The 57,671-nt window shown below is 75.5% G+C and carries 50 protein-coding genes (2 of these 50 only partly in view); 26 read left to right on the top strand and 24 right to left on the bottom strand.

What is annotated here, in order from left to right; genetic code table 11:
• Both K353_RS04880 and K353_RS04875 read right to left on the bottom strand, forming a co-directional pair.
• A protein-coding gene (locus K353_RS04880; RefSeq protein WP_111552316.1) for a HAMP domain-containing protein crosses the window boundary here: on the bottom strand, window positions 1–2,250 show its 5' portion. The gene continues 2,031 nt to the left of window position 1, outside the view; the window shows 2,250 of its 4,281 coding nt (coding positions 1–2,250); it begins with the start codon at window positions 2,248–2,250; the stop codon falls past the left edge of the window.
• A 219-nt stretch (window positions 2,251–2,469) separates the two neighbouring features.
• Complete coding sequence (locus K353_RS04875; protein ID WP_111552315.1) at window positions 2,470–6,627, bottom strand: SpoIIE family protein phosphatase; 4,158 nt, start codon at window positions 6,625–6,627, stop codon at window positions 2,470–2,472.
• A 200-nt stretch (window positions 6,628–6,827) separates the two neighbouring features.
• On the opposite strand from K353_RS04875, the gene K353_RS04870 reads away from it, so the two are divergent.
• The 3 genes from K353_RS04870 (at window position 6,828) to K353_RS04860 (ending at window position 8,058) form a co-directional block, all read left to right on the top strand.
• Window positions 6,828–7,208 (top strand): STAS domain-containing protein, encoded by a 381-nt coding sequence (locus K353_RS04870; RefSeq protein ID WP_158585338.1) that lies wholly within the window; start codon window positions 6,828–6,830, stop codon window positions 7,206–7,208.
• 128 nt (window positions 7,209–7,336) lie between these two features.
• Complete coding sequence (locus tag K353_RS04865) at window positions 7,337–7,765, top strand: ATP-binding protein (protein ID WP_111552313.1); 429 nt, start codon at window positions 7,337–7,339, stop codon at window positions 7,763–7,765.
• Window positions 7,766–7,815: 50 nt separating this feature from the next.
• Window positions 7,816–8,058: a hypothetical protein gene (locus K353_RS04860; protein ID WP_111552312.1), complete on the top strand. Its 243-nt coding sequence runs from the start codon at window positions 7,816–7,818 to the stop codon at window positions 8,056–8,058.
• Window positions 8,059–8,260: 202 nt separating this feature from the next.
• Here K353_RS04860 and K353_RS04855 read toward each other — a convergent pair whose 3' ends face one another.
• The 5 genes from K353_RS04855 to K353_RS04835 form a co-directional block, all read right to left on the bottom strand.
• The gene (locus K353_RS04855; protein ID WP_111552311.1) at window positions 8,261–10,204 is read right to left on the bottom strand and encodes a YhgE/Pip family protein; all 1,944 of its coding nucleotides are present in this window, start codon (window positions 10,202–10,204) and stop codon (window positions 8,261–8,263) included.
• Window positions 10,201–10,857, bottom strand: coding sequence for an ATP-binding cassette domain-containing protein (locus K353_RS04850; protein ID WP_233533378.1), 657 nt, complete (start codon window positions 10,855–10,857; stop codon window positions 10,201–10,203). Before K353_RS04850 ends, K353_RS04855 begins: the two co-directional genes overlap by 4 nt.
• A gap of 212 nt (window positions 10,858–11,069) precedes the next feature.
• The gene (locus K353_RS04845) at window positions 11,070–11,432 is read right to left on the bottom strand and encodes a hypothetical protein (RefSeq protein WP_199527988.1); all 363 of its coding nucleotides are present in this window, start codon (window positions 11,430–11,432) and stop codon (window positions 11,070–11,072) included.
• A 188-nt stretch (window positions 11,433–11,620) separates the two neighbouring features.
• Complete coding sequence (locus K353_RS04840; RefSeq protein WP_233533377.1) at window positions 11,621–12,880, bottom strand: FAD-dependent oxidoreductase; 1,260 nt, start codon at window positions 12,878–12,880, stop codon at window positions 11,621–11,623.
• A 125-nt stretch (window positions 12,881–13,005) separates the two neighbouring features.
• Window positions 13,006–13,230, bottom strand: a complete 225-nt coding sequence (locus tag K353_RS04835) for a DUF6458 family protein (protein ID WP_111552308.1) — start codon at window positions 13,228–13,230, stop codon at window positions 13,006–13,008.
• A 265-nt stretch (window positions 13,231–13,495) separates the two neighbouring features.
• Here K353_RS04835 and K353_RS04830 point away from each other — a divergent pair, with 265 nt between their 5' ends.
• The gene (locus K353_RS04830; protein ID WP_199527987.1) at window positions 13,496–14,284 is read left to right on the top strand and encodes a PP2C family serine/threonine-protein phosphatase; all 789 of its coding nucleotides are present in this window, start codon (window positions 13,496–13,498) and stop codon (window positions 14,282–14,284) included.
• A gap of 30 nt (window positions 14,285–14,314) precedes the next feature.
• Here K353_RS04830 and K353_RS04825 read toward each other — a convergent pair whose 3' ends face one another.
• Complete coding sequence (locus K353_RS04825) at window positions 14,315–17,230, bottom strand: ABC transporter substrate-binding protein (RefSeq protein WP_146616395.1); 2,916 nt, start codon at window positions 17,228–17,230, stop codon at window positions 14,315–14,317.
• Window positions 17,231–17,716: 486 nt separating this feature from the next.
• On the opposite strand from K353_RS04825, the gene K353_RS04820 reads away from it, so the two are divergent.
• The 3 genes from K353_RS04820 (at window position 17,717) to K353_RS04810 (ending at window position 21,116) form a co-directional block, all read left to right on the top strand.
• Window positions 17,717–18,733 carry an ROK family protein gene (locus K353_RS04820; RefSeq protein WP_111552306.1) on the top strand — a complete coding sequence of 339 codons (1,017 nt, stop codon included), beginning with the start codon at window positions 17,717–17,719 and terminating at the stop codon, window positions 18,731–18,733.
• Window positions 18,734–18,928: 195 nt separating this feature from the next.
• Window positions 18,929–20,548 carry an NAD(P)/FAD-dependent oxidoreductase gene (locus K353_RS04815; protein ID WP_111552305.1) on the top strand — a complete coding sequence of 540 codons (1,620 nt, stop codon included), beginning with the start codon at window positions 18,929–18,931 and terminating at the stop codon, window positions 20,546–20,548.
• A gap of 73 nt (window positions 20,549–20,621) precedes the next feature.
• Complete coding sequence (locus K353_RS04810; RefSeq protein ID WP_111552304.1) at window positions 20,622–21,116, top strand: SRPBCC family protein; 495 nt, start codon at window positions 20,622–20,624, stop codon at window positions 21,114–21,116.
• Between the two features lie 64 nt (window positions 21,117–21,180).
• Here the strand turns inward: K353_RS04810 and K353_RS04805 are convergent, their stop codons facing one another.
• Window positions 21,181–22,170 (bottom strand): hypothetical protein, encoded by a 990-nt coding sequence (locus K353_RS04805; protein WP_111552303.1) that lies wholly within the window; start codon window positions 22,168–22,170, stop codon window positions 21,181–21,183.
• 227 nt (window positions 22,171–22,397) lie between these two features.
• Between K353_RS04805 and K353_RS04800 the strand changes: the two genes are divergently transcribed.
• The 3 genes from K353_RS04800 (at window position 22,398) to K353_RS04790 (ending at window position 24,961) form a co-directional block, all read left to right on the top strand.
• A complete protein-coding gene (locus tag K353_RS04800; RefSeq protein WP_111552302.1) occupies window positions 22,398–22,982 on the top strand; it encodes a hemerythrin domain-containing protein in 585 nt (194 codons plus the stop codon).
• 290 nt (window positions 22,983–23,272) lie between these two features.
• Window positions 23,273–24,418 (top strand): glutamate--cysteine ligase, encoded by a 1,146-nt coding sequence (locus K353_RS04795; RefSeq protein ID WP_111552301.1) that lies wholly within the window; start codon window positions 23,273–23,275, stop codon window positions 24,416–24,418.
• 42 nt (window positions 24,419–24,460) lie between these two features.
• A complete protein-coding gene (locus tag K353_RS04790) occupies window positions 24,461–24,961 on the top strand; it encodes a TspO/MBR family protein (RefSeq protein ID WP_111552300.1) in 501 nt (166 codons plus the stop codon).
• A gap of 97 nt (window positions 24,962–25,058) precedes the next feature.
• On the opposite strand, the gene K353_RS04785 is transcribed toward K353_RS04790, so the two are convergent.
• The gene (locus K353_RS04785; RefSeq protein ID WP_111552299.1) at window positions 25,059–25,373 is read right to left on the bottom strand and encodes a PfkB family carbohydrate kinase; all 315 of its coding nucleotides are present in this window, start codon (window positions 25,371–25,373) and stop codon (window positions 25,059–25,061) included.
• Window positions 25,374–25,595: 222 nt separating this feature from the next.
• Here K353_RS04785 and K353_RS04780 point away from each other — a divergent pair, with 222 nt between their 5' ends.
• Window positions 25,596–25,781 (top strand): hypothetical protein, encoded by a 186-nt coding sequence (locus K353_RS04780; RefSeq protein ID WP_146616394.1) that lies wholly within the window; start codon window positions 25,596–25,598, stop codon window positions 25,779–25,781.
• A gap of 52 nt (window positions 25,782–25,833) precedes the next feature.
• Window positions 25,834–26,244, top strand: a complete 411-nt coding sequence (locus K353_RS04775) for an SRPBCC family protein (RefSeq protein WP_111552297.1) — start codon at window positions 25,834–25,836, stop codon at window positions 26,242–26,244.
• Window positions 26,245–26,295: 51 nt separating this feature from the next.
• On the opposite strand, the gene K353_RS04770 is transcribed toward K353_RS04775, so the two are convergent.
• Window positions 26,296–27,189, bottom strand: coding sequence for an NADP-dependent oxidoreductase (locus tag K353_RS04770; protein WP_111552296.1), 894 nt, complete (start codon window positions 27,187–27,189; stop codon window positions 26,296–26,298).
• A gap of 70 nt (window positions 27,190–27,259) precedes the next feature.
• Here K353_RS04770 and K353_RS04765 point away from each other — a divergent pair, with 70 nt between their 5' ends.
• From K353_RS04765 to K353_RS04755, 3 genes are all read left to right on the top strand, one after another.
• Window positions 27,260–27,877 carry a TetR/AcrR family transcriptional regulator gene (locus K353_RS04765; RefSeq protein ID WP_111552295.1) on the top strand — a complete coding sequence of 206 codons (618 nt, stop codon included), beginning with the start codon at window positions 27,260–27,262 and terminating at the stop codon, window positions 27,875–27,877.
• Between the two features lie 88 nt (window positions 27,878–27,965).
• Window positions 27,966–29,621, top strand: coding sequence for a molybdopterin-dependent oxidoreductase (locus tag K353_RS04760; RefSeq protein ID WP_111552294.1), 1,656 nt, complete (start codon window positions 27,966–27,968; stop codon window positions 29,619–29,621).
• A gap of 89 nt (window positions 29,622–29,710) precedes the next feature.
• Window positions 29,711–30,361, top strand: coding sequence for a fasciclin domain-containing protein (locus K353_RS04755; RefSeq protein ID WP_111552293.1), 651 nt, complete (start codon window positions 29,711–29,713; stop codon window positions 30,359–30,361).
• A 100-nt stretch (window positions 30,362–30,461) separates the two neighbouring features.
• Here the strand turns inward: K353_RS04755 and K353_RS04750 are convergent, their stop codons facing one another.
• Complete coding sequence (locus K353_RS04750) at window positions 30,462–31,070, bottom strand: TetR/AcrR family transcriptional regulator (RefSeq protein ID WP_111552292.1); 609 nt, start codon at window positions 31,068–31,070, stop codon at window positions 30,462–30,464.
• Between the two features lie 188 nt (window positions 31,071–31,258).
• On the opposite strand from K353_RS04750, the gene K353_RS04745 reads away from it, so the two are divergent.
• A complete protein-coding gene (locus K353_RS04745; RefSeq protein ID WP_111552291.1) occupies window positions 31,259–32,047 on the top strand; it encodes a phosphatase PAP2 family protein in 789 nt (262 codons plus the stop codon).
• Window positions 32,048–32,074: 27 nt separating this feature from the next.
• Here the strand turns inward: K353_RS04745 and K353_RS04740 are convergent, their stop codons facing one another.
• Both K353_RS04740 and K353_RS04735 read right to left on the bottom strand, forming a co-directional pair.
• Complete coding sequence (locus K353_RS04740) at window positions 32,075–33,400, bottom strand: MFS transporter (RefSeq protein WP_111552290.1); 1,326 nt, start codon at window positions 33,398–33,400, stop codon at window positions 32,075–32,077.
• Entirely contained in the window at window positions 33,397–33,987 is a 591-nt protein-coding gene (locus K353_RS04735; RefSeq protein WP_233533376.1) for a transcriptional regulator, read from the bottom strand. The genes K353_RS04740 and K353_RS04735 overlap by 4 nt, the downstream gene beginning before the upstream one ends.
• A 336-nt stretch (window positions 33,988–34,323) precedes the next feature.
• Here K353_RS04735 and K353_RS04730 point away from each other — a divergent pair, with 336 nt between their 5' ends.
• Window positions 34,324–35,124: an SDR family NAD(P)-dependent oxidoreductase gene (locus tag K353_RS04730; RefSeq protein WP_111552289.1), complete on the top strand. Its 801-nt coding sequence runs from the start codon at window positions 34,324–34,326 to the stop codon at window positions 35,122–35,124.
• 87 nt (window positions 35,125–35,211) lie between these two features.
• Here the strand turns inward: K353_RS04730 and K353_RS04725 are convergent, their stop codons facing one another.
• The gene (locus K353_RS04725; RefSeq protein WP_111552497.1) at window positions 35,212–36,393 is read right to left on the bottom strand and encodes an acyl-CoA dehydrogenase family protein; all 1,182 of its coding nucleotides are present in this window, start codon (window positions 36,391–36,393) and stop codon (window positions 35,212–35,214) included.
• A 243-nt stretch (window positions 36,394–36,636) separates the two neighbouring features.
• On the opposite strand from K353_RS04725, the gene K353_RS04720 reads away from it, so the two are divergent.
• A complete protein-coding gene (locus tag K353_RS04720) occupies window positions 36,637–37,338 on the top strand; it encodes a DUF899 domain-containing protein (RefSeq protein WP_111552288.1) in 702 nt (233 codons plus the stop codon).
• Window positions 37,339–37,530: 192 nt separating this feature from the next.
• On the opposite strand, the gene K353_RS04715 is transcribed toward K353_RS04720, so the two are convergent.
• Window positions 37,531–38,412 carry an alpha/beta fold hydrolase gene (locus K353_RS04715; RefSeq protein ID WP_111552287.1) on the bottom strand — a complete coding sequence of 294 codons (882 nt, stop codon included), beginning with the start codon at window positions 38,410–38,412 and terminating at the stop codon, window positions 37,531–37,533.
• Window positions 38,413–38,692: 280 nt separating this feature from the next.
• Entirely contained in the window at window positions 38,693–40,108 is a 1,416-nt protein-coding gene (locus K353_RS04710; RefSeq protein ID WP_111552286.1) for an MFS transporter, read from the bottom strand.
• Between the two features lie 103 nt (window positions 40,109–40,211).
• Between K353_RS04710 and K353_RS04705 the strand changes: the two genes are divergently transcribed.
• On the top strand, window positions 40,212–41,111 hold the full coding sequence (locus K353_RS04705; protein ID WP_233533375.1) for a helix-turn-helix transcriptional regulator: 900 nt from the start codon (window positions 40,212–40,214) through the stop codon (window positions 41,109–41,111).
• A gap of 33 nt (window positions 41,112–41,144) precedes the next feature.
• Here the strand turns inward: K353_RS04705 and K353_RS04700 are convergent, their stop codons facing one another.
• Window positions 41,145–41,738 carry a TetR/AcrR family transcriptional regulator gene (locus K353_RS04700; protein ID WP_111552284.1) on the bottom strand — a complete coding sequence of 198 codons (594 nt, stop codon included), beginning with the start codon at window positions 41,736–41,738 and terminating at the stop codon, window positions 41,145–41,147.
• A gap of 144 nt (window positions 41,739–41,882) precedes the next feature.
• Between K353_RS04700 and K353_RS04695 the strand changes: the two genes are divergently transcribed.
• Entirely contained in the window at window positions 41,883–42,593 is a 711-nt protein-coding gene (locus K353_RS04695) for a peroxiredoxin-like family protein (RefSeq protein ID WP_111552283.1), read from the top strand.
• Between the two features lie 320 nt (window positions 42,594–42,913).
• On the opposite strand, the gene K353_RS04690 is transcribed toward K353_RS04695, so the two are convergent.
• Window positions 42,914–43,594 (bottom strand): helix-turn-helix transcriptional regulator, encoded by a 681-nt coding sequence (locus tag K353_RS04690; protein WP_199527986.1) that lies wholly within the window; start codon window positions 43,592–43,594, stop codon window positions 42,914–42,916.
• Between the two features lie 557 nt (window positions 43,595–44,151).
• On the opposite strand from K353_RS04690, the gene K353_RS04685 reads away from it, so the two are divergent.
• The 4 genes from K353_RS04685 to K353_RS04670 all read left to right on the top strand — a co-directional run bounded on the left by K353_RS04685 (window position 44,152) and on the right by K353_RS04670 (window position 48,357).
• A complete protein-coding gene (locus tag K353_RS04685; protein ID WP_233533374.1) occupies window positions 44,152–44,949 on the top strand; it encodes a TIGR03084 family metal-binding protein in 798 nt (265 codons plus the stop codon).
• Between the two features lie 168 nt (window positions 44,950–45,117).
• Complete coding sequence (locus K353_RS04680; RefSeq protein WP_111552281.1) at window positions 45,118–46,413, top strand: AarF/ABC1/UbiB kinase family protein; 1,296 nt, start codon at window positions 45,118–45,120, stop codon at window positions 46,411–46,413.
• Window positions 46,410–47,501 (top strand): NAD-dependent epimerase/dehydratase family protein, encoded by a 1,092-nt coding sequence (locus K353_RS04675; RefSeq protein WP_233533373.1) that lies wholly within the window; start codon window positions 46,410–46,412, stop codon window positions 47,499–47,501. The genes K353_RS04680 and K353_RS04675 overlap by 4 nt, the downstream gene beginning before the upstream one ends.
• Before the next feature lie 94 nt (window positions 47,502–47,595).
• A complete protein-coding gene (locus K353_RS04670; RefSeq protein ID WP_158585337.1) occupies window positions 47,596–48,357 on the top strand; it encodes a maleylpyruvate isomerase family mycothiol-dependent enzyme in 762 nt (253 codons plus the stop codon).
• A gap of 186 nt (window positions 48,358–48,543) precedes the next feature.
• Here K353_RS04670 and K353_RS04665 read toward each other — a convergent pair whose 3' ends face one another.
• The 5 genes from K353_RS04665 to K353_RS04645 form a co-directional block, all read right to left on the bottom strand.
• Window positions 48,544–49,326, bottom strand: a complete 783-nt coding sequence (locus K353_RS04665; protein WP_111552279.1) for a helix-turn-helix transcriptional regulator — start codon at window positions 49,324–49,326, stop codon at window positions 48,544–48,546.
• 341 nt (window positions 49,327–49,667) lie between these two features.
• Window positions 49,668–50,795 carry a carboxymuconolactone decarboxylase gene (locus tag K353_RS04660; protein ID WP_199527985.1) on the bottom strand — a complete coding sequence of 376 codons (1,128 nt, stop codon included), beginning with the start codon at window positions 50,793–50,795 and terminating at the stop codon, window positions 49,668–49,670.
• Window positions 50,796–51,087: 292 nt separating this feature from the next.
• Window positions 51,088–51,966 carry an SDR family NAD(P)-dependent oxidoreductase gene (locus tag K353_RS04655; protein ID WP_199527984.1) on the bottom strand — a complete coding sequence of 293 codons (879 nt, stop codon included), beginning with the start codon at window positions 51,964–51,966 and terminating at the stop codon, window positions 51,088–51,090.
• Window positions 51,963–52,598, bottom strand: a complete 636-nt coding sequence (locus K353_RS04650) for a carboxymuconolactone decarboxylase family protein (RefSeq protein ID WP_111552278.1) — start codon at window positions 52,596–52,598, stop codon at window positions 51,963–51,965. Before K353_RS04650 ends, K353_RS04655 begins: the two co-directional genes overlap by 4 nt.
• Before the next feature lie 222 nt (window positions 52,599–52,820).
• Window positions 52,821–54,368: a GMC family oxidoreductase gene (locus K353_RS04645; protein ID WP_111552277.1), complete on the bottom strand. Its 1,548-nt coding sequence runs from the start codon at window positions 54,366–54,368 to the stop codon at window positions 52,821–52,823.
• 330 nt (window positions 54,369–54,698) lie between these two features.
• Between K353_RS04645 and K353_RS04640 the strand changes: the two genes are divergently transcribed.
• Both K353_RS04640 and K353_RS04635 read left to right on the top strand, forming a co-directional pair.
• Window positions 54,699–56,750 (top strand): ASPIC/UnbV domain-containing protein, encoded by a 2,052-nt coding sequence (locus K353_RS04640; RefSeq protein WP_233533372.1) that lies wholly within the window; start codon window positions 54,699–54,701, stop codon window positions 56,748–56,750.
• Window positions 56,747–57,671: the 5' portion of an enediyne biosynthesis protein gene (locus K353_RS04635; protein ID WP_111552275.1), read on the top strand. It continues 98 nt past the right edge of the window; 925 of the gene's 1,023 nt are visible here — the first part of the coding sequence; its start codon is at window positions 56,747–56,749; its stop codon lies beyond the right edge, outside the window. The genes K353_RS04640 and K353_RS04635 overlap by 4 nt, the downstream gene beginning before the upstream one ends.

Genomic DNA, 57,671 nt, shown 5'->3' with positions numbered 1-57,671 from the left:
CTCCTCGACCACGATCGGGACGACCAGCAGCGACAGCTCCTCGGTCCGGCCCAGGCCGGAGGAGGCCGCCAGGTAGCCGGAGGGGAGCGTCTCGACGGCGATGGTGCGCCGGCTGCGGGCGGCCTGGCCGACGAACGACTCGCCGAGCCGGAAGCTGGTCGGCCGCTCGCCGTCCGGGTAGGCGTACGAGCCGAACAGCCGCAGCACCGTGCCCCGGTCGCCCTCCTCGGCCAGGTAGAACGCGCCGACCTGGGCGCCCACCAGCGGGGTGAGCTCGTCCATCACCGCCTCGGCGACCACCGCGAGGTCCCGCTGGCCCTGGAGCAGGCCGGAGAAGCGGGCCAGGTTGGTCTTGAGCCAGTCCTGCTCCTCGTTGGCGCGGGTGGTCTCGCGCAGCGAGCCGACCATCGCGTTGACGTTGTCCTTGAGGTCGGCGACCTCGCCGGAGGCGTCCACGGTGACCGAGCGGGTCAGGTCGCCCGCCGCGACGGCGCTGGTCACCTCGGCGATCGCGCGGACCTGCCGGGTGAGGTTCCCGGCCAGCTCGTTGACGTTCTCGGTGAGCCGCTTCCAGGTGCCGGAGACGCCCTCCACCTCGGCCTGGCCGCCCAGGCGGCCCTCGCTGCCGACCTCGCGGGCCACGCGGGTGACCTCGGCGGCGAACGAGCCGAGCTGGTCGACCATGGTGTTGATGGTGGTCTTGAGCTCCAGGATCTCGCCGCGCGCGTCGACGTCGATCTTCCGGGTCAGGTCGCCGTTGGCGACCGCGGTGGTGACCTGCGCGATGTTGCGGACCTGCGAGGTCAGGTTGTGCGCCATGAAGTTGACGTTGTCGGTGAGGTCCTTCCAGGTGCCCGCGACGTTCGGCACCCGGGCCTGGCCGCCGAGGATGCCCTCGGTGCCGACCTCGCGGGCCACGCGGGTGACCTCGTCGGCGAACGCCGAGAGGGTGTCCACCATGGTGTTGATCACCCCGGCCAGCGCGGCGACCTCGCCCTCCGCCTCGACGGTGATCTTCTGGCTCAGGTCGCCGCGGGCCACCGCGGTGGCGACCTGCGCGATCGAACGGACCTGGCCGGTCAGGTTGGACGCCATCACGTTGACGTTGTCGGTCAGGTCCTTCCAGGTGCCGGAGACGCCCCGGACGGTGGCCTGGCCGCCCAGGTTGCCGGCCGTGCCGACCTCGCGGGCGACGCGGGTGACCTCGTCGGCGAACGCGGAGAGCTGGTCGACCATCGTGTTGATGGTCTCCTTCAGCTCCAGGATCTCGCCCCGGGCGTCCACCCGGATCTTCTGCGTCAGGTCGCCCTTGGCGACGGCCGTGGTGACCTGGGCGATCGCGCGGACCTGGGCGGTCAGGTTGTCGGCCATCACGTTGACCGACTCGGTCAGGTCGCGCCAGGTGCCGGACACGTCGCGGACGTCGGCCTGGCCGCCGAGCCGGCCCTCGGTGCCGACCTCACGGGCGACGCGGGTGACCTCCCCGGCGAACGAACTGAGCTGGTCCACCATCGTGTTGATGGTGTCCTTCAGCTCCAGGATCTCGCCGCGCGCGGTCACGGTGATCTTCTGCGACAGGTCGCCCTCGGCCACCGCGGTCGCCACCTGGGCGATCGCGCGGACCTGGCCGGTCAGGTTGCCCGCCATCGAGTTGACGCTGTCGGTCAGGTCGCGCCACGTCCCGGAGACGCCCTTCACGTCGGCCTGGCCGCCGAGGATGCCCTCGGTGCCGACCTCGCGGGCGACGCGGGTGACCTCCCCGGCGAACGAACTGAGCTGGTCCACCATCGTGTTGATGGTGGTCTTGAGCTCCAGGATCTCGCCGCGCGCGGCGACGTCGATCTTCCGGGTCAGGTCGCCGTTGGCGACCGCGGTAGTGACCTGCGCGATGTTGCGGACCTGAGTGGTGAGGTTGCCCGCCATCGCGTTGACCGAGTCGGTCAGGTCCTCCCAGGTGCCGGACACCCCGGGCACCACGGCCTGGCCGCCCAACTGCCCCTCGGTGCCGACCTCGCGGGCCACCCGGGTCACCTCGGAGGTGAACCTGGACAGCTGGTCCACCATGCCGTTGAACACGGTGGCGATCTCGCCCAGCAGCCCGTCCGAGTCACCGGCCAGCTTGGTGCTGAAGTCACCGTCGCGCACCGCGGTCAGACCCGCCAGCAGCAGCCGCAGTTCGGCCTCGCCGATCTGGGATCGGACGGCCGCCGCGTCCGGTTGCGGGTTCCGCGACGTCGTCGAGCCAGCCATCGAAAGCTCCGCCTCCTGCCACGCCCCGCCGTCCGGCCGGGCAACCGATCAAGCGCACGGGCCACCGGGCACGGCCGAACGGCCTTGATCCCGGACCCCCGGCGAGGCTACCCCAGTGGCCGGAACGCCGGAAAACCCCCAGGTGGGAGACCTGGCAGGGCCCCGACAGGACGCCCGGCGGGGCCCTGGGCGGGCCCTGAGCGGGCCCCGGCCGCCGTCTCAGCCCGCCGACAGGGCGGCCTGGACCACCAGCGCCTCGGGGCCCCCGGCGCGGGCGACCGTCACCCGCAGCCGGTCGGCGGTGGCCCGGGCGGTCAGCCGCACGGTGCCGTCGGGGGAGCGCGGGCCGTCGCCGTCGAGGCCGTCGAGGCCGTCCGGAGCGTCGGGTCCGTGCCGACCCCCGGCGCCGTCCGGGCCGTCCGCGCCGTCCGCGAAGGACTCGGCGAGGGCCGCCGCCCCGGCGGCCGACACCTCCCGGGCCGCCCCGGCCGGGACGCCGCACTCCGCCAGCCAGGCGCGCAGGGCGGCGCGGGCGGCCGGCAGCTCCTGCGGCCGGGCCGGGAAGGACAGGGTCAGGACGGCGGGCTGCCGGTACAGCAGCACGGCGACGTCGTCCTCGAAGCCCTCGGCGGGGCGCAGCAGGTCCGTCACGTGCTCGGGCAGGTCGGCGGTGGGCAGGGCCGCGCCCGTGACGACCGCCCGGCCGGCCTGCGCGATGCCCTCCGCCAGGCCGTCGCGCCGCCGCTCCACCAGCCCGTCCGTGTACAGCAGCAGCGTGGAGCGGCCGGGCAGCACCGTGGTGGCCTCGGGCCGGGGCAGGCCGGGGCGGACGGCCAGCGGCAGGGCCCGGCCGCCCTCCAGCAGGGCCGTGGAGCCGTCGGCCCGGGCCAGCACGGCGGGCGGGTGCCCGGCGCTGGAGTGGCGCAGCTCGCCCGTGGCCGGGTCGAGGACGCCGCAGAACACGGTGGTGCAGACCGCGCCGGGGATGGCGGCGGCGAACGCGTCCAGCGCGGCGAGCGTCCGGGCCGGGCTGTGGTCCTGGAGCAGCAGCGCCCGGCAGGCGCTGCGCAGCTGCCCCATCACGCTGGCCGCGGCCAGGCCGCGCCCGACGCAGTCGCCGACGATGATGCCGATCCGGCCGTCGGGCAGCGGCACGGTGTCGTACCAGTCGCCGCCGACCTCCAGCGGCGGGGTGGCCGGCTCGTAGCGGGCGGCGAAGCCCGGCGGCAGCCGGTCCGGGCCCAGGATGGCCCGCTGCAGGGCGATGGCCGTCTCGCGCTGCTGGTCGATCCGCTGGGCCCGGGCCAGCCCCTGGGCCAGCCGGCCGCCCAGCAGGACGAGCAGCAGCTCGTCCTCCCGGGTGAAGGGGCGGCGTTCGCCCAGCTCGACCACCAGGACCAGCGGCCCGCCCGGCCGCTCCAGCCGGATGCCGGTCCCGGCGGGCCCCTGCACCGGGGTGAGGGCGGGCGCGGCGGCCAGCGCGGTCAGCGCCGCCCGGTGCTCCTCCGGCAGATCCGGCCAGTCCGGGCAGGGCCCGGCGGCGGTGAGCCGGGGCGCGGCCCCGGCGCGGTCGAAGTGGACCGCCACCACCCGGCGGGCGCGCCACAGTCCGCGCATCTCCGCCAGGGCGCAGGCGAGCGACTCCTCGGCGCCGGTGGCCCGGCTCAGGCAGTCGGCGAGCAGGGCCAGGGCGCTCTCGCGCTGGATGGCGTAGTACTCGGCGGTGACGTCCCGGAAGGTGCCGACGGTGACGGTGCGGCCGGTCGCCGGGTCCGGGACGCGGCTGAAGGTGGAGTGCGTCCAGATCCGGTGGCCGTCCCGGTGGGTGACGGGGGCGGTGGAGCTGCCGCGGCCGTCGGCGGTCGCCCGGGCCAGGGCGTCGGCGGCCTGCCGGTGGGCGTCCGGATCGGTGGCGGGGTCCGCCCACCACGGGTGCGGCGCCGGGTAGGGCAGCCCCTCGGGGCCGTAGCCGAGGATGTCGGTGAACGCCTGGTTGACCTGGAGGACGGCGCCGTCCTCGTCGCAGACGAAGAACGCGTCCTGGAGCGAGTCGACCAGGGCGTCCTGCCAGCGGGTGTGCTGGTCGCGCAGCCGCGCCAGCCGCAGCGCGGCGCGCACCCGGGCCAGCAGGTCGGTCGCGGCGAAGGGCTTGACCAGGTAGTCGTCGGCCCCCGACTCGAAGCCGTCGATGGCGTCCTCCCGCCCGGCCCGGGCCGACAGCAGCAGCACCGGCAGGGCGGCGGTGCGCCGGTCGGCGCGCAGCGCCGCGACCAGCCGCAGGCCGTCCGTGCCGGGCATCATCACGTCGCTGATCACCAGCTCGGGGGCGGCGGTGCGGACGGCGGCCAGCGCCCGGTCGCCGTCGGCGACCGCGGTGACCCGGTGGCCCGCGCCGCGCAGGATGCGGCTGAGGTAGTCGCGCATGTCGGCGTTGTCGTCGACGACCAGGACGTGCGCGGGCGCACCGGCGTCCGTCCCCGCGCCGTCCTGCGTCGGGCCGTCCTGCGTCAGGCCGTCCTGCGTCGGGCCGTCCGGCGCCGGAGGCCCGTCGGTGGGCGCCCCGGTGTCCGGCTGCGGCCCGGCGGGCCCGGGGGAGGGGCGGTGCTCCCAGCGCAGGGCCTCCTGGACGAACGCCTCGGCGCCCGGGCGGGCGGTGCCGTCCGGGTCGTCCGGGCCGTCCTGGGCGGCCGGGGCACCGGAGTCCGCCAGCGGCAGGCTGACGGTGAAGGAGGTGCCGCGGTCCGGCACGGAGTCGACGGTGATCGTCCCGCCGTGCAGCTCGACCAGCTCCTTGACCAGGGCCAGGCCGATGCCGCTGCCCTCGTGCGAGCGGGCCCGGCTGTTCTCGACCCGGTGGAAGCGGTCGAACAGGCGCGGCAGTTCCGCGGCCGGGACGCCCACCCCGGTGTCCTCGACGGTGACCAGGGCCCGTCCGTCCCGCTCGCGCACCCGGACCCGGACCGTTCCCTCGAAAGTGAACTTCAGGGCGTTGCTCAGCAGGTTGAAGACGACCTTCTCCCACAGCTCCGGGTCCACCGGCACCGGAGCGCTCAGCGGCGCGCAGTCGACCTCCAGGACCAGCCCGGCGCGCTGCGCGGCCGAGCGGAACACGGCGGCCAGCTCGGCGGTGACCCGGGCCAGGTCGACCGGCTCCGGGCGGGCCCGCATCCGGCCCGCCTCGATCCGGGAGAAGTCCAGCAGCGTGTTGACCAGGCGGCTCAGCCGCAGCGTGTTGCGGTGGACCGTCTCCAGGTCCTCCTGGACGTCCGGGTCGGCGTCCGCGAGGCGCTGCCGCAGGCCCTCGACCGGCCCGGAGATCAGCGTCAGCGGGGTGCGGAACTCGTGGCTGATGTTGGAGAAGAACGCGGTCTTCGCCCGGTCCAGCTCGGCCAGCTGCTCCGCGCGCCGCTGCTGCGCCTCGTGGTTGCGGGCGCTGGTGATCCCGACCGCCAGCCGGCCCGCGACCAGGTCGACGAAGTCCAGGTAGGCGTCGTCCGCCGGGCGGTACCGGTTGAGGCCGACGACCAGGAAACCGCTCGGCTCGCCGCCCGGGCCGCTCAACGGCACCAGCCGGGCCTCCCGGGGCGGCTCCTCCCACGCCCCGCGCGGCAGCTCGGCGAACGGCCCGCCGGTCAGCGGGACCGACACCGCCCCGCCCCGGCGGACCGCCGCGGCCGGCCACGGGCCCGGCTCCCCGGGCCCGGTCCGGGCCGGCGCGGCCGGGTGGCCCGCGGGCACGCCGGAGGAGGCGGCCAGCTCGGCGCCGCCCCGGTCGTCGAACAGGTAGGTCAGGGTGAAGGGCAGGTCGTACGGGTTGCGGGCGAGCTGCTCGGCGCTGAACGCCAGGAACTCGCCCTCGGTGCGCACCGCCCCCGGGTCGGAGCCCAGGTCGCGCAGCGTCGCCATCCGGCGCTCCGCGACCACCCGCTGGGTGTCCTCGCTGACCACGCACAGCACGCCGACCACCGCGTCGGCCTCGTCGCGCAGCGGGCTGTAGGAGAAGGTGTGGTAGCTCTCCTCGGGGTAGCCGGAGCGCCGCAGCCGCAGCGGCAGCGCCTCGTCCCAGGTCGCCTCGCCCTCGGTCAGCACGTGCTCGATCCGGGGCCTGGCGTCCTCCCAGACCTCCGCCCACACCTCGCGGAACGGGCGGCCCAGCGCCCACGGGTACTTGTCGGCCAGCGTGTCGCGCCGGTACGCGCCGTTGCAGAAGAACGTCAGGTCCGGGCCCCACCCCATCCACATGGAGAAGCGCGAGGACAGCATCGTGTCCACCGCCGAGCGCAGGCTCTGCGGCCAGTCCGCCGGGTCGCCCAGCGGCGTGGCCGACCAGTCGACCCGCGCCAGGTCGGCACCCACCGCCGGGTCGGCGCCGAACACCCCCTGAGCCCGCTCCCGCGTCACCGGGTTCCTCCTTCCGGCCCGGCGGCGCCGGACGCGGCGCCACCAGCCTGCATTGTGCCGGGTCCGCGCCCGTTGCTCCTCCGGCTGCCCGCTCCCGGGCCGGGCAACCCCGGCCCCCGGGGCCGGTCCGACGGGCGGCCCCCGGGCCCCGAACGGCAGGGCCTAGCATGGCCGACATGACCGACCACACCCCAGGGCCGCCCGAACCCACGGTGCTGCACCTGAGCGGCGATCTCGACCACGACAGCGAACGCGAACTCGCCGAGGCGGTGGACGCCGCCGTCACCCGTAGCACCGGCGCACTCGTCCTGGACGTCTCGGCGGTCACCTTCGCCGACTCCTCCGCGCTGCGGACCCTGGTGCTGACCCAGCAGCGGACGGAGGCCGCGGGCGGGGTGCTCGTCCTGCTCGGCCCGCTCGCGCCCGTGGTCCGGCGCCTGCTGGAGATCACCTCGACCGACGGCTACTTCACCGTCGCCGAGAGCCTGCCGCAGGCCAGGGAGGCAGCCGCCGCCGCACTGCTGCGCCGCCGCCCGCACGGAACCGAAGCCGGGTGACGCGGGTGCACCGTCCCGCATCATCCGTCCCCTCCGGGGCACAAGCACTCCGATCCCACTGGATCCCTCCTCTCCGTCCGGCCTCGCCGGCCGGCACGTACGGTGCCGTAGACGATTCGAGGTCGTTCATGCCCCACGACGACGCCCGGCCGCCGTCCCCGGAGGCCGCCGTCCCGGGAGAACGGCCGTCGGCGCCCGTGCGGACCGCGGGTCAGGCCCGCGCGGTCCTCGCCCGACTGCTGGAGTCCGCCGGGCACCCCGGCGGCCGGGTGCTGGCCGACGCCCAGCTCGCGGTGACCGAACTCGTCGCCAACGCCCTGCACCACGGCGGCGGCCTGACCTGCTTCGACGCCCGCCTCGGGCCCGGCGGGACCGAACTGGTCGTCGACGTCGAGGACGGCGACGACCGCCCGCCCGTCGCCCAACCGCTGCACGACCGCGACCCCGCCACCGCGGGGGGCCGCGGCTGGGCCATCGTCCAGGCGCTCGCCGCGACCTGCCGGGTCGACCCGCTGCCGGCCGGCGGCAAGCGGATCCGGGTCACCTTCGCCCTGTAGCCCGTCCGGTGGAATCCCGCGGGCCGCGGGAAAATCGGAGGATTCGATCGGTGACGGCCGGTCAGACCCAGGGCATGGACACCGACCGCCACCCGCTGTGGCAGCCCTTCTCCGAGACCGCCGCCCACCCGCCGCTCCGCCTCCGGGACGGAGAACGGCCGGCGCCGGTCACCGCCTCCCTGTTCCTCGAACCGGGCTCGCAGCCGATCGCGCAGCCGGTCCTGCTCGCTCCGTCCGTCCCGCCCGAGCCACGCCGTCCCGCCGTCGGGCGGTTCTCCGGCCGGGCCCACTGACACCCGTCCACGCCGACACACCGACCAGTCCCGGCCTGCCGTTGCTGTCGGGCGGGCAACGCGGACGGGCCGCCCCCGGTCTCCGGGGGCGGCCCGCGGCGCGGGTGCGGCGGGCTCGGCGGACCGCCTGTCGACGACTCCCGTCAACCGGGGCCGCCGGCCAGGAGGACGACGGCCCGTCCGCTCCGGACCGGCCGGGCGCTCACAGCTCGATGTCCGGGTGCAGGCGGGCCACCGTCCACACCCGCTGCCGGCGCACCGCCAGCGCGGTGAGGGCCAGGAACACGGCGCCGAAGCCCGCCAGCACGATCCCGTCCCGCAGCAGGTGGGCGGCCTGGCCACCGGAGACGGTGACCCGCAGCCCGTCGATCAGGTACGTCATCGGCAGCAGCGGGTGCACGGCCTGGAAGAACGCCGGGGTGGTGGGCATCGGGTACAGGCCGCCGGCCGCGGTCAGCTGGAGGACCAGCAGCACCAGCGACAGCACGTCCCCCGCCACCCCCAGCCAGGTCCGCAGGAAGTGGTCGACCGCCACGAACGAGGCCGCGCCCAGCACCAGCAGCGCGACGGTGGCCCACGGGTGCGCCGGGTCCAGCCCCAGCCCCAGGTCCACCACCGCGTACAGCACCAGCGCGGCCACCGCGCCCAGCAGCGCGGCGGGCAGCCACCCGGCGGCGGCCACCGTCGCCGACCGGGCCCGCCCGGCCAGCGCCCGGCGGTTGACCGGCCGCAGCAGCAGGTACGCGAACAGGCCGAACACCCAGAGCGCGATGCCGAAGAAGAACGGGGCCATCCCGCGCCCGTACACGCCCGCCGGGTGCAGGTTGGTCCGGTCGATCCGGGCCGGTGTGCCCAGCACCTGGGCGGCGCCCGCGATCTGCTGGTCGGACAGCTCCGGGATGCGGTGCAGCCCGTCGTCCACGGTGCCCGCCAGCCGGGTCGCGCCGTCGTGCGCCTGGTCGGCGGCGGACTTCGCGGCGTCCGCGCCCGCCCGCAGCGCGTCCAGGCCGCCGGCCACCGTCGACGTCCCCGCGGCGACCTCGGCGGTGCCGCTGTCCAGCAGCCGCAGCGGGCTGTTCAGCGCGGCGGCGTTCTGCTGCACGGCGGTCGCGGTGCGCTGGAGGTCGCGGGCGGCGGCCAGGTTCTGCTGCGCGCCGGTGTCGGCCGCCGCCGCCCGGTCGTCGATCCCCGCGGCGGTGGCGTCCGCCTGCTCGGCGTCGCGCAGCGCCCGGGCGAACACCGCGTCCTGGGCCAACTCCGGATGACCGGTGGCCAGTTGGCGCAGATCGGCGAGGGCGGTGTCGGCGCCCGCGCGGACCTGCGAGGTGCCGGTGTGCAGGGTGTGCAGCCCCTCGGCGGCCACCGAGGCGGCCGTCACCAACTGGGCGGCGGCCCGCGGCAGCCGGTCGGCCGCCGCCTCGGTCAGCGCCTCGGCGGCGTGGTCGACCTGCCCGACGGCCTGGCTGATCTGCTGCGCCCCGGCGCCGATCCGCTCGGTGCCCGCGTGCAGCCCGACGGCCGCCGTGGCGAGCGCCGCACTGCCCTGCTGCGCCGTCCCGGTCGCCCCGACCAGCTGCTGGGCGCCCTCCGAGGCCACCGCCAACTCCTTGCGGAAGTCCGTCAGTTCGCCGTAGACCGCGCGGACGTACGCCTCGTGCACCGCCGAGTCGACCTGGGCCTGGAGCTTGGACTGCACCACCTCGGTCATCACGCCCGCGATGTAGTTGTTCGCGTCGTTCAGCCGCAGCAGGATGCCGCCCTGCTGCGGCTGCGCGTCGGTGGCGGTCGCCAGCCGGGCGCTGAAGTCCGCCGGGATCTCGACCGTGAACGCGTACCGGCCCCCGCGCAGCCCGGCGTCGGCCGTCCCCGCGTCGACGAACTGCCAGCCGAAGGTGCCGGACGCCTTCAACTGCTCCACCAGCTGCGCCCCGGCGTCCACCGGCCGGCCCCCCTCGGCGACGGCGGGCCGGTCCAGGTCCACCACGGCCACCGGAATCCGGTCGGTCTTCCCGTACGGGTCCCAGTTCGCCCACAGGTACATCGCCCCGTACAGCAGCGGGATCAGGCACAGCAGCAGCGGCACCAGCCGGCGCAGCGGGCCGCGGAAGCGGCGCAGTTCGAGCCAGGCGAGCCGGACGGCGGTCACGCGGCCACCCCCCGACCGGACGCGGGGGCGGCGGCGGGGGCGTCCGGGTCGGCCCGGTGCGGCAGGGCCAGCAGGACGGTGCCCGGGGGCGGCGGCGAGGGCGGTTGGGCGGCGGCGGCCAGCACGGTGCAGCCGGTGGCCGCCACCGTCGCCAGCGCCCGCCAGGCGAGCGCGCGGTCGCCGTCCGGGCCGTCGCGGTCCACGGCGTCCACGACCAGCACGGGCGGGCGGGCCGCGAGCGCGAGCGCCACGTCCAGCAGCAGCGCCTCCAGCGGCGGGAGGTCCTCCACCAGGGTCGCGCCGCGCAGGTGCAGGCCCAGCAGCCGGGCAGCCTCGACCACCTGCCGCCGGGTCAGCCCCTTCTCCAGCCAGCAGCGTTCGGCGACCAGCTCACGCACCCGCAACCGGCCCTCGGCGGCGACCGCGCCGTCCGCCCGGGCCACCGCGACCGCCCGCCGCACCCGCCCGGCCCCCGCCCCCGGCGCCCGGTGGCGGCCCACCCGCAGCGCGCCCGTGCCCAACCGCATCCGGCCGGCCAGCGCCAGCAGCACGCTGGTCCGCCCCGACCCGGCCGGGCCGTGCACCACCAGCAGCCCGCCGGCGGGCACCGTCACGTCCACGTTCTCGAACACCGGCCCGCGAGGGCCCCGCACACTGATTCCCCGAGCCGTCACGGCTTCCCCATGCACCATCACTACTGGCGGGTAACCACAATCGGCCGGACCATGCCCGCGGGGGCCGGGGGCGGGGGAGTGACGGGTCTTGCAGCGGGTCGGCCCGGCCGGGCAGGTCGGTGCGCGGGGTGCCCGGTCGGGGGTGCGCGGGGTGCCCGGTCGGGGGTGCGCGGGGCGCCCGGTCGGGGGAGTTACGCGTCTTGCAGCGGGTCGGCCCGGCCGAGTAGATCGGCGAGCGGGGCGCCCGTTCGGGCGGCGACGGTGCGGCGGGCGCGCACCTGGGCGCGGGTGCCGGGGCGGAACTTCGGCTCCCGCCTGCACCCGCACGGCTCGAAGCCCTCGTACCGCAGCCCGGCGGCGAGGACCACCGCGACCACCGACCACGCCCTCCGGTCCCGGCGGCGTGGTGCCGCGAAGTCGTGGCCGGCGCAGCGCAGCGGCCGGGCGCACTCCGGGCAGGCGTGCCCGGCGGCGGCGTGGGGCCGCTTGAAGCTGATCCGGCAGCGCACACAGGCGTAGTGCAGCTTGTCGGGCCCCGAGGCGTAGGTGCACACGGGCCGGAACGTACCGGCGGTGCGCCGCTGTGGGCCAGCGGATTGTTCCGGGTGGGGGCGGGCGGGTCTCGCACCCGTGTCCCGGGGGCGGTCGGTGGGGCGGCGGGTCCCGGCGCGGTTCCGGCGGGCGGCCGTCGCCCCGGCCCCGGCGGTCCGGCCCCGTCGCCCTAGCCCCGGCAGTCGGTGTGTCAGCGGCCCGGGCCCCGGCGGTCCGGGCCGGTGGCCAGGTCGGCCAGCACCTCGCGGGCCGCCCGGGCGCCGGAGGCCAGGGCGCCCTGGACCGAGCCGGTCGCCCGGTGGTCGCCGCACACGTACCGGCCCGGGGCCCACCGGGCGGTGCGGGTCAGCGGGTGCGGGGCGGGCATCGCGGGGAGGGCGCCCGGGATGCGGTACGCGGCCAGGGGGTGCCAGTCGGAGGTGTCGCAGCTGTACAGCTCGGCCAGCCGGGCGCGGACCGGGCCCTCCTCGGCCGTCGTGCCGAGCACCGAGGTGGAGACCAGAGACAGCCCGCGCGGCGCGCAGCCGGGGACCACCTCCGACAGCACCACCGAGTTCAGCAGCCGGCCGGCGGCGTCCACCAGCAGGGTCGGTTCGGCCAGCGGGCTGCGTTCGGCCACGTGGTAGAAGGTCGTCACCGAGCGGGTCTCCGGCACCGGCAGGCCGGGCAGCAGCGCCGCGGCCGCCGCCGCCTCGGTGGCCACCACCACGCAGCGCGCCGCGACCTCCCGGCCGTCGGCCAGCACCACCCCGTCCCGGTGCACCTCCGCCGCCCGGGCGTCCAGTTCCAGCGTCCCCGGGGGCAGCAGGGTGGCCAGCGCCCGCGGCACCGCCCCGATCCCGGCCGCCGGGAGCGCGAGGGTGCCCCGGACCAGGCTGCGCCAGTACAGGTGCAGGACCCGGCTGGAGGTGGCCAGCCCGTCCTCCAGGAAGACGCCGGACAGGAACGGGCGCAGCACGCCGTCGACGGTCGTCCGGGAGACGCCCGCGGCGCGCAGCGCCACCGCCGCGGGCACGTCGCGTCCGTGGCGCAGGAGTGCGGCGGGCAGCAGGGCGTCGCGCACGGTCAGCGCGGCCAGTGCCGCCGCGTCCCGGGGCGGCACCGTCCGGCCGGTCAGCAGGTCGCCGGCCAGGTCCGGTCGGCGCAGCGGATCGGCGACCCGGCGGTGGCCCGCCGGACCGGCCAGCAGGAAGCCGGGCGTGAACGGGCGCAGCCGCAGCGGGCGCAGGTCCAGGCGGCGGCGCACCTGCGGGTAGGAGGTGTTGAACACCTGGAAGCCGCGGTCCAGCCGGAAGCCGTCGCGCAGGTCGGTGCGCATCCGCCCGCCGACCCCGTCCGACGCCTCCAGCAGCCGCACCCGCCGCCCCGCCGCGGCGAGGTCCAGCGCGCAGGCCAGCCCGGCCGCCCCGGCACCCACCACCGCCACGTCCACCGCACCGTTCGTGTCCACCGCGCTCCTCCTCGACGACCGCACCGGCGGCCCCGCACCGGGCCCCGTTCCCATTCGGAACCGGACCGCCGGACGGATGGGCCGCTGCGCGGATCGCCGGGAGCACCGCCGGGACACCCCGGCCGTCAGAGCACGTCGCGGCGCTCCTCGATCACCACCTCGTCGACACCGCGCCCGCCCAGGTAGCGGCGGCGGCCCAGCACGCGGGCGTACACCACGACACCGATCAGGCCCGCCACCATCAGGACGACACCGACCACCGTGAGATTGACGCCCGCCAGGTGCCAGTGCACGCCGAACGCGAGGATCGCTCCGACCGCCAGCAGGATGATGCAGCCACCGAGACCCATGATGCCTCCGTCGTCGTTTCGGCCCGCCCCTCTGGCCGGGCCGGGAGGGCGTCTACCCCCGACCGCCCGGAGGATTCCCCTTCCCGGCCCGTCTCCTGACGTCCCGTCGGCACGTCCCCCGGGCGGGAGCGGGCGCGAACGGGTGCGAACGGGCGGGAGCGGGCGGGAGCGGGCGCGAGTGGCCGCCCTGCCGACGGGGCCGGGCGGGCGGTGGGGAGAATGGGGCGACACGTTGGGTCGGGGGGTTCGAGGAAAGGGCCGTGGAGTGCCGTACGTCGTCGTCAGCGCGCTCAGCCATGACGGAGTGGTCAGGGACCACAACGAGGACAGCCTGGTGCTGGGCCCGTGGACCCTGTGCGCCACCTCCACCGACAGCCCGCAGAGCATGGTCTTCCCGCTCGGCGGCTCCCCGGTGCTGGTCGCCGTCGCCGACGGGCTCGGCGGCCACCCCGCCGGGGACGTCGCCTCCGCGCTGACCGCCCGCCACCTCGCCGAGGCCGGGGCGCGGCTGCGGACCGGGCAGGACGTCACCGAGGCGCTCCGCTCCTGCCACGCGTCCCTGCGCGAGGCGGGCGAGGCCGACCCGGCGCTGACCGGCATGGCCACCACCGTCGCCGGGGCGGTGTTCGACGGGGAGCACGTGCTGGTGTTCAACGTCGGCGACAGCCAGGTCCACGAGATCGTCCCGGACGAGGGCGACGGCCTCGGCCTGCGCCTGCTCAGCACCGACGACAGCCCGCCGCCCGCCCCCGGCCGCCGCACCAGCCACCTGGTCACCCGCACCCTCGGCGGCGCCACCGCCCCCGAGGACCTCCGGCCCCACCTGGTCCGGCTGCCGGCCGGGCCCGGCGCCCGCTACCTGCTGTCCACCGACGGTCTCACCGACCCGGTGGCCCCCGAGGAACTGGCCGCCCTGCTCACCGAGGCCGCCGCCGAGGCCGACGGCGACCCGCAGGGCGACGACCAGCGCGCCCTGGTCGACCTGTGGCGGGCCGCGATCCGGGCCGGCGGCCCGGACAACATCACCCTCGCGCTGGTCCGGATCGAGGAGTGACCGGGCGGCCGGGGCGCCCCGGCCGCCCGGTCAGGGCGCGCACCCGGTGAGCGGGGCGGTCTCCCCGGCCGGGCGGCCGCACAGGTGGTCGGTGACCGGCGCGCCCTGCGCGTCGCGCCGCACCCGGATGATGTGCAGCCCGTGCCCCGGCTGGGGCTCGGTGGCCAGCGGGCCGACCTCGCGGAAGTCCACCGTCCCGGTCGGGCGGTTGTTCAGCTGCACCGCGCGCAGCGCCGCCATCACCGAGCCCGTCCCGGTCAGCTGGGAGGCCCCGGCCTTGGCGGCCCCCGCCTGGAGCGCGGCGGTCGCGTCGTAGGCCAGGGCCAGCGAACCGTCCGAGAACACGTCGTCCTCGTACGGGTTGGCCCCCGCCGGCACCAGGTGCAGGACGCTCGCGGCGGTCTCCGCGAGGTCCGAGCCGCGGGCCGTCGTGGCCGGGTCGCTCAGCGCCGTGTAGTACAGGGTGGCCTGCGGGGCCACCGCCGTCCCGCCGGTGCGGAACTGGGCCTTGGTCAGGTCGTCGCCGGTCAGCACGGCCAGCGGCCGGGCGCAGCCCTTGTCGCTGGCCAGCCGGTGCATCAGCTGGTCGACGTCGTCGGCCCGGCCGGCCAGGTAGAGGACGGCGGGCGGGTGGTTGCCGTGGCAGGCGGTGGCCAGCGCCGCCTCGTAGTCCGGGTCCCCGTTGGGGGTCAGGCCGTACTCCAGGGGACGGTCGCCGATCAGGCGGTACCCGGCGTCGGTGAGCATCGCGCTGCCGTACTTGGCGTGCTCGGGGCTGTAGCGGTCGTCCGGCGTGGGCGTGCGGGTCAGGACGGCCGCCCAGCGGTCCGGCGGCGGGGTGGCCAGGCCGTCCACGATCAGGCGCAGCGCCGCCGCCTCCTCCTGGTCGGTGGCGGCCAGGCCGAAGTAGTTGACGTGGCCGCCGGCCAGGTAGCTGGCCGAGTTGGTGGTGCTGACCACGGCCAGACCGGCCTGCTGGAGCAGGGTGAGCGCGGTGTCGCTGTCCGAGGTGTCCCGCCCCAGGCCGACCACGCCCGCGATCGAGCGGTCGCGGGCGGCCAGGTCGACGATCCGGTGCACCATCTCGGTCTGGAAGTACATGTCCTGCCCGCCGTTGGCGACCAGCACCTTGATCTTCAACGGGTCGCCCGCGTTGTTGCGGACCTGCGCCAGGTGGACGCCGGCCAGCTCCTTCAGGCTGTTCAGCGCCCGGCCGTCCTGCCCGGCCGCGGTGGTCAGCGAACCCGCGTACACCACGGTCACGTAGCGGACGTTCGGCAGCGCGGCCACCCGGTCGTTCTCGCGGCGGATCGCGTCCTCCAGCGTCCGCAGGCCGATGTCCGCCCCGGTGCGGTCGGCGCCCGCGCCCGGCAGCTCGCCGCTCAGCCGGATGCCGCTGCCGTCGCCCGCGAAGGTCACCGACCCGGTGTCCACGCCGATGCACTCCCGCGTCCCGCCCGGGTCGGTGCGCCACACCGCGTCCGGGTTCGACCCCACCAGCCGGGCCTCGCAGTACCGCTCGGACAGCTGCTGCACCCGCAGCCCCGCCCCGGCCGCCACCAGCACCAGCGCCAGCAGCACCGACCAGCGCGACCACAGGAACCACCAGGAACGGCGCACCGGCACCGGCGCCAGCCGGGTGGTCTCGCCCGCCTGCAACTGCAGCCTGGTCAGCCGCACCGGCAGCGTCCAGGCCAGCGCCCGCCCCCGGCTCGGCGCCTGCCGCACCCGCAGGTCGCTCACCCAGTCCTCGTACGGGCCGCGGCGCGCCCCCAGGGTGTGCACCCCGACCGGCGCCGGGTGGTCGTCCTCCAGCCAGGCCGCCACGTCGGCGTGCGCGACGGCCGCCAGCACCAGCAGCGGGTCCTGCTCGCTGCGGCGGCTGCGCACGTCCGAGATCGCGCCGAGCACCCGCAGCGCGCCGCTCGCGGCGTCCGCCCGGGGCACGAACACCACCGGCGGGACGCGGCGCTTGCGGGCCCGGGCGTCCGGCGTCCAGGAGCGGTGCGCCCGGCGCAGGTCCTCCAGCAGTGCCAGGGTGCGCAGCTGGAGGTGGAACTGCTGGGCGCGGTCCCGCTCGGCGGGCGGGGTGTCCGCCAGTTGGGCCTTGAGGATCTCCCCCGTCACCTCGCGGGCCCGGGCCTGCGTGACGTCCCACGACATCCGGGGCCGCCACAGCGACCAGGCCGCCGCCTGCCGCCCCGAGGCCGCCAGGAAGGTGGTGGTGGCGAACCAGCGGCTCGCCGGGCCCAGCCAGGACAGCGGCGCGGTGTTGCGCCGCACCCAGCCGGTCGTCCCGAGCACGACCACCGCGGCCAGCAGCACCCCCGCCACCAACTGCCAACTCGCCTGCGTCAGCAGGCTGGTGAGCGCCGCCAGGACGAAGGCCCCGATCAGCGTCGTGGAGTTCAGCACCGGCGACAGCAGCCGCTGCCACTCGCCCCCGGCGGTGCGCGGCTCGGGCCGCCAGTGCAGGTCGCGCAGCCGGGCGAGCACCGCCTCCACCAGCTCCTCGAACGGCCGCGCGGCGGCGGGGCCGGTGGGCGCGGCGGGCGGCTCGGACCCGGCGGGCAGCGGGGAGCCGTCCAGCACGTGCCGGGTGGCGGCCTCGATCGCGGCGACCAGCCGGGAGCGCGGCGCCGGGTACCCGCGGTACCAGGACGGGCCGCGGCGCGCCCACGGGCCCCTCGCCAGCCCGTCCAGCACGGCGATCGCGTTCTGGTGCGGATCGCCGTCGGAGACGTGCGGCACCGAGCGGTGCGGCAGGTCGCCGCCCTCCTGCGCCTCCTGCACCGCCCGGACCACCGCGCGCACCTCGGCGTCCAGCTCCGGATCGTCCTCCTGCGCGGACAGCACCACCACCGGCATCGGCAGCCGGGCCGCGCTGAACTGCGCCACGAGGTCCTGGACCAGCGCGTCCACCTCGTACTTGGCCGTCGTGCGCACCCCGCCGATCCCCGGACCGCCCCGCACCGCACCCGACGTCATCCGCCACCCCCGTAGCCGCCACCGCCCGCGGCCCGGACCCGGGCCGTGCTCGCCCGGTCCCCGGCCCTGACCCTGATCCTGACCCTGATCCGGCGTCAGGCAAACAAATGTAGACCTTCCCCTCGACGGCGGGAACGGAGTTCCCCGGTCCCGGCGGGAGCGCTCCGCGCCGGGCCAACGGCCTTGCGGCGGTCGGGCCTTGCGGCGCGGGGGCGGCTTCCTCCCCGGAGACGGCGGGCACGGTTCCCGGGCAGGACGGGAGGCGGGGCGGGGGCGGGGCGGCGGTGTGGGGCGCCGGTGCGGGGCGCTGGCGTGGGAGCGCTCCCATATTCGGGCCGGGCCGTGTACGATCGCGCCGCGGCGGGTGGCCGCGGACCAGTGACCGCGCCCCGCACCAGCGCCGAAGCGACGCCGAAGCACCCACCGAAGCCCGGGGAGCAACCCTTGTCCGACCCTGCGTTCACCGTCATCGACCTCGGCGGCACCACCCTGCGGACCGCCTGCTACGCACCGGACGACGACACCGTCACCGACGTCCGCCGCGTCCCCACCGACGGCATAGCCGCCCACCCCGACCTGCCGGTGGCCGCCCTGCAAGCCCGCGTCCTCGACCAGGTCGCCGCGCTCGCCGCCGAAGCCGTCGAACGCCACGGCAGCACCGCCGTCGCCGTCGCCTTCGCCGGACCCGTCACCGCCGACGGCCGCGCCCTCGCCGCCCCCACCGTCTGGGGCGGCCCCGGTGAACACCTGCCCGTCCGGCAACTGCTGGAAGAACGCCTCGGCCTGCCCGTCGTCGTCGTCAACGACCTCACGGCGGCCGTCTGGCGCTACGTCGACCCCGCCGACGACCGGCCGTTCTGCCTGATCACGGTGAGCTCCGGCATCGGTAACAAGGTCTACCGCGCGGGCGAGGTCCTGCTCGACACCGAGGGCCACGGCGGCGAACTCGGCCACTGGACCGTCGACACCTCCCCCCAGGCCCCGCCCTGCGACTGCGGCGGACGCGGCCACCTCGGCGCGATCGCCTCCGGCCGCGGCGCCCTCGCCGCCGCCCGCCGCGCCGCCCGCACCGACCCCGCCGGCTACGCCCGCTCCGCGCTGGCGGCCACCGCCCCCGACCCCGAACTCCTCGACAACCACGCCCTGGTGGCCGCCGTCCGCGCCGAGGACCCCTTCGCCACCGCCGCCATCCACGGCGGCATCACCGCACTCGCCTCCGCGATCACCGCCCTCTTCGCCGCCATCGGCATCCGCCGCCACCTCCTGATCGGCGGCTTCGCCCTCGCTGTCGGACCCCGCTACGCCGAACTCCTCACCGCCGAGCTCGAACGGCTCGGCTGCTTCGGGCTCACCAGAGAGGAGATCCGCGAGATGGTGGTGCTGGGGGCCGAGGACGACGACTCCGGTCTGATCGGGGCGGGTCGGCTGCTCGCTGCGCGGGGGCTGGCTGCGGCTTCCTGAGGGGGCGGTCTCGGCGGGGGAGCGTGTCGCGCGGGCCGGAGGTGCCGTCCGCCGGGGGGCGACGGCTCCGGACGAGCGCCCGGGCCGGGCCGCACGTTCCTGCGGGTGGCCGGCCGGCTGGCCGGCCGGTCGGCTCCGTGTACGTCCGTGGCAACCGGGCAGGCGCGGGCGGGACGACGACCCGAGGAGACCGACATGGCGGATGCGATCGTGGTCGGGGCCGGCCCCAACGGGCTGGTCGCGGCCAATCTGCTCGCGGACGCGGGCTGGCACGTGGTCGTACTGGAGGAACAGCCGTGGCCCGGCGGCGCGGTCCGCAGCGACCGGGGGGTGGACCCGCGCTACGTCTCGGACCTGTTCAGTTCCTTCCACCCGCTGGCCGCCGCCTCCCCGGTGATCCGCTCGCTGGGCCTGGAGGAGTTCGGGCTGCGCTGGAGCCACGCCCCGGTGGTGCTCGCCCACCCGCTGTCCGACGGGCGCTGCGGGCTGCTGCACCGCGACGGCGACGGGAACGACGGCGAACCGGAGGCGGCCCGACTGGAGCGGATGTTCGGCGCGCACGACGCCCGGGCCTGGCAGCGGCTGACCGACCGGTGGGACCGGCTGGAGCCGCACCTGGTCGACGCGCTGCTCTCCCCGTTCCCGCCGCTGCGCTCGGGCGCGGCGATCGCGGCCCGGCTCCGGGTGGCCGGCCTGCTGGAGCTGGCCCGCTTCCTGGCCCTGCCGGTGCGGCGGCTGGCGGAGGAGGAGTTCGAGGGGGACGCCCCCGGGATGCTGCTGGCCGGCTGCGCCCTGCACGCCGACCTGCTGCCGGAGGCCGCCGGCAGCGGCGCGTTCGGCTGGCTGATGGCGATGCTCGGACGGCGCTACGGCTGGCCCGTGCCGGTGGGCGGGGCGTCCGCGCTGACCGACGCGCTGGTGCGCCGGCTGGAGTCCCGGGGCGGGGAGGTGCACTGCGGTCGGCCCGTCCGCGAGGTGGTGGTGCGGGACGGGCGGGCGCTCGGGGTGCGCACCGCCGACGGCTGCGGCCACCGGGCCCGCCGGGCCGTCCTCGCGGACACCGCCGCCACCGCGCTGTACGGCGGGCTGGTCGCCCCCGAGCACCTCCCCGCCCGGCTGCGCCGGGACCTCCGCCGCTTCGAGTGGGACTTCGCCACCGTCAAGGTCGACTGGGCGCTGTCCGGGCCGATCCCGTGGGAGGCGCCCGCCGCCGGCCGGGCCGGCACCGTCCACCTCGGGGCGGACCTCGACGAACTCGGCGACTGGGCGCACCAGGTCCGCACCGACCGGCTGCCCGCCCGCCCGTTCGCGCTGCTCGGCCAGATGACCGTCGCCGACCCCACCCGCTCCCCGGCGGGCACCGAATCCGCCTGGGCCTACACCCACGTCCCGCAGCGCATCAAGGCCGACCTCGGCCCCGACGGCATCACCGGCCGCTGGGACACCCGGGAGGGCGAGGCGATGGCCGACCGGCTGGAGGAGCAGGTCGAACGGTTCGCCCCCGGTTTCCGCAGCCGCGTCACCGCCCGCCGCGTCCTCACCCCGCCGGTCCTCCAGGGGCTGGACGGGAACCTGGTCGGCGGAGCCCTCGACGGCGGCACCGCCGCCCCCCACCAGCAGCTCTTCCTGCGCCCCACGCCCGGCACGGCCGGCCCCCGCACCCCGATCGAGCGGCTCTACCTGGCCTCCGCCGCCGCCCACCCCGGCGGCGGCGTCCACGGGGCGTGCGGCGCCAACGCGGCCCGCGCCGCCCTGAACGCGTACCGCCGCTCGCCCGCCCGCTTCCTGCCCTCCGGTCCGGACCCGCGCGGCTGAGCGCCCGTCCCGAGGAAGCCCGGAGAGCCGGAGGGGCCCGGAGAGCCGGAGAAGCCCGAAGGAGGGCCGTCCCATGGCACAGCGCCAACGACTGATCGACTCCCCGCCCGCGCAGGTCTGGGACCTGCTGGCCGACGCCCACAGCTACGCGCAGTGGGTGGTGGGCACCCAGGACATCCTGGGCGCGGACGACCGCTGGCCCGAGGTCGGGGCCGAACTCCGGTTCCGGGTCGGGATCGGCCCGGTCACCCTGGAGGACACCTGCGTGGTCCGGATCTGCGAATCCGGCCGCCGACTCGAACTGGAGGCCGAGGCCGCCCCCTTCGGCACCGCCCGGATCGCGTTCACCCTCATCCCCTGGGGCCGCCACACCCTGCTGCTCCTGGACGAGCACCCGCTGCGCGGCCTCGGCGCCCGGCTGGAGAACCCGCTGACCGAACTGGCCCTCCACCTGCGCAACCGCCGCCTGCTCGGCAACCTCGCCCGCGCCGCCACCCGCGACCGCACCGAACGGGACTCCGCCGGAGGACGGGACTCCGCCGCGAGCGGCCTGGCCGGGCGCCGCTGAGAACGGCGTCCCACCGGCGCACGGAGCAGGACGGGGCTGGACGGCCCCGGGAGCGGCCGGCGGTTCAGCGGTGGCGGGCGGGCCGGTGGGCCAGCACCAGCGCCAGGCCGACGGCCCCCAGGGTGATCAGGGCGACCCCGCTGACCAGCAGCGAGACCGGGGGACGGCCGCCGCCGGTGGGGGCCAGCAGGTGCTCGGTCACGCCCGCGGCGGCCACGGCGGAGGGGGCCCCGGTGGCCGTCGGCGTGGCGGTGCCGCTCCGGGTGGGTTCGGGGCGGGAGTCGAGGCCGAGCGTCCCGGTGCGGGAGACCGTCCCGGCGGTGGTCGCGGCCGGGGCGGCCGCCGCGGTCGGCGCGGACTCGGCGGTGGGCGGGGCCGGGCGGGTGACCAGGAACCTGGCGTGCGGGACGACGGACCCGGCGGCGCCCGCCGCACCGGACCGCAGGCCGAGCCGGACGTCCACCTGCTGCACGGCGGCGTCCCGGGCGGTCACCGAGAGCCGGAAGGTGTAGCGGACGGCCCGGCCCGGCGCTATGTCGGTGGCCAGGGAGCCGCCGTCGCCGCGCAGCACCCCGTCGCCGCCGGTCGACAGCGGGAGGGGCGTCCAGCCCGCCGGGGTCGCCACCTGGAGCAGCAGTTCGTCGGCGCGCAGGGCCTGGTGCGCCTCCTGGGCGGCGTCGTTGCGCAGCGCGGGCAGCGGGGCGGCGGCGGTGAGCGCGGCGGTGCCGGTGTTGTCGATCTCCGCGGTGAACTCGGCCGGGGCGCCGCCCGCGACGAGCGTCCGGTCCGCCGGCGGCAGGAGCGTCACCGTGGCGGCCGACTCCCCGTCGGACGTCGAGGCCGACGCCGACGCCGGTGCCGACGCGGTCGGCGAGTCGGAGGCGGGGGCGGGGTCGGGGGCGGAGGGGGCCGCCGGGGACGGAGTGTCGGCGGCGGCGGCCGGGGCCAGGGCCGCTTCGCAGGCCAGGGCGGGGGCGGCCCCGGCGCCGAGGGTGAGGACACCGCCCAGGACGGTGCCGGCGCCGAGGACGGCGAGACGGGAGTGGACGGACACGTGGGCTCCCCGGGGACGGGATCGACGGGCGCACGTTCGGCACGCGCGCCCCCCGTCTCCCCCCTACCGCGCGGAGAATGCCGCCGATTCCGACTCCCGTTCGCCGCACCGGTTCTGAGCGCCCGTCGGCGCGGCGCGGCGGCCGTCACCCGATCGACGGCCGTTTGACCGGGGGCCCACGGGTGAGACGACCGCCGACAGAGTCCGGCCACGAGAGGAGTCAGACCATGACCACCGACACGATCACCGGCACCGGGGCGGGAACGACGCAGCCGCGGGAGGACGTCGTCGAGGTCCTGCTGGCGCAGCACGAGCGGATCCGGCGGCTGTTCGCGGACGTGCGGGACGCCCGGGGCGAGCACCGGCAGCAGGCGTTCGACGAGCTGCGGGCGCTGCTGGCCGTCCACGAGACCGGCGAGGAGATGGTGGTGCGGCCCGCCGCCAAGCGCGCGGCGGGGGAGCCGGAGGCGGAGGCCCGCAACGCGGAGGAGGCCGAGGCCAACCGCGCCCTGCTGGAGCTGGAGAAGCTGGACGTGACGAGCGCCGAGTTCGACGCCCGGCTGATCGACTTCCAGCAGGCGGTCGAGGCGCACGCACAGCACGAGGAGACGGAGGAGTTCCCGGCGCTGCGGGCCGCGTACGACGTCGAGCAGCGCCGGACGATGGGCCGCCGCCTGCTCGCGGCCGAACGCCTCGCGCCGACCCACCCCCACCCCGGCACGGCCGGCAAGCCCGCCCTCCAGTGGACGGTGGGCCCCTTCGCCTCCCTGCTGGACCGGGCCAAGGATGCCTTCACCCAGCACCGCGACTGACCGACCCGCACCACCCACCGCCGCGAGCGGCGGCCCCCGGACCGACAGGGGCCGCCGCTCGCGGCCGTGCGCCGCCACCGAGGCGGTGGGCGTGCACCCGGGAGGGTGTGGTGCGCTGCCGTGCCACCGCCGTGATGGTGCCTCTCTCACGACCGCGCCGCCGGGCCGCGCGCCGCCCGGAGCCGGGCCGCCCGGGGCCGTTCCGTCCCTCCGCCCGGACCGTCCTCGCGCGGCGGATTCCCGCCCCGGGAGCGGTGCGTGGACACCCCCCACGGGGGTAGCCGCTGTCCATGGTGACCGTGGGTGTGGAAGAGGAGTACCTGCTGCTGGACGCCGCCACCGGCGTGCCGGTGGCGCGGGCGGAGCAGGTGCGGCAGCTGGCCGACCTGCAACCGGAGCTGGACGCGTCGGAGGTGCAGCGCGAACTGCTCCAGGCCCAACTGGAGGTCGCCACCCCGGTCTGCCGGACGCTCGACGAGGTCGCCGCGCACCTGGAACGGTTGCGCCGCGCGCTCTCGGCAGCCGCCGGCGAGCACGGCTGCCTGCTGGCGGCCTCCGGTGCCGCGCCCTTCGCCGACCGGCTGTCGGTGCCGGTCAGCGACACCCCCCGCTACCGCGCCCTGCGCGCGCACGCCGCCCAGCTGACCGACGAGCAGCTGATCACCGGCATGCACGTCCACCTGGGCGTGCCCGACCGCGCCGCGGGCGTCGCTCTGCTCAACGGCCTGCGCCGCTGGCTGCCGCTGATCGTCGCGCTGGCGGCCAACTCGCCGATGTGGAACAGCGTGGACACCGGGTTCTCCTCCTGGCGGACCGTGGTCTTCAGCCGCTGGCCGGTCAGCGGCGTGCCCCCGCTGTTCGACGGCGCCGCCGACTACGACGCGCGCATCCACGCGCTCGTCGACACCGGACTGATCGGCGACGTGGGCCAGCTCTACTGGCAGGCCCGGCTCTCCGAGCGCTACCCGACGCTGGAGGTCAGGGCGATGGACGTCCAACTCCGCACCGACGAGGCCGTGATGCTGACCGGCCTGCTCCGGGCGGTCGCCACCACGTTCCTCGCCGACCCGGACAGGCTCCCGGCCGGCCCCGCCCCGCACCCCGAGGCGCTGGCCGCCGCCGTCTGGCACGCCGCCCGCCACGGCTGCACCGAACGGCTCCACAACCCCCTCACCGGCACCCTCGACTCCCCGCCGGCCGTCATCGACCAGGTCCTGGAGACCCTCGCCCCCGCCCTCCGGCAGGCGGACGACACCTCCCGGGTCGTCCCGCTGCTCGAACGGCTCCTCACCGAGGGCAACGGCGCGGTCCGCCAGCGCCGCGAACTGCGCCGCAACGGCCGGGCCGGACTGGTCGCCCTGGTGAGCGGCGGCCCCGAGGGAGCGGACCCGGAGCAGGACGCCGACCCGGAGCAGGACGCCGACCCGACCCGGTAGCACCCGGCGTGTGGACCGGGCCCGGCCGGACATACGGAGACCATGCGACAGACCTGGACGACCCGGATGGCGAAGGCCCGGCACGCGCTCCCGTACGCGGCGGCCACGGCGGCGACCGCGGCGGCGGCCTGGACGGGCGCGCGGGCCACCGGCCCGGCGAGCCGGTGGTACCGCTCGCTGGACAGACCCGCCTGGCAGCCGCCGTCCTGGGCCTTCCCGGTGGTCTGGACACCGCTGTACGCCTCCTTCGCCTGGAGCGCCGGCCACGCCCTCAACCGCACGGCCGGCCGCGACCGCACCGCCCTGGCCGCCGCCTACGGCACCAACCTGGTCCTGAACGCCGGCTGGACCTGGCTCTTCTTCGGCCTCCGCAGCCCGGCCGCGGGCGTCGCGGGCAGCCTGCTGCTCGACGCCGACAACCTGCACCTGATCCGGCGGACGGCACGCCACGACCCCGCGGCCGCCGCCGCGCTCGCCCCCTACGCCGCCTGGTGCCTGTTCGCCACCGCCCTCAGCACCTCCCTCGCCCGCCGCAACCCCTGAGCCCGCCGCAACCCCTGAGCCCGCCGCAACCCCTGACCGCCGGTCCGGCCGACCGCCCCGGTGCGCGCCGGGCAGGGGCAGGTGCTAGGGCCCGTCTTCACACCCCCGTCTGCCCCACGACGCCTGGCACGCCCTCTCGCCGCACCGGGCGAAAGGCCGAGTACATCCAGTACGCGACCTTCCACACCAGGGCGCTCGCGCGGTCCTCGCCCACCACGCCGACCAGCCGCACCGGCACGCCCGACTGCGCCAGGCCGACGGCCTGGTTGGCGCCCTTGCCGCCCAGGCCCTCCCACCGCTCCGCGACGTCGGCCGACCCGCCGGCCTCCGGCAGCCCGTCCGTCCGCAGCACCAGGTCCCGGCCAATCTGCCCGACCACCACGACACCCGCCCCGCGCTCCCGCCCGTCCACCGCGCCTCCTCGATCAGCCGACCCGTCGGTGCGCCGGTCCGCTGCCGCCCGCGCCCGGCCGGTCGCGCGTGCCCGGCGGTTCGGGCGGCGAAACAGCCCGGCCCGCCGGGGGCCGGGCGTGCGGTGCCGCGGGCACGGATCATGAGTGGACCGTCCGCGTCGGGGCATCCGCGCGGTGAGCCGGAAGGACCGGCGGACGTGACGGACCGGAAGGAACCCGCCGTGACCGACCCCGATCGAGCACCCAAGACGCCCGACCTGCCGCCCCCGGACGGCATCGAGGTGCCCGACATCGTCCCGGTCGGCGGCGAGGAGCGCCGCGACCCGACCGAGGAGCCGACCTCCGACCCGGACCGCGAGGCCGCGGAGACCACCAAGGCCGACGGCGGGGACGAACCGCCGGACTGATCCCGACGCCGATCCCCGGGCCCCGGCCCGGACACCACCCGAGGAGTTGCCGATGACCGAGTACGAACGTTCCCGCACCATGCCGGCCCTCCCGGAGCCGGTCTTCGACGAGGCGACCGACCCCGCGCGGCTGGACGCCTGGATGCCCCGCGACCTGCACGTGCGGGTCGACGACCCGCCCGCCGTGACCGTCCACGAGGACCGCAGCGGCACCGAGGAGCGCGGGCTGCTGCGTACCCGCCAGGACCAGCTGCGGATGGAGTGGGGCACCCGCGACGACGGCCGGTACGCCGGGTGGCTCCAGGTGGCCGGGCTGGACACCGGGACGAGCCAGGTCACCATCCACCTCTCCTTCTTCGAGGACGGTGCCGGGCCCGCGCCGGAGACCGTCGAACGGGAGCTGGACGAGAGCCTGGCCCGGCTGGAGGAGCAGGTCCGCCTCCGGGTCGACGACGGCGGCTGACCGCCCTGCCCCGGGGCCGGGTGCGGACCCGGCCCCGGCGCCCGGAGCGTTTCAGACCACCAGGACCCGCCGCCCGCGGGTGTGGCCGGCCCGGCTGTCGGCGTGGGCCGCCGCCGCGTCGGCGAGCGGGTAGGACTTCGTGACGGGGATGCGGAGGCGGCCCCGGGAGATCAGGTCGGCGGCCGCCGCGAGCGCCTCCGGCACGCTGCCGGCCGTGTCGGAGAACCGGACGCCGTGCTCGGGCGCGCCGAGGTCGGCGATGGAGACGACCTTCCGCGGGTCCCCGGTCAGGGCGACGAGTTCGCGGATCACGCCCGCCCCGGCCAGGTCGAGGGCCGCGTCGACCGGGCCGAGCCGGCGCACCCGTTCGACCCATCCGTCGCCGTAGGTCGTGGCGGCGGCCCCCAGGGAGCGCAGGTAGTCCTGGTTGTCGGCGCCGGCCGTGCCGACCACCCCGATGCCCCGGTCGCGGGCGATCTGCAGCACGGCCGAGCCGACCCCGCCGGCCGCGCCGCTGACCAGCAGCCGCTGCCCGGGCCGGACGCCGACCTCACGCAGGACCCGCAGCGCGGTCTCCACCACGGACGGATAGCCGGCCGCCTCCTCGTACGTCAGCCCGTCGGGCATCGGGGCCCAGGCGGAGAGCACGGCGAACTCGGCGTAGGTGCTGCTGCCCTCGCCGAAGACCCGGTCGCCGACCGCGACCCCGGTGACGCCCTCGCCGATCTCGTCCACCACCCCCGCGGCGTCCAGCCCGAGCCCGGAGGGCAGGCGAAGCGGATGGGCCTTGAGCGCCTGCCCCTCGCGGATCCGCCAGTCGACGGGGTTCACGCCCGCGGCGCGCACGGCGATCCGGAGCCGGCCGGGCCCGGGGCGGGGCTCCTCGGCGTCGACCAGGTGCAGGACTTCGGGGCCGCCGAACTCGGCGAAGACCATCTTCTTCATGCGGACGACACTAACCCTAACGGTTAGCTTTTTGAAACAGTTGTCATTTACTAGCTGCTAGGGTAAAGGTATGACCGAGCCGACCGGCCGCCGCGAACGCAAGAAGGCCGCCACCCGCCAGAAGATCGCCGACACCGCCCTGCGGCTCTTCCTGGAGAAGGGCTACGACGCCGTCGGCCTGCGCGACGTGGCCGCCGAGGCCGACGTCGCGGTGACCACCGTCTTCTCCCACTTCGCCGCCAAGGAGGCCCTGGTCTTCGAACAGGACGCGGACTTCGAGCAGCGCCTCGTCCGGGCGGTCGCCGACCGCGACCCCGGCGAACCGCTCGTCCCCGCCCTGCACCGCGAGGTCCGCGCCCTCGTCCGGCACTGCACCGCCGACGGCACCGCGCCGATCTGGCGGATGATCAACTCCTCGCTGGCGCTGCGGCAGTACGAGGAGACGATGCGGCTGCGCCACGCCGAATCGCTGGCCGCCGCCATCGCCGCCGACCCCGGCCCCCCGCGCAGCACCACGGCCGTCCGCGCCCTCGCCCGGTTCGCGGTCGACGCCCACGCCCTGGCTCGGACGGCCGCCGACCCGGACGCCGCCCTGGACGAGATTTTCCGGATGATCGAGGCCGCCTGGCAGGCCGCGCCCGCGACCGGGAACCCGCAGGTCGGAACGGTTGGACCGGCTTCGCGCTGAACTGTTCCGGCAGCGCGCCCGGTTCACTCGATCGGGCGAGTGGGGCAGTCCGACCAATCCGGGGCCACCGGGGCCCCGAAGTGCTGATGTGACCAATCAGCCGACCCCCTCCGCCGCACCGTCCGGCCACCCGCGCCGCCGGCGCATCGCCCGCACCCTCGGTGCGGCGGCGATCGGCCTGGCCGCCGCAGCGGCGGCGCTGGGCGCGGGGGAGTTGGCCGCGTACGCGGTGGGGGCGCGCAGCGCGCCGGTGATCGCGGTCGGGTCGGCGGCGATCGACCTGACGCCCACTCCGCTGAAGGAGTACGCGGTCCGCACCTTCGGCACCCACGACAAGGCGGTGCTGCTGGGCGGCATCTACCTGACGATGGCCCTGCTCGCCGCGCTGGCCGGCCTGCTGGCGGTGCGCCGCCCGCTCGCCGGGGCCGCGGTGTTCGGGGCGTTCGGCGGGCTCGGCGCCTGGGCCGCGCTCTCCCGGCCCGGCGCGGCGGCGGCCGACTGCGCCCCGTCGCTGGTCGCCGGACTGGTCGGCGCGGCCACCGTCCTGATCCTGGCCCGGCTCCAGCGGCGCACCACCCCCGCTCCGCCCCCGGCCGCGGAAGAGCGGGAGCCGGCGGAGGGGCTGGAGCCGGCGGAGCAGCGGACCACGGACCCCGCGCCCGCGCCCGCGCCGATCGGCCGTCGCACCGTCCTGACCGCCACCGCCGCGACCTTCGCGACGGGCGCGCTGGCCGGAGTCGGCGGACGGGTCCTGACGGACCGCCGGTTCGACGTCACCGCCGCCCGCGACGCCGTCCGCCTCCCGGCGCCGACCCGCCCGCTGCCGCCCCTGCCCGCCGCCGTGCACCCCAATGTGCCGGGCCTGTCCCCGTTCACCACCCCGAACGCGGACTTCTACCGGGTCGACACCGCGCTCACCCTGCCCCGGATCGACCCGCGCGACTGGGCGCTGCGCATCCACGGCCTGGTCGACCACCCGCAGTCGATCACCTTCGACCAGCTGCTGCGCGAACCGCTCGAAGAGCTCGACCACACGCTGTCCTGCGTCTCCAACGAGGTCGGCGGCCCCTACGTGGGCACCACCCGCTGGCTCGGCGCCGCCCTGCCCGCGCTGCTGCGCCGGGCCGGGGTCCGCGCCGGGGCCGACCAGCTGGTGGGGCGCTCGCAGGACGGCATGACCATCGGCACCCCGCTGGAGTCCGTCCTGGACGGGCGGCGCGCCCTGCTCGCCGTCGCCATGAACGGCGAGGCGCTGCCGGTCGCGCACGGCTTCCCCTGCCGCAGCGTGGTGCCCGGCTTCTACGGCTACACCTCCGCCACCAAGTGGCTGGTGGAGCTGGAGGTCACCACCTTCGCCGCGTTCGACCCGTACTGGGTGCGGCGCGGCTGGGACCGCACCGGCACCGTCCGCACCGCCTCCCGGATCGAGGTCCCGGCCCCGTTCGCGAAGGTCCCCGCCGGGGACGTGGACGTCGCGGGCACCGCCTGGGCCACCCACCGGGGCGTCGCGGCCGTGGAGGTCCGCGTCGACGGCGGCCCCTGGCAGCAGGCCGACCTGGCCGCCGACGCCGGGCCCGACCTGTGGCGGCAGTGGTCGTACCGCTGGGCGGGCGCCCCGCCCGGCACCCACCGGATCGAGGTGCGCGCCACCGACGCCGCCGGCGCCGTGCAGCCCGAGCAGCGCGCCGCGCCGTTCCCCGCCGGGGCGACGGGCTGGCACAGCACCGTCGTCACCGTCACCTGACCACCACGTACCTGACCACCACGCACCTGACGAACCGTCATCAACCTTTCCATCAAAACCACTTCACCTGTATCGAGGAGATTCCTGCCATGTCCGTCACCACCCGTCGCCGCACCCTGACCGCCCTGCTCGCCACCGGTGCCCTCACCCTCACCCTGGGGGCGTGCAGCAGCAGCGGCGGTTCCAGCTCCTCGTCCACCTCCGCCTCGGCGGCTTCGTCCTCCGCGGCGATGTCCAGCAGCACCCCCTCGACCTCCGCGATGGCCGACCAGCCGTTCGGCGCGGCCTGTGCCGCCGTGCCGAAGGACGGTGCCGGGTCGTTCTCCGGCATGGCCAAGGACCCGGTGGCCACCGCGGCCTCCAACAACCCGCTGCTGTCCACCCTGGTGACGGCGGTCAAGCAGGCCGGCCTGGTCGACACCCTCAACTCCGCGCAGAACATCACCGTCTTCGCGCCCACCAACGACGCCTTCGCCAAGATCCCGAAGGCCGACCTGGACGCGCTGCTCGCCGACAAGGCCAAGCTCACCAAGGTGCTCACCTACCACGTCGCCCCCGAGCGGCTGGCCCCGAACGCGCTGGCCGGCACCCACAAGACCCTGGAGGGCGGTGACCTCACCGTCGCCGGTTCCGAGCCCGACTTCACCGTCAACGGCAACTCCAAGGTCCTGTGCGGCAACGTCCAGACCGCCAACGCCACCGTCTACATCGTGGACACCGTCCTGATGCCGACCTCCTGACCCACCACCGGACCGCACCCCGGTCCGTCCCGGCGACCACGCGCCGGGACGGGCCGGGGTGCTCCGTGTCCGCTCCGTGTCCGCCCCGCGCCGCTCCGGGTCAGGACAGGCCGAGCGCGGGCAGGACGGCTGACTCCACGTACCGCCGCAGGTAGTCCGCGTCGGCGGGGCGGCCGGAGAGGAGCGGCCTGATCCGGGTCGCGCCGAAGATCATGTCCGGTACGAACGCGAGGGCCGGGTGGTCGGCCGGCACCTCGCCGCGGGCCACGCCGCGCCGCAGGATCTCCTCCAGCGCCGCGACCTCGGGGGCGATCACCGTCTCCCGCACCGCGTCCCGGAGGTCGCTGTCGGTCATCACCGCGTAGCCGAGGGCCTGGAGCAGGGCGGTGTCCCGGTCGGACCAGGTCCCGGTGGCCGCGGCCACCCGGCGCAGGTCGCCGGCCAGCGAACCGGTGTCGATGCCCGCGCACCGCGGTTCCCGCCGGGCCCGCAGGGCCGCCGCGACGAACCGCGCCTTGGTCCGCCAGCGCCGGTAGAGCGTCGACTTGCCGCACCGGGTGCGGGCGGCCACGCCCTCCATGGTGACGGCCTCGTAGCCGCCGGTGCGGATCTCGTCGAGCACCGCCTCGAAGAACTCCCGCTCCCGCTCGGACGTGATCTTCGACCGGGTCGAGCCGCAGACCGGCTCCTCGTCCCGCACGCCCTTCACCTCCCGCACCTTCCGCCCGCCCCGCCCGGGGCGCGGTGTCGTGCCGCCGTCCCCGGGGTGTCGGGGCGGCAACGGTCGTATGTACACTCCACCAACGTATCGATACGCGACTGTATCGATACGTCAGCGTATCGGCACTCGCACGCGGGACCCGGGAGACCGGGCCGCCCGCCAGTAAGGGGGAGCGGTTGCGCACCGCGACGGACTCCGCCGGGGCCCCGGCGGGAGACATACCCCGGCCCCCGGTGCTCCGGGAACTCCTGCTCGTCCTCGGGCTCTTCACGGTCTACAAACTCGGCCGCCGACTGGCCATCGGCCACACCGCCGCCGCCTTCCACAACGCCGACCGGGTCTGGGGCCTGGAGCGCACCGTCCACCTCCCCGGCGAGGGCGCCGTGCAGGACCTGCTGCTGCGCGACGAGACGGTGGTGCACCTGGCGAACGTCTACTACGCGACCGTCCACTTCCCCGCGACCGGGCTGTTCCTGGTCTGGCTCTACCTCCGCCGCCCCGCCCACTACGTCTGGGCCCGCCGGGTGCTGGCCGCCGTCACCTCGGCCGCCCTGATCCTGCCCTTCGCCTTCCCGCTGGCCCCGCCCCGGATGCTCGCCTCCACCGGGCTGGAGGACACCGGCCGGCTCTACGGGCCCGCGGTCTACGGCCCGCCCACCGCCGACCACCTCTCCAACCAGTTCGCCGCGATGCCCTCCCTGCACTTCGGCTGGGCCCTGATGGTGGCCGTCGGCCTGATCGCGGCCACCCGCTCGCGCTGGCGCTGGCTCTGGCTGCTGCACCCCCTGGTCACCCTCACCGTGATCGTCGGAACGGCCAACCACTACTGGCTGGACTCCCTCGCCGCCACCCTGATGTTCCTGCTCGCCTTCACCTTCATCCGGGCCCCCGCCACCACCACCGGGGGCCCGGCCCGACGCCCCCGGCCCCCGGAGGACCGCGCCCTGGTCCCGGTCGCCCACTGACCCCGGCCGCCCGGCGGCTCCGGCGCCTCAGCGACCGCCGCCCGCGGTGAGCGTCGGCTCCGGCTCGGACCCGCCCTCGACCGGGGCGGGTCCGGGCTGCTCCGGCCCGTGGCCCCCGGCGGCCGGGGCGGCGGCGCGCAGGGCCGCCTCGATCCGGCGGTTGCCGGTCATCGAGGCGGTGACGGCCGTCATGGTGAGCAGCAGGAACGCGGCGGCGTACAGCGGGGTGCGGACGTCGTGGGAGGCGGCCAGCCAGCCGCCCAGGAAGGCGCCCAGCGGCGCGGCGCACATGGCCAGCATCCGGGAGGTGGAGGCGACCCGGCCCATCAGGTGGGGCGGCACGATCGCCTGCCGGAGGGAGGGCGCGAGCACCATCGTGGCGCCCATCCCGGCACCGCAGAGGGCGAGGGCCAGCCCGGCCGCGTACGGGTTCGGCGCGGCGGCCAGGCCCAGGACGGCGAGACCTTCCAGCCCGGCGGTGCAGGTCAGCGCGGTGCCGGTGCCGAGCCGCCGCCCCAGGAAGGAGGCGACGGCCGAGCCGAGCAGGCCGCCGACGGCCTCCGCGGTGAGCAGCAGGCCGAAGCCGGAGGTGCCGACGCCCAGGCGGTCGTGCGCGAAGAGGGCCAGGACGGTCTCCACCGCGAGGAAGGCGACGTTCCCGACCGCCGGGCGGAGCGCCAGCCCGAGCAGCACCCGGTCCCGGAAGACGTACGAGGCGCCGGCCCGGGCCTGCCGGAGCAGCGACTCGCGGGCCGCCGGCACCGGCCGGGGCCCGGCGGGCAGGGTGCGCACGAGCAGCGCGGAGAGCAGGAACGACACCGCGTCGGCCAGCAGCGGCACCGCCCGCCCGAGGGCGAGCAGCGCGCTGCCCGCGGGCGGCCCGGCGAAGCCGGACATGGCGGTCTGGGCGCCGCGCAGCCGGGAGTTGGCCCGCTCCAGGAGCGCGGGGTCGCGCCGGAGCAGCTCCGGCAGGTAGGCGGTGGCGGCGGTGTCGAAGAACAGCCCGCCGACGCCGAGCAGGAAGGCGACGGCGGCGAGCAGCGGAACGCTCAGCAGGCCGAGCGCGGCCGCCGCCGCGGCCACCGCGAGCAGCGCCGCGCGGGCGGCGTCCGCGATCCCCATGGTGCGCCGGCGGTCCCAGCGGTCCACCAGCGCGCCGCCGAGCACGCCGAGCAGCAGCCAGGGCAGCGTCCCGGCGGCCGTGACGACGGCGAGCGCCAGCGGGTCCCGGGTCAGGGTCAGGGCGAGCAGCGGCAGCGCGGCGTGCATCACCCCGTCGCCGAGCGAGGAGACGGTCTGCGCGGTCCACAGCCGGCCGAACCCGGGCGGCAACTTCCTTGCGTCGGTGGTCATGCGGAGCCCTCCCCGGACTCGGACTCGGACTCGGCTCCGGCCTCTACCCCTGCCTCGGCCCCCGCCCCGGCGCGCGGCGCGGGGTGGAACAGGGCGAGGACCAGCGAGGCGTCCGGCAGTGCGGGGTCGGAGAGGGCGCGGTACTCGTCCGCCAACGCTTCCAGCCGGGCGCCGAGTTCGGCGAACTGCCGTTCGGTGAGCCGCAGGTGCGCCATCCGCACGTACCGTTCGCCGTCCGCGGGCGAGGACTCCAGGTCGGCCACCGCGTGGCGCATCAGCACGTCCGGCCCGCCCTCGCCCGGGTCGGGCAGCACGATCCCCCGGGCGGCCATGGCGTAGTACCGCTCGGTGACGCCCCGGACCTTCCTGGTCCGCACCACCTTCACCAGGCCGGCCCGTTCGAGCAGCCGCACGTGGTAGCTGGAGCTCCCCTTGGCGAGGCCGACCCGCTCGGCGATCTGGGTGATGGTGGCGGGTTCGAAGCGGAGCACGGCCATGATCCGGTGGCGGGTGAGGTTGGAGACGGCGCGCAGTTGCTCGTCCGTCGTGACGTGGAACGTCTCGGGAAGATCGTCGTCGGTGGGCACGGAAGTAATGGTCAACGTTTCTTGACCATTGCGCAAGGGGTTTCGCCCGAACCTCCGACGAATCTCCGACGAACCTCCGCGATCCGGCTCCCGGCGCGCGGGCGGCCGACCGGGGCGAACGGGCGTGCGTCAGCGCGGCGGGCCGGTGCCCACCCCTTCGGGCGGGCGGGCCGGCACCCCTTCCGACCTGCGGTGACATCCGGGAGCGGGGCCGGCTCGGGGCACGGACGGCCCGGGGGGTGCCTAGCGTGGACCGGGTGTGCCCGTCCACCGGGCGGTGCCGGAGTTTCGCGGGTCGGTGCTGTCCGGTCCCGCCGCAGGGGAAGGGGAGACCTGATGGAGAGTCTGCTGACGGACCGGACGGCGGTCGTCTACGGCGCCGGGGCGGTCGGCGGCGCGGTGGCCCGGGCCTTCGCCCGGGAAGGCGCCCGGGTGTTCGTCGCGGGCCGGGGCGAGGCCGGGCTCAAGCAACTGGCCCACGACGTGGAGTCCGAGGGCGGCTCGCTGGTCACCGCGCAGGTCGACGCGCTCGACCGGGACGCGGTCGAGGGCTTCCTGGACTCCGTGGTCGAGCGGACCGGCGGCCTCGACGTCTCGTTCTGCGCGACCTCCACCCGGCGGCCCGGCGGCGCCCAGGGCGCGGCCCTCGGCGAGCTGTCCTTCGAGGACTTCGCGCTGCCGCTCATCGACTTCACCAAGGCGCAGTTCGTCACCGCCAACGCGGCGGCGGCCCGGATGGTGCCGCGCGGACGGGGCGCGATCATGATGATGACCGCCGCGCCCGCGCGCGTCCCCTACCCCTACACCGCCGGGTTCGGCCCGGCCTGGGCGGCGGTCGAGGGATTCGCCCGCACCCTCGCGGCCGAACTCGGGCCGCAGGGCGTACGGGTGCTCTGCCTGCACTCCGCCGGATCGCCGGAGGCGGCCCGCAGCATGGAGAGCACGATGGCGACCGGCCTGCCCGAGCTGCCGGCCCGGCAGGCGGGCTGGCAGGAGCGCTCCGCCGCCCGCAACCTGCTGGGCCGCTGGCCCGCGCTGGCGGACGTCGGGAACATGGCGGCGTTCCTGGCCTCGGACCTGGCCCCCGTCTCCACGGGCACCACGGTCGACCTGACCGGCGGCATGGTCGGCCGCTGACGGCGGCCGGACCGCGCACGGCGGGCCCGCCGCCCCCGGTGGGGGAGCGACGGGCCCGCCGTCCGTGATCCGGCCGCCCGGACGTCCTCAGATGTACAGCGTGTTGGGCTCCAGGCCGCACAGGGCCCGGCCGTAGAGCTCGGTGTTGGTGTCCGGGTTGATCAGGGCGTGCAGGGCGACGCCCTGGATGTCCCGGGCGATCCGCTGGAGCGGCACGTCGAGGTGGATCGAGCTGCCGCCGCTGATGCTCACCAGCAGGTCGACGGCGTGCTTGGCGAGCCGGGTCGCCTCGCCCTGGTCATTGCGGACCTGGGCCCGCTCCTCCAGCTTCCACTCCTCGCCGCTTGCGGCCTTGGCGTCCACGGTGGCCGCGCCGCGCCGGGCGTGGAACTCCGCCTGGTCGATGCTGTTGACCGCCTCGGCGACCCGCAGGTGGGTGATCGGGGCCTCGGCCTGCACGGTGTAGTCGGTGTAGGTGATCTTCCGGCCGGGCAGCCGCTCGAAGAACACCTCCCGGGCCGCCTTGGCCAGGCCGACCGCCACGCCGACGCCGGAGGCCGCCGCGACCAGGGAGGCCGGGGTCCGCCAGACCGGGGAGTCGGCGTTGGCCCGGGACAGCCCCTGCGGGCGCATCGCGGCCCCCATCGGGATGATCCGGTGCTCCGGGACGAACAGCTCCTCCGCCACCGTGGTGACGCTGCCGGTGCCGCGCAGCGCGCTGGTGTGCCAGTCGTCGACGATCTTCAGGTCGGCCATCGGGACCAGCGCCATGACGGGCTCGGGCTCGGCGTCCGGGCGGAGCAGGATCGCGGCGATCTCCTGCCAGCCCGCGTGCCAGGCCCCGCTGACGAACTTCCAGGAGCCGTTGAGCACGATGCCGCCCTCGGCCGGCACGGCCGTGCCGGTGGGGCTGTTGGTGCCGCAGACCCGGGGGGCCGCGGAGGTGAAGACCTCGTCCTGGGCGGCGTCCGGGAACAGGCCGGCGATCCAGGTCGGGATCCAGAACACCGAGGAGGTCCAGGCGATGGCGCCGTCGGCCCGGCCCAGCTCCATGGCGACCTCCACCAGCGTGCTGGTGTCGCACTCATAGCCGCCGTAGCGCACCGGCGTCCGGAGCCGGAAGACGCCGGCCTCGTCGAGCGCCGCGACGGTCTCCTCGCTCAGCCGGCGGTTCTCCTCCGACCAGGCCGCCTGCTCCCGGAGGGCCGGCACCAGCGCGGAGACCCGTTGGACGATTTCTTCCCGGGTCGGTATTCCAGTGGACGACATCATTTCCTCCTGGACGGTTCGATTGAGTGGGTGACCGGACCGGAATTCCCATTCACGTGGTCACCGGAGAACGATTCCACCGGGCCCGCCGACGCGTCCTCTTCTGAATTGCCTGGTCCCGGCGGGGGGCTTTCCCGGTTGAGCAACCGCGGAGAAGGAAAGGGGCGCCGCGCGTGCCACCTTGGTCCCAGCATCGTTCCCGCCCGCCGATTCCCGGCGGCGGTGCCGTACCTGGAGGCCAGTGTGGATCTGTCGCCCATCGTGACCAAGGACGAGTGGCTCGCCGCCCGGAAGGACCTGCTGGAGCAGGAGAAGGAGCTCACCCGCCTGCGCGACGCGGTCTCGGCGTCCCGGCGCGCGCTGCCCCGGGTGCGGATCGAGAAAGAGTACGTCTTCGAGGCGCCCGGGGCCTCGCCCACGCTGCTCGACCTGTTCCAGGGCCGCCGGCAGCTGATCGTCCGTCACTTCATGTTCGACCCGGCCTGGGAGGAGGGCTGCCCCGGCTGCTCGATGCAGGCCGACTCGGTGGGGCACCTGGCCCACCTGCACAACCGCGACACCTCGTTCGTGATGGTGGCCCGGGCGCCGATCGCCAAAATCGAGGCGTTCCGGCAGCGGATGGGCTGGGACCTCCCCTTCGTCTCCTCCCACGGCAGCGACTTCAACCACGACTTCCACGTGACCACCGAGAAGGGCGAACTGCCCGGCGTCAGCTCCTTCCTGCGCGAGGGCGACGAGGTCTTCCACACCAACTCGGTGTACGACCGCGGCAGCGAGGTCACCCTGAACACCTACAACTACCTGGAGATGACCCTGCTGGGCCGGCAGGAGGAGGGCCTGTCCCGCCCCTGGGACTGGTGGCGGCACCACGACCGCTACGACGACGAGAGCGCCAAGGGGCCCGGCGAGAACTGGTGGAACGGCCAGGACAAGTTCAGCTCCTGACCGGCCCCGCCCGCCCCTGAGCACGCGCGAGCGCCCCCGGGCGTTCGCGCGCACTCGCGTGCCCGCGCACTCGCGCGCCCGTCCGCCCGCCCACCGGTGCGCGGACGCCGACGCGCACCCGCCGGGACCGGACGGCCCGGGTGGCCGGCCCGCAGCGGGCCGGCCACCCGGGCCGTCGCGGTGCGCCGCCGCTCAGAGCTCCCCGGCCAGGAAGCGCAGCACCAGGCGGTTGACCTCGGCAGGCCGCTCGACCAGCCCGAGGTGGCCCGCGCCCGGGACCACCTCGGCGTGCGAGCCCGCGGGCAGGCCCGCGACGATGTCCGCCAGCACCGCCTCGGTGATCACGAAGCTGGGGTCCTCCGAGCCGAAGAGGTTGAGCACCGGCCGGCTCGGCGGGGCGCCCCAGACGGCGGCGTGCTCCTGGATCCACTCCGGCGTGCCGAAGCGGTCGGGCGGGAAGGCCGTCCGGTACAGGGCGAGCGCCGCGGCCAGGTTCTCCGGCGCGCGCAGGGCGTCCTTGGCGTGCTTGAGGTCCTCGGTGGCGTCGAAGCCGTCCGCGGTGAACTTCCGGTAGATCCAGTCGAGGTAGCCGAGGTCGTCCGCCGCGACCACCTGCTCGGCCACCGCCGTCTGGAAGAACCAGAAGTGGCTGAGCGCGTCGGTGCCCCGGGGCGTCAGGACCATCGGCCCGAACACCGGCAGCGGCGGCACGTCGCAGACCACCGCCCGCGACCAGCGCTCCCCGTCCTGCGCCGCGCCCCACACCGCGGGGGCGCTGAAGTCGTGCCCCACCAGGACGGCGTCGCCGTCGCCGCCCAGCGCCTCGTGCAGGCCGTTGATGTCGGACACCAGGTCGGCGATCGCGAAGGAGCCGTCCGGCGGCAGGGTCGAGGGCGCGAAGCCGCGCAGGTACGGGGCGACGGCGCGGTAGCCCGCCGCGGCCAGCGCGGGCATCAGGTGGCGGTAGGTGGCCGGGGACATCGGGAAGCCGTGCATGAGCAGGGCCAGTGGTCCGTCGCCCTGTTCCAGGTAGGCGAATTCGATGGCGTTGACGGTGGTTCTCTTCACTGTCACGGTCGGGGTCCGTTCCTCGCGGGGGAAAGGGAATGCGCGCGGCGGCCGCCTCGCATTCGGCCGCCCGGCGCCGGCGGACGGCGGGACGGCCGCCGCGGAAACACCCGCCGGTCCGTTCCGCCGATCGCCCTCCGATGGTCCCGGCAATTCCCCCGGACCTCTTCTCCGTGAATGCCGTCTTTCCCCGCCGCGCGCCGGCCCGCCGCGCGCCGGCCCGCCGCGCGCCGGCCCGCCGGACCGTTCGGGCGGCCCGGTCGGGCGGCCCGGCCGGTGGGGCCGCTCAGCGGCCCGCGGGCTGCTCCTCGACCTCGACCCGCGGGTCGGCCGCGGTCGCGGGCGGCGCCTCGGCGCGGGGGCGCAGGCCCACCCACACCAGGCCCACCGCGAGGAGCGTGACGATCACGTCGACGCCGAGCGCCAGCCGGATGCCGTCCAGCTGCACGGCGCGGGAGGCCGCGACGGCGCTGAGGATCGGGATGCCGATGGTGGCCGCCACCTGCTGGCTGAGCGCGGCGAGGCCGGTCGCCAGCCCCTGCTCGGAGTCCGGCAGGCCGGAGGTCGCGGTCACGGTGTAGGCGACGATCGAGGTGACGTGCCCGAAGAAGCTGATGAACAGGGCGGGCAGCAGCACCGCCAGCATGACCCGGTCGGTGCCGAGCAGGACCAGCGGCGCGGTGGCCAGCCCCTGCACCGACAGGCCGACGGTCAGCACGGCCCGGGTGCCGAAGCGGCCGATCACCCGGCCCGCGATGACGCCGGCGGCCACCGCCGCGAGCCCGGGGACGCCGAAGATCAGGCCGGTGGTCAGCGGGGCGAAGTGCAGCACGTCCTGGAGGTACAGCGTCATCAGGAAGATCAGCGCGCTCTCCATCGCGAAGACGACGAGCCCGGCGAAGTTGCCCCACTTCACGGTGGGGCGCTTGAGGATGCGCACCGAGGCGAGCGGCGCGGGCGCGCGCAGCTCGATCGCCCAGAACACGCCGAGCAGCACCACGCCGACGGCGGCGATCAGCAGGTTCTTGCCGATGATGCCGTAGGTGAACGCGAGCAGGCCGGCCGTCACCGAGACGGCGCCGGGCACGTCGAGCCGGACCTTCTCCGGGGCCCGGCTGTCGGCGATCAGCCGCGGCGTCGCGATCAGGATGGCGACGGCCACCGGGACGTTGATCAGGAAGGCCCAGCGCCAGCTGAGCAGCCCGACCAGGGTGCCGCCGACCAGGGCGCCCACCGTGAACCCGCCGGACAGCAGCGCGCCGTTCAGGCCCAGCACCCGCTCCCGCATCGCGCCCTCGGAGAACGAGGTGGTCAGCAGGGACAGCGCGGCCGGGGCGGCCATCGCGGTCGACAGGCCCTGGAGGACGCGCGCGGTCAGCAGCGGGCCGCCGCTGTCCGAGACGCCGCCGAGCACCGAGGCCACGGTGAGCAGCGCGATGCCCGCGAGGAAGAGCCGGCGGCGGCCGAACAGGTCGGCGATCCGGCCGAACAGCAGGGTGAAGCCGGCGGCCGGCAGCGCGTAGGCCGATGCCACCCACGGCAGGTCGTCGGAGGATATCCCGACCCCGGAACCGATCTGGGGGAGTGCGACGTTGAGGATCGAGAAGTCGACGGAGAGCATGAACTGCGCGCCCAGCAGCACGAACAGGGTCAGTCTGAGCCGGGTGCTCATGCGGTTCCGCGGGTCGGGAATCGTGGTCATGCCAGCAAGCGTGGGAGATCACCCGCCGGCTAGCCAGACACCTGCTGTTCGTCCCACTGCGAAGGCTAGGCTTGGCAGTGCGACTTTCAGCATAATGAGACGCATGGATGAGCTCGGGAAATTCCTCAAGTCCCGTCGTGCCAGGCTGCATCCGGCGGACACCGCGCTCGGGAGCTACGGGGAGCGCCGCCGCGTCCCGGGGCTGCGCCGGGAGGAGCTCGCCCAGCTGGCCGGGGTCAGCGCCTCCTACTACGCCCGGCTGGAGCAGGGGTTGGGGCAGAACGTCTCCGACGCCGTCCTCGACTCGCTGGCCCGGGCGCTGCGCCTGGACGACGCCGAGCGGGCCCACCTGCTCGCGCTGGCCCGCCCCAACCGCGCGGCGGCCGGCTGCGCCGCCCGGGTGGCCCGCCAACTCCCGGACGGGTTACAGAGGTTGATGGCGATGATGGGCGACGTGCCGGTCATGGTGCTCTCCCCGACCTCCGACGTGCTGGCCTGGAACCCGCTGGCGCGCGCGGTGTTCGGCGCGCACCACGGGGCCCGCGACGACCGGGACGACCGCGCGGGGCACGAGGTCCGGGCCGGGCACGAGGGACCGCCCAACATGACCCGGATGATCTTCCTCGACCCGCCGACCCGGGCGCTGTTCGCCGACTGGGAGGGCAAGGCCCGCTCGGTGGTCGCGCACCTGCGGATGGTGGCGGCCAGGTTCCCGGCCGACGGCCGGGTCCGCGCGCTGGTCGGTGAACTGCTCTCCTCCGGAACGGAGTTCGCCGCCCTGTGGGAGGACCACTCGGTGGCCAACTGCGACTCGTTCACCAACGTGCTGCGCCACCCGCAGGTGGGGGAGCTCACCCTCTTCCAGGAGGTCCTGCGGACCGAGCAGCCGGAGCTCATGGTGGTGGCCTTCACCGTCGAGCCGGGCTCCCCGTCCGAGACGGCGCTGCGCCTGCTGGGCGCGCTGACCGCCGACCGCGCGGACCACCGGGTCGCGGTCTCCTGAACTCCCGACCGGGAGAAGGTCCGTGACGGCCCGTCAGGCGGGGCCGGCCACCGCGGTGATGGCCGCCGTGACGGCGGCCTGCAACTGCCGGGCGTCCGCCCCGGCGCGGGAGCGCAGGTTCACCCCGTGGGCCAGCAGGGCCAGGACGTCGGCGGCCGGGCCCGGGTCGGTGTGCGCGGCGAGCTGGTGCTGCCGCTGCGCCGACACCAGGGCGGTGTGCAGGGCGGTGCGCAGCCGCTGGTGCTGCCGGTCGAGGACGGCGCGCACCGCGGGGTCGGCGTTCTCGCTGCCCGCGTGGGCGTTGGAGAACATGCAGCCCCACCGGGCGAACTCGCCGGTGCAGCGGGTCTCGACCAGCCCGGCGAAGAACTCGCGGACGGCCGGCAGGCCGCGGTCGCCCTCCTCCAGCGGCCGCAGCAGCAGCCGGGAGCGCTCCCGGGCGTAGCGCTGCAGCGCGGCGCGGTAGAGCTCCTGCTTGCCGCCGAACGTGGCGTACAGGCTGGAGCGGTTGAGCCCGGTGGCGTTGACGATGTCCTGGACGCCGGTCGCGGTCACGCCCTGCCGCCAGAACAGGCGCATCACGGTGTCGAGCGCCGCGTCCGGATCGAAGTGCTTGACGTCCGCCATGTTCCCACCACCCCGTCTTGAACCGTCGGTTCCAAGATATCCGGATCCGCCCTTGACCGGGGGAGCGCCCCTGCCGCTATCTTGGAACGGATGTTCCAGGATAGCCGTGGGGACGGCCACGGGGATGACCGCGGGAGGGGACCGATGAGCGTCAACGCCGAACTGCGCGCCTTCTACGAACGCCGGCAGGAGCAACTGCCCACCGAGGTGAGCGAGGTGATGCAGCGGGCGACCCGGGAGCTGGCCGCCTCCGGGCAGGCCGACCGGGCGCTGGCCGCCGGTGCGCGGGCGCCGTCCTTCACCCTGCCCTCGGCCACCGGCCGGAGCGTCGACCTGGCCGCCCTGCTGGCCGACGGCCCGGTCGTGCTGACCTTCTACCGGGGCGCCTGGTGCCCCTACTGCAACATCGCCCTCCGCTCGCTCCAGCAGCACTACGCGGCCATCGCGGCCCGGGGCGCCCGGCTGGTGGCCGTCTCGCCGCAGATCCCGGACGAGTCGCTGTCGCAGGCCGAGAAGAACGGGCTGGACTTCGAGGTGCTGAGCGACCTCGGCTGCGAGACCGCCCGGCGGTACGGCCTCGCCTTCGACCTCCCGGAGGACCTCGCGGCCGTCTACGCCCGGGTCGGCATCGACCTGGACCGCTCCCACGCGGGCCACCCGCGCACCCTGCCGATCCCGGCGACCTACGTCATCGACCGCGCGGGCACGATCCGCTGGGCCTTCGTGGACGCCGACTACACCGCCCGCGCCGAGCCGGCCGACGTCCTGGCGGCGCTCGACGGGCTCGACGGGCTCGACGGGTCGCAGGAGTCGGACGGGCCGGGCGGGCCGGACGGGCCGGACGGACGGGGCTGACCGGACGGGCCGGAGGGACGGGGCTGACCGGCGCGACCGGTCGCGGGACCGGTCGGCCGCCGTCGTATCGACCACGTCCTACCGGTGGCGACCGACCGCGTCCGGAGGCGAACTCCGGGTGATCGGGTGCCCGGTCGGGAAGCCCCGGCCGGGCGCCCGTGGGGACGGCCGGCGGCCCGATCGGGGGCAGGTGCGCCGTGGCCATTCCGGAGTGCCGGGAACCGGGGGCGGGGATTCCGGTCGTGTCCGGACGGTACCGGGGAGGCGGGACGGGGAGAACCGGCGGGCACCGGGTGATTGTCCGATCGGTCCGGTGGTTTCTAGCGGGTGCCGGCCCGGCTCAGGCGCCGGGCCCCGTCCAGCTCCGGAAGGGCCAGCAGGATCGGCAGGTCGAGCCGGGTCACCTCGCGCAACTGGACGTCGGTGCTGTAGGCGCGCCCGCCCCTGGCTCTGACCGCCCAGCCCGAGCCGACGAGTCTGGGCGGGCGGATCTGGTGCCGGGGGAAGGCGTCGTCCGTGGCCACGGCCGCCGCCCGGATGAACCACAGCCCGTCGGGGACGTGCAGGTGGAACGGCCGGGCCTCGTCCAGGATGTCGCAGGCCTGCGGGTAGCCCTCCACGATCGGGGTGTTGAACGCGCCCACGTAGACCCGGACCGGGCCGACCTCGAAGGGGAAGTGCAGCTGCCCGGTGACGGAGGACAGGCCGTGCCCGGCGCGGGCGGTCGGCGGGACGAGCGGCGGCAGGTCGTCGTCCTGGGCCAGCGCGCGGTAGCGGGTCGGCGAGACGCCGACGCTGCGGGTGAAGCGGCTGGTGAAGGTGCCCAGGCTGTTGTAGCCCACCCGGTAGGTGATGTCGGTGACACTGTCCTGCGTCTCCAGTAAATGCTGCTTGGCCATGAAGATGCGGATCGCGGTGAGGAATCGGCCGGGCGAGGTTCCGGTCAGCTGGTTGAAGATCCGGGAGTAGTGGAATTTGCTGTAGGAAGCGATTTCGGCCAATTCCTCAAGGGAAATCGGATCCGCGTGATTCTGCCACATCGTTCCTATGCTCCGCTCTATTGCCGCCGCAATCGACATTCGGATATCCCTCACCTGGGCTCGTTGTCCGCTCGCTCGCCTTGCCTTGGATCGGTGGTCCGGTCCGGACCTTGACGGGGACACGGCAGAACCGCCCCGGTCGCGGGGCGGACGGGGTGGCCCGGTCCGCGCTGAACTGCCGCCTCGGAGAGGCCGGACAGCCCGGGGGCTCCCCTATTCGGCACGTCCCTCCCCGGCTCGTCGGAACCACTCGTCGGAACCGGCCGCGAAGCACTCGGCCGGCTTTGGTCCAGACACATCGTTTTGCCAATGCGTGACTATTGCACCTCCTGGATTGCGGTCTGGGTCAAGCGGCGGAATTCAGCCACCGGCAGCGGTGCCCTATACGCCCCCGAACGCCCGCCGTCGGCCGCCGTCGGCCACCGGCGGCACGCACGGAGAAGCCCGCCCCGGAGCGTTCCCGGAAAATGAACGCGGGACCGGATTGAACGCGCTTCACCGGGGAAGGGAATGCTGACATGACCGCAATGCAGGACGTCCGCGCCGACCTGGCGGCGGAGGGGTCCGCACTCGCCCGTCTGGTCTCCGGCCTGCCGCCCGACCGGTGGTCCGCACCGACCCCGGCCGCGGGCTGGACGGTCCGGCACCAGGTCGCGCACCTGGCGCTCGTCGCCCGGCTGGTCGACCTCGCGGTGCGCGACCCGGCCGCCTTCGCGGACGAGAGCGCCCCCGTCCGGGCGGACTTCGAAGCCGGCATGGCGGCCCTGCTCGCCCGGCACCTCGCCGAGCCCGCCCCCGAGCTGCTGCGGCACTGGGCCGAGTGGCGGGCCGCCGCCGAGCGGGGGCTCGCCGCCGCGGACCGGCGCCGGACGGTGCCCTGGCTGGCCGACCCGCTGCCGGTCGGCGTGCTCGCCGCGGTCGCGCTGACGGAGCTGTTCGCCCACGGCCAGGACGTCCACGACGCCCTGGGCGTCCCGTACCGCTTCACCGACCGGATCGGGCACGTCGCCTTCCTCGGCACCAGGACCAGGGACCTCGCCTACCGGGTCCGCGGCCTGGAGCCGCCCGCCGAGCCGTTCCGGTTCGAGCTGACCGCCCCCTCCGGCACCTCCTGGACCTTCGGCCCCGAGCAGGCCGACCAGCGGATCAGCGGCCCCGCCGCCGACTTCTGCCTGCTCGTCACCCGGCGCCGGCACCGCGACGACCTCGCACTGAGCGCCGTCGGCGCCGCCGCCGACCACTGGCTGGGCATCGCTCAGACCCACCCCGGCCCGCCCGGCGGGGGCCGCGCGCGCATTGGGCAATATCGCGGATAGCAGGCCCGGCCGACGGCCTGGTTTCCTCGCTGTCGGGCCCCAGGGCCCGTCTCCGCACCCCCGCCCGCCCCACGGCACCCGGCACGCACCGGACACCGCGGGGCCGCGCCGGGGGTGCGAAGCCGGACCCCGGTACGGCCCACCCGCCACGAGGGACCTGGAGGCACCGTGCCGCAACGACGCACGCGTGGGTGGCTGCTGATCGGCCGGGCCTGCGCCACCACCGCCATCATCGCCGGACACCTGATCGCCGCCCTGCCGCTGCTGGCCACCCGCCGCGGCCGGGCCCGGATGGCCGACCGGACGCCGCGGCTGCTGACCGCGCTCGGCCCGTTCTTCGTCAAGGCCGGACAGCTGGTCAGCACCCGCCGCGACCTGCTCCCCGAACGCTGGTGCGACGCGCTGGCCGAACTGGCCGACGAGGTGCGCCCGCCGCGCCGCGCCGCGGTCGCCCGCACCCTCGCCGGGGCCGGACTCGCCGACGCCTTCGCCGAGTTCGACTGGGAGCCGGTGGCCTGCGGCAGCATCGCCAGCGTCCACCGCGCCCGGCTCGCCGACGGCACCGAGGTCGCCGTCAAGGTGCAGCGGCACGGCATCCGCCCGGTCCTGGAGGCCGACCTGCGGCTTGCCCTGCTCGGCGCCCGCGCCGGACGCGTCCTGCCCGGCATGCGCGACCTGCCGGCCGAGGAGATGATCGGCCAGCTCGGCGGCGCCGTCCTGCACCAGCTCGACTTCACCGCCGAACGCGACGCCCTGCTCCTGCTGCGCGCCAACCTCGGCGGCCACACCGACCTGCGCATCCCGGCCCCCGTCGAGGGCCTGTGCGCACCCGGCGTGCTCACCATGGAGTTCGTCCCCGGCCTCGGACGCTTCCGGCCGCTGGGCATGACCCCCGAACGCCGCCGGGAGGTGGTCCGCGACGTGCTCCGGGCCGTCTACCGGATGCTCTTCGTCGACGGCCTGGTCCACTGCGACCTGCACCCCGGCAACCTCTGCCTGGACGGCGAGGGCCGGGTGGTCGTCCTGGACGCCGGGTTCGTGGTGCGACTGCCCGACCCCGTCCGGCGCTCCTTCGCGGGCTTCTTCCTCAACATGGCGCAGGGCAACGGCCCCAGGTGCGCCGACATCGTGCTGGCGAGCGCCGCCCGGCTGCCCGCCGACCTCGACCGCGAGGGCTTCCGGACCGCGGTGACCGCGCTGGTCGACGAAGCCTTCGGGGCGCTCTCCAAGGACTTCGAACTGGCCGCGTTCGCCCCCCGGCTGTTCAAGCTCCAGCGTGACTTCGGGGTGTTCGCCGCCGCGGAGTTCGCCTTCCCGCTGCTGTCGCTGCTGGTGCTGGAAGGGATGATCAAGGAGTTCGACTCCGAGGTCGACTTCCAGGCCGAGGCCGTCCCGGTGCTGATGGCCTCCTTCGCCAAGGACGTCGAGCTGGACGCCGCCCGCACCCCGCGGGACCGGGCGTGAACGCCGCGGCGCCGGGCACGGGCCCCGCCGGACCGGCCGGGGGAGCGGCCGGCCCGCTGGTCGCCGTCACCGGGGGCACCGGCTTCCTCGGCGCGCACACCGTCGCCGCCCTCGCCGCCGCCGGGGCCCGGGTCCGGCTGCTGGTCCGCGACCCGGCCCGGACGGCCCGCGCGCTCGGCCCGCTCGGCGTCCACCCGGACACCGTCCGGACCGTCACCGGCGACGCCACCGACCCGGCCGCGGCGGCCCGGCTGTGCGCGGGCGCGGACGCGGTGCTCCACCTCGCCTCGGTCTACTCCTTCGACCACCGCCGCCGCGCCGACATCGCCCGCACCAACGTGCTCGGCACCGAGACCGTGCTGCGGGCCGCGGTCCGCTCCGGCGCCGGAGCGGTGGTGCACGTGTCGACCGTCGGCGCGCTGATCCCCAGCGCCGACCCCGAACTGCACGCCGACAGTCCCGTCGGGCGCCCGGCCGAGCCCTACCTGGCCAGCAAGGCGGAGTGCGAACGGATCGCCCGGCGGCTGCGGGACGGGGGCGCACCGCTCCGGATCGCCTACCCGCCCGCCCTGCTCGGCCCGCACGACCCCGGACCCGGCGACCAGACCGGACGGCTGCGCGACACCCTGCGCGGCCTGATGCCGCTCTGGCCCACCGGCGGCTTCCCGCTCGGCGACGTGCGCGACACCGCCGCCGCCCTGGCCGACCTCGCCACCGCGACCGCCCCCGACACCCCCGACCGGGTCTTCACCCCCCACCGCTACCTCACCACCGCCGACTACCTGGCGGCCCTGCGCACGGCCACCGGCCGCGCCCTGCCCGCCGTCCGGCTGCCCGGCCGGGCGATGCTCCCGGCCGCCCGGCTCGCCGACCTCCTCCAGCGCTGGTGGCCCTGGCACATCCCGGCCGAGTACGGCGCCGCCTACACCTGCGTCCACGCCGCACCCGTCGCCCCGGCCGCCCCGCTCGGCGGCCCGGCGCCCCGGCCGGTCGAGGAGACGATGGCCGAAACCGCCCACTGGCTGTACCGGACCGGCCTTCTGACGTACCGTCAGGCGGGCTCGGCGGCCGGACGGACCGGACCATGACGGCGACGCCGCCCCGCGCCCGCCCCGCCGCCCGCCCCCGTACCCGCTCCTGTGTCCGCCCCTGCCGCCCCACCCCCATCCCGAGGAGACGACCGTGACAGCGGAACCGACCCAGCAGGACGCGTCCGTGCCCGCCCAGACCCCGCCCGCCTCGACCCTGCACGCCTCGACCCCGCACGACCCCGCCGAGCAGCTCGCGGCCTACCGGCGCAGCCGGGCGGCGATCGCCGCCCTGGCGTCCGGGCTGCCGGACCCGGCCGCCGTCGGGGTGCCCGCCTGTCCGGACTGGAGCGTGCGGGACCTGATCGGGCACCTGGTGCACATCTGCGAGTCCTTCGTCGCCCTGGAGGACAGCCAGATCGACCTGGCCCCGCTGACCGGCGCTCCGGCGGCCGAACTGCTCGACCGCTGGCAGGAGTTGGACGGCGCACTGCCCGCGGCCCTGGCGCGCACCCCGGAGCTGCGCCGGCGCATCCTGCTGCTCGACGTGTTCTCGCACGAGCTGGACCTGCGGCTGGGCCTGGACGTGCCCGCCGAGCCGACCGCCCACCCCGCCTTCGACGGCGCGCTGGACCTGTCCACCATGGGCTTCGGCCTGGCGGTGCACGGCGGCGGGCTGCCGGCGCTGCGGATCGAGACCCCCGGGCGGGCCTGGGTGGTGGGCGAGGGCGACCCCGCCGCGACCGTGCGCGGATCGGCGGTGGACGTGTTCCGCTCGCTGACCGGCCGCCGCACCCGGCCGCAGATCGAGGACCTGGAGTGGTCCGGCGAGCCGGCCGGGAAGTGGGCGCAGGCGTTCGCCTGGGGCCCGTTCGCGCCGCCCGCGGCCGAGGTGGAGCCGCTCGTCGGACGCTGAGCGGGACGGGACCACCCGCGGCGCGGCGGAGGGCGCGGCGCGGGGGAGGGTGCGCGTCGGAGGGGGACGCGCACGACGGAGGGGCGGGACCGCTGTCCGGCGGTCCCGCCCCTCTCGCCGCGCCGCGGCCCCTCGCGTCCCGGTCGGCTCTCACCTCCCGGTCGGCCCTCACCTCCCGGTCAGCCCTCACCTCCCGGTCAGGGAGGGCACCCGCAGCGCGACGCCGTCCGGCCCGGGGCGCTGCGGGGAGTCCAGCCCCGGCAGGGCCAGCAGGATCGGCAGGTCCAGCGCGGTGAGCGGACGGGCGGCCAGCCGGACCGGGGCGTTCTCGTGACCGTGCCGCACCGTCAGCTCGGGGCCCGAGGCGACCAGCAGCGGACGCCGCTCCCACGGCGGCGCCGGGAAGTCGCTCGCGGCGACCACCGCCGCCCGGAGGAACCAGACGCCCTCCGGCACCCGCAGCGTGAACGGGCCGGGCCCGTCCAGGATCTCGCAGGCCACCGGTCGGCCCTGCACGATGGGCTCGCGGAACGCGCCGATGTAGATCCGCACCGCGCGGCCGGTCTCCGGCGAGCGGATACTGCCCTGCACCGTACAGCCGCGGCGCTCGCCGCCCGGCTGCGCGGTGCCGGCGCCCTCGGTCAGCCCGGCCCGGGCCAGCGCCCGGTAGCGGGCCGGGGAGAGGCTGACGCTGCGGGTGAAGCGGCTGGTGAAAGTGCCCAGGCTGTTGTACCCGACGCGGTAGGAGATCTCGGTGACGCTGAAATCGGTCTCCAGCAGCATGGTCTTCGCCTGGTGCAGGCGGACGGCGGAGAGGAACCGTCCCGGCGAGGTGCCGGTGAGATTGCGGAACACCCGGGAGAAGTAGAACTTGCTGAGGATCGCGGTGTTCGCGATCTCGTCCAGCGAGAGGGGCTCCTCGTACCTGTCCCACATGGTCGCTATCGCGCGTTCAACAGCGCTCTGCACAGCGTCTCTCCAAGTTCGTCGACGGGTTCGAGGGCGGCCCGGGAAACTCCGGCGAATCCGGGGAGTTCCGGGGGAGTCCGAAAGAATTCGAAGGAATCCGAAAGCTCTCCTCCGGCCGGTTCGGTGCCGTTCTCCGGAGGCGGACCTGGCGGTGCAGACATCGGTGGAACCGCGCCTCCCGGCGCGTGGAGAAACCACCGGGCCGGGCGGGTTCCGCGGTCCGGCCGCCGGATTTCCCGATGGTCGGGAAATCCGTCCGGCGGCCGGTTCGGTGCTCGATTCGGTGCTCGGTTCGACGGACGGGCGGACGGGCGGTACGGATCGGTGGTCGGGCGGCCGGTTCAGCCGTCGGACAGCAGCTGTCCGACCCGGCGCCGGGCCGCCCGTTCGCTCGCCCAGGCGCAGGCGGCGAGGATCTCCCGGTCGTCCGCGCCGGCCTGCCGGGCGGCGGCGACCACCCGGTCGTCGACCCGGTAGGAGGCCAGTGCGGTGAGCAGCGCGAGTTCGCCCACCGGGCGTTCGCCGGGCGGGAGTTCCGCCAGCGGCGCGTCCAGCCAGGCCCGGCCGAGGCCGGGGTCGGCGCCGTCCCAGCGGGCCAGCGCCTCGGCCACCACCGCCCGGACCCGGGCGGGCAGCAGGGCGGTGCCGACCCGGTCGACGGCCGCCGCGCTGCGGGCCAGCGCGTCGGCGATCCGCGGGTCGGCCGCGGCCCAGGCCAGATCCGGCGGCAGCGGGGCCGGCGGCAGCAGCGAGAGCGAGGCACCCGGCGCGGCGTCCGCCCGGGCGGACCCGCGCATCAGGCCGACCAGCACCCGCATCACCGGCCCGAGCGCCCGCACGGGGGCGTTCGGCGGCAGCGGGTGCGGGCCCAGGAAGACATTGACCACGCGGTTGAGGTACTGCAGGCAGAGCGCCGTCCCGGCCAGTTCCGGGAGCAGCTCGGGCGGGAACGGCGGCGCGCCCCCGGTGGCGATCCACGCGGTCAGCCGCTCGCCGTCCGACCCGGGGCGCTCGGCGTCCGACCCGGGGCGCTCGGTGCCCTGGTCCGGCCGCGAGCCGTCCGGCCCGGGTGGCCCGCCGTCCCGCTCCGGCCGTCCGGCGCCGTCCCGGGGGCCCGGCAGCGGGCGCAGCGAGAGCGAGTCGAGCATGGTGCCGTGCACGGTGGTGCAGAACGGGCAGCGGTTGCCCGCCGAGACGGCCGCCGCCACCGCCTCCTTGGCCGTCCGCGGGGCGCGCCCCGCGACCAGCATCGTCTCGCGCAGCGTCGTCCAGGACGCGGCCAGCAGCTCCGGCACCGGGGCGTGCAGCGCCACCGGCGGGGCCAGCACCCCGAAGTCCCGTTCCAGCTCCCGGTAGACCCGGGCGGTGTCGCCGGCGGCCTCGCCGAACCCGACGGTCGACAGGTGCCGGACCTGGAGCAGGGAGAGCCCCCGGAGCGGCGCCTGGACGAGGCGCCGTCCGCCGCTCACGGGTTCGTCCCCGATCCGGCCCGCGGGCCGCCGGGGTGTGCCGCTGCCTCGTCACCCGCAGGCATCCGCGAGTCCTCCTTCGGCTCGTCGACCTCTTGCGTGGGTCTCTTCCGTCGGTGCTCCACCCGATCGTGGCATTCGGAGCGGGTCCTTCCTTCTCCGTCCTTGCGCTGTGCCCCGGCCCGGCCCGGTCGAACCCCGCGGCCCGCCCCGCCCCGGCCCGGAGCGGGCCGGAGCGGCGAGGACCGGCCGGCGCCGGCCGGCAACGGCCCCGGCCCGGGGCGGGCGCGGCCTAGGGGATCGGGAAGAACGCCCGGACGAAGCGCTCGAAGAACGCGTCGCCGATGGTCCAGCGCATCCGCGGCAGCAGCCGGGACGGCACCCCGATCCGGTAGCGGATGCGGGGGCGGTCGCTGGTGACGGCCTTCTCGATCACCTTCGCCACGGTCTCCGCGCGCACCGCCATCCGGCCGCGGCCGGTGGGGTTCTCGGTCTCCCGGTAGGCGCCGTGCCAGTCGACGAAGTACTGCCAGAACTCGTCGTACAGGCCGGTCCGCTCCTGCCCGGTCATGCCGAGGTCGGCGACCGAGGTCGGCACGAACCCGCCGAGCACCGGGGACGGCTCGATCAGCACCACCTCGATGCCGTCCCGGGCCACCTCCAGGCGCAGCGAGTCGCTGACCGCCTCCAGGGCGTGCTTGGTGGCCTGGTAGTAGCCGCGGCCGGGGGTGGCGAACTGGCCGAAGATGGACGACATCATGACCACCCGGCCGCCGCCCTGCGCCCGCATCCCGGGCAGCACCAGCTGGGTCAGCCGGCACAGCCCGAACAGGTTGGTCTCGAACTGGCTGCGCACCTCGTCGATCGGGGTCTCCCCGATGGTGCCGTTGAGGCTGTACGCGGCGTTGTTGATCAGGGTGCCGACCGCGCCGTGCTCGGCGCTGACCTTCTCCACCGCGGCGGCCATCGACTCCTCGTCGTTGACGTCCAGGTGCAGCACCCGGACGCCCTCGGCGGCCAGGTCGGCCAGCGCCTCGGGACGGCGGGCGGTGGCGTAGACCGGCAGGCCGGCCCGGTGCAGCCGCAGGGCGGCGGCCCGGCCGGTGCCGGAGGACATGCCGGTGCTGGAGGAGGCGCCGGTCAGCAGGATCGCCCGCGAGCGGCCGCTCACCTGCCCTCCGCCAGGCGCTCGGCGGAGACGGTGGCGTCCTCCGGCTGCGAGGCGATCCGGCTGCGGGTCACCGAGTTGCCCAGGCCCAGGCCGTCCACCAGGCGGTTGATGAAGGCGAACAGGGCGGCGGTGAAGACCGCCTCCAGCATCTCCCCGTTGCTCCAGCCGGCCGCCTCGGTGGCGGCCCAGTCCTCGTCGGTGATCCGGAAGGCGCCGGTGCCGACCTTGGTGACCAGGCGCATCAGCACCTTGGTCCGCTCGTCGATCGGCAGCTCCTCGACCGAGGCGGCGCCCTCGACCGCGTCGGTCAGCTCCTGCGAGCCGCCGAACTGGGCCAGGAACCAGTTGTGGGTGCCCACGCAGTAGGGGCAGCCGTTGACCCGGGAGCTCCAGGCGGAGATCAGCTCGCGGGTCGCGCGCGGCAGCACCCCGTCGTTGAAGACCCCGCCGTAGCCGGCGATCACCACCTCCAGCAGGTCCGGGCGGCTGGAGACCAGCCGGAACATGTCCGGGACGAAGGGGATGCCCATCCGCGACTTGATCGCGTCGTACAGCTCCTTCGTGCGGCCCTCGGCCGCCGCCTCCTCGACCAGTGGGACGCGGACCGTGCTCAGCACGTTCGGATCGGTCATGGGTGATCGCCCTCCCTTTCGACGGTGCAGCCGCCCGGCGGAATTCCCCGAAATTCCGGGGGAATGCGCGCAATGCATTCCCGGCGGGCGGCGGCGCGGTTTTCCCATGGTGGCAGGAAAGGTCCCGGGCCCTCGTCTCCCAGATTGCCCTGGGCGGGCCGGGCCTGGGGACGGCGACGGCCGCCCCGGGGGAGCGGGGCGGCCGTCGCGGTGCGGGGTCGGTCACTCGGCGCGCAGCCAGTCCGCCAGCCGCTCGCCGATCATGGTCGAGGTGAGGTTGGTGTTGCAGTTGACGATCTGCGGCATGACCGAGGCGTCGGCCACGTACAGCCCCTCGACGCCGTGCACCCGCAGCCGCTGGTCCACCACCGCGCCCTCGTCCTCGGCGGTGCCCATCCGGGCGGTGCCGACCGGGTGGTAGCCGCTGTCCAGGCTGGTGCGGACGTACTGCTCGACCATCGCGTCCTTCTCGACCAGCCGGTCGCTCAGCACGATGTAGCCGTCGCCGCGGGAGGCGATGCCGGGGTGGTTGGCCAGCTCCCAGCAGGTGCGCACGCCCTCGACCAGCTTCTCCAGGTCGCGGTCGGTGGAGAGGAAGTCGAGCCGGATGTCGGGCCCGGCGGCCGGGTCGGCGGAGGCCAGCCGCAGCCGGCCCACCGACTCCGGCTGCTGGTCCACCACCATCACGCCGAAGATCATCGGGGCCTGGGCCAGCATCTGGAGCTCGGGGAAGAGCGTCAGGTCGAAGTGGTTGACCATGTAGTACTGGAGGTCGTTGAAGTCCGCGGAGCCCTTGGCGGTGGTCCGCACCATCGTCTGCAGGAACGGCACGTCGGTGGAGACCTCGCCGTCCTTGGGCCGCAGGAAGACGCCGGTGCGCGGGTGGTCCTGGAGGTGGGCGCCGACGCCGGGCCGGTCGAGCCGGACCCGGATGCCCAGCCGGGTCAGGTCCTCGGCCGGTCCGATGCCCGAACGCATCAGCAACGTCGGGGAGTTGACCGCACCGGCGGACAGCACCACCTTGCGCGCCCGCAGCTCCTCCGGCACCCCGCCGCCGGCCGCGGCCAGCACGCCGGTCGCGCGGTCGCCGTCGAACAGCACCTCGTGCACCAGGACGCCGCCGCGGATCGCCAGGTTGGGGCGCGCCCGCACCTCGGGCGTCAGGTAGGCCATCGCGCTGGACACCCGGAAGCGCGGGTCGCGGCGGTTGGACGGGATCGGGCCGATGCCGGTCGCCTCGGGGTGGTTGTGGTCGGCGACCTCGGGGAACCCGGCCGCCAGGCTCGCCTCGGTGAAGGCGGTCTGCAGCGGCGTGGTCTCCGCGGGCTTGAAGCGGCGGATCGGCACCGGGCCGCCGCTGCCGTGGTAGCGGTCGGAGAAGTCCAGGTCGTCCTCCAGCCGCCGGTAGTACGGCAGCACCTGCTCGTACGTCCAGGCCGGGTTCCCGGCCGCCGCCCACCGCTCGAAGTTCTCCGGGACGCCGCGCAGGGCGATCGTCGCGCCGACCGCGGAGGAGCCGCCGGCGATCTTCCCGCGCGGGAAGATGATTCGCCGGCCGTCCAGGATCTCGGCGCGGAAGCGCCAGTCGTGGGCGTGCATCGACATCGCGTTGCCGTCGGTGATCTCGTGCGGGATGTCGGCCCGGTCGGGAAAGTCCGGACCGGCCTCCAGCAGGAGCACCGAACGGCCGGGGTCCTCGCTCAACCGGGCCGCGAGGGCCGCGCCGGCCGAACCGGACCCGACGACTATCACGTCATACGTGTGCACCATGGATTAAACCTCGCCAGACGGGGATTCGAAGAGGCCGATCTCAGCCGAGTTTCGCAGCGGGCTGCTGCCGGGTCTTCTCCGAGAATGCTCATTCCGGTGCTCCGGGAAATCCCCGCCCCCGTCGCGCAGGACGGCCGGGCCGAACCCCGGCAACGTCAGAGAAGCACGCTTTGACGGCCCGGGACATCCTCAAGTGTCAGGTTCGGCGCCGGGATAGCGGCGGATAGGTGAAGAATTCTTTTCAGCCGCCCCGGACAGCCGATTCTCCGTCACCCGCGGGAGGGAATTGAAATGTCGCCACGACGACGATTCCGCAGACTCGTACCCGGGTTGGTCACCGTCCTGGTGGCCGCCTCGATGTTCTTCGTCATCCGGTCCTCGGTGGCGGTCGCCGGTGGTGATGACGCGGCAGCGGCCTACAGGTTCAAGGAACTCCCGATCGCGATGCCGCCGGGCTACGAGTCGCGGCCGATGAACACCATCCGCAAGGTCAATCCGGCGTACGAGAAGATCCGGGCCTGGATCTCCTCGGTCGGCGCCAGCATCGCCGTCAACGACGTCACCGGCCACGGCCTGGCCGACGGCATGTGCATCGTCGACACCCGCACCGACTCCGTCGTGGTCACCTGGACCCCGACCGCGCCCGAGGCCGACCGGTTCACCCCGTTCGTGCTCGACGGCAAGCCGCTGCCGATGGACGACACCATGGCGCCCACCGGCTGCACCCCCGGCGACTTCAACGGCGACGGCCGCAACGACTTCCTGGTCACCTACTGGGGCCGCACGCCCGTCCTGTTCATGGCCCGGGCCGACGCCGCCGCACCCGCCGCCGAGTCGTACGCGCCGCGCGAACTGGTCGCCTCGGAGAGCCTGGACGGCCGCTACCACGGCCCGCGCTGGAACACCGACGCCGCGTACGTCGGCGACCTGGACGGCAGCGGCCACCCGTCGATCATCATCGGCAACTACTTCCCCGACTCCGACGTGCTCGACCCGCAGGGCATCCGCAACGTCCAGATGAACGACTCGCTGTCCAGCGCGAAGAACGCCGGCGGCGACCACGTGCTGCGCTTCCACTCCTCGACCGCCGGCGCCGAACCGGACGCCCGGTTCGTCGAGGAGAAGGACGCCATCGCCTTCGACGCCTCCACCGGCTGGACGCTCGCCATCGCCGGCGCCGACCTGACCGGCGACGCCCTGCCCGAGGTCTACATCGCCAACGACTTCGGCCACGCCCACCTGCTGCACAACGTCTCCACCCCGGGCCGCATCCGGTTCGAGGAGGCGACCGGCGAGCGCACCCCGACCACCCCGAAGTCCTTCGTGCTCGGCAAGGGCTCCTTCAAGGGCATGGGCGTCGACTTCGGCGACGTCGACGGCAACGGCAGCTTCGACATGATGGTCAGCAACATCACCGTCGCCTGGGGCCTGGAGGAGAGCAACTTCCTCTGGATCAACCAGGCCAAGGACCCGGCCGAGATGAAGCGCAAGCTCACCGACCGGATCGCCCCGTTCACCCAGGAGGCCGCCGACCACGGCGTCGCCTGGACCGGTTGGGGCTGGGACGCCAAGATGGGCGACTTCCGCAACAGCGGGCAGCAGGACATCCTCCAGGCCGACGGCTTCGTCAAGGGGAACATCGACCGCTGGCCCTGGCTGCAGGAGATGGCCATGACCAACGACGACCTGCTCTCCAACCCGAAGATCTGGCCGAACGTCGGCCCCGGCGACGACCTGGCCGGCGACGAGTCGATGGCCTTCTACGCCCGCACCGACAGCGGCAAGTTCGCCAACATCAGCAAGCAGCTCGGCCTCGACGTGCCGATCCCGACCCGCGGCATCGCCACCGCCGACACCACCGGCACCGGCGCCCTGGACTTCGCCATCGCCCGCCAGTGGGGCCCGCCGGCCTTCTACGCCAACCAGTCCGCGAACCTCGGCCACGACCTGACCCTGCGCCTGTACCGCCCGGCCACCGACACCGCGACCGCCGGGACCGCCGGGACCGCCGGGACCACCGCGACCACCGCGACCGCTGACACCGCGACCGGCACCGCCGCGACCGCGACCGACGCCGGTGCGGCCGACGCCGCCGCCGGCCGGGGCCTGGCCGCCACCGGCACCCCCGCCTACGGCGCCACCGTCCGCGTCACCACCCCCGACGGCCGGAAGCAGATCGGCCAGCTGGACGGCGGCGGCGGCCACGGCGGCTTCCGCAGCTTCGACGTCCGCTTCGGCCTCGGCACCCAGAGCGGCCCGGTCACCGTCGACCTCGCCTGGCGCGACAACGCCGGCGGCCTGCACACCGAGACCCGACAGCTCACCGCCGGGAGCCACACCCTCATGCTGACCGACGACATCCAGGAGGTGGCGGCCCGATGACCGCGACCGACATCTCCGGCGCGGCCACCCGCGCCGTGCGCCCCCGCGCAGCCAAGGGCAGGAAGCAGCCCAACCGCGACCCGCGCTACCTCGCCCTGCGCAACTTCGCCCTCTCGATGAGCGTCTTCAACATCTTCGGCTACACCCTGCTGGGCTTCGAACAGCCCTGGCTCTGGCCGCTGATCTGCGCCCCGTTCGGCTACGTGGTCGAGATCGTGCTGGAGCTGATCAGCGCCTGGGCGCAGGAGCGCACCCCGCGCTTCCGCGGCAACGGCCCGCGCGGCCTGTACGAGTTCCTGCTGCCCTCGCACATCACCGCGCTCGCCGCGAACATGCTGCTCTACGCCAACGACCGGCTGCTGCCGATCCTGCTCGCCGTGTTCATCGGCGTCGCCGCCAAGCACGTCCTCCAGGCCCCCGTGTACGGCCGGATGCGGCACTTCATGAACCCGTCGAACTTCGGCATCACCATGGCGCTGGTGCTGTTCGGCTCCTGGATCAGCATCGCCCCGCCGTACGAGTTCACCGAGAACGCCAACACCTTCTTCCGGATCGGCATCCCGCTGATCATCACCACCGCCGGCACCGTCATCAACGCCATGCTCACCAAGCGCGTCCCGCTGATCGTCGGCTGGCTCGGCGGCTTCGTCATCCAGGCCCTGCTGCGGCACTGGATCTGGGACGTGGCGATCTTCTCCGCGCTCGGCCCGATGAGCGGCGTCGCCTTCGTCCTCTACACCAACTACATGATCACCGACCCGGGCACCACCCCGTCCAAGGGCCGCAACCAGTTCATGTTCGGCTCCTCGGTGGCCATGGTCTACGGCGTGCTGATGCTCTTCAACGTCGTCTACACGCTGTTCTTCGCCACCACCCTGGTCTGCGGCCTGCGCGGTGCCGGCTGGTGGGTGGCGCACTTCC

It is taken from the genome of Kitasatospora sp. SolWspMP-SS2h (assembly GCF_003259315.1).
Taxonomy (GTDB): Bacteria; Actinomycetota; Actinomycetes; order Streptomycetales; family Streptomycetaceae; genus Kitasatospora; species Kitasatospora fiedleri.
Note: the sequence above shows the minus strand (reverse complement) of the source record. Positions and strands in the feature narration are given on the sequence as shown.

Coding starts and splice junctions, on each gene's coding strand:
- K353_RS04870 (WP_158585338.1), top strand. CDS start 6,828: ATGACCGACCACACCCCAGGGCCGCCCGAACCCACGGTGCTGCACCTG.
- K353_RS04865 (WP_111552313.1), top strand. CDS start 7,337: ATGCCCCACGACGACGCCCGGCCGCCGTCCCCGGAGGCCGCCGTCCCG.
- K353_RS04835 (WP_111552308.1), bottom strand. CDS start 13,230: ATGGGTCTCGGTGGCTGCATCATCCTGCTGGCGGTCGGAGCGATCCTC.
- K353_RS04815 (WP_111552305.1), top strand. CDS start 18,929: ATGGCGGATGCGATCGTGGTCGGGGCCGGCCCCAACGGGCTGGTCGCG.
- K353_RS04810 (WP_111552304.1), top strand. CDS start 20,622: ATGGCACAGCGCCAACGACTGATCGACTCCCCGCCCGCGCAGGTCTGG.
- K353_RS04800 (WP_111552302.1), top strand. CDS start 22,398: ATGACCACCGACACGATCACCGGCACCGGGGCGGGAACGACGCAGCCG.
- K353_RS04795 (WP_111552301.1), top strand. CDS start 23,273: ATGGTGACCGTGGGTGTGGAAGAGGAGTACCTGCTGCTGGACGCCGCC.
- K353_RS04790 (WP_111552300.1), top strand. CDS start 24,461: ATGCGACAGACCTGGACGACCCGGATGGCGAAGGCCCGGCACGCGCTC.
- K353_RS04775 (WP_111552297.1), top strand. CDS start 25,834: ATGACCGAGTACGAACGTTCCCGCACCATGCCGGCCCTCCCGGAGCCG.
- K353_RS04770 (WP_111552296.1), bottom strand. CDS start 27,189: ATGAAGAAGATGGTCTTCGCCGAGTTCGGCGGCCCCGAAGTCCTGCAC.
- K353_RS04765 (WP_111552295.1), top strand. CDS start 27,260: ATGACCGAGCCGACCGGCCGCCGCGAACGCAAGAAGGCCGCCACCCGC.
- K353_RS04755 (WP_111552293.1), top strand. CDS start 29,711: ATGTCCGTCACCACCCGTCGCCGCACCCTGACCGCCCTGCTCGCCACC.
- K353_RS04740 (WP_111552290.1), bottom strand. CDS start 33,400: ATGACCACCGACGCAAGGAAGTTGCCGCCCGGGTTCGGCCGGCTGTGG.
- K353_RS04730 (WP_111552289.1), top strand. CDS start 34,324: ATGGAGAGTCTGCTGACGGACCGGACGGCGGTCGTCTACGGCGCCGGG.
- K353_RS04725 (WP_111552497.1), bottom strand. CDS start 36,393: ATGTCGTCCACTGGAATACCGACCCGGGAAGAAATCGTCCAACGGGTC.
- K353_RS04710 (WP_111552286.1), bottom strand. CDS start 40,108: ATGACCACGATTCCCGACCCGCGGAACCGCATGAGCACCCGGCTCAGA.
- K353_RS04705 (WP_233533375.1), top strand. CDS start 40,212: ATGGATGAGCTCGGGAAATTCCTCAAGTCCCGTCGTGCCAGGCTGCAT.
- K353_RS04700 (WP_111552284.1), bottom strand. CDS start 41,738: ATGGCGGACGTCAAGCACTTCGATCCGGACGCGGCGCTCGACACCGTG.
- K353_RS04695 (WP_111552283.1), top strand. CDS start 41,883: ATGAGCGTCAACGCCGAACTGCGCGCCTTCTACGAACGCCGGCAGGAG.
- K353_RS04685 (WP_233533374.1), top strand. CDS start 44,152: ATGACCGCAATGCAGGACGTCCGCGCCGACCTGGCGGCGGAGGGGTCC.
- K353_RS04650 (WP_111552278.1), bottom strand. CDS start 52,598: ATGACCGATCCGAACGTGCTGAGCACGGTCCGCGTCCCACTGGTCGAG.
- K353_RS04645 (WP_111552277.1), bottom strand. CDS start 54,368: ATGGTGCACACGTATGACGTGATAGTCGTCGGGTCCGGTTCGGCCGGC.